Raw genomic sequence first — 57,671 nt, 5'->3', positions numbered from 1 at the left:
TCAGCACCGGGTACCAGCGCAGCAGGTGCGCGTCGCCGACCACGCCGAGCAGCACGCAGAAGGCCAGCGCGCCCAGCGCCAGCCAGCGGTTGCCCGGGCGTTCGGCGCTGCACAGCATGCGCGCCAGCCAGAGGCTGCCGAGCAGGATGGCGAAGAATTGCGGGGACAGATGCCCGAGGCCGTAATAGACGGCGAACGGATAGGCCAACCCGGCCAGCAGCAATCCCAGCGCGATCAGTCGACTCAAGCGGCGTCCTGCATCTTGTGCATCGCCTCGACCACGTCGGCCACCGTGCGCACCGCCTTGAAGTCCTCGGCGGCAATCTTCTTGCCGGTCTGCCGCTTCAGGTGGTCGATCAGGTCGACCGCATCGATGCTGTCGATTTCCAGGTCCTGATAGAGGTTGGCCTCCGGCGTGATGCGCTCGGGTTCCAGCTCGAACAGCTCGACCAACGCGTCGCGCAGGGTGGCAAAGATTTCATCGCGATTCTGCATGGGTCGTTCCTTCAGGCCGCTTTGCTCGCGCTGACGTAAGCCGCCAGGCGGGCCACGTTGGCGAAATGCGTGCGGGTGTCCTTGGCTTCGGCGTCGATCTTGATGCCGAAACGCTTCTGGATGGCCAGGCCCAGTTCCAGGGCGTCCACCGAGTCGAGGCCGAGGCCGTCGCCGAACAGCGGTTGTTCGCTGTCGATGTCGTCCGGGCCCATGTCTTCGAGGCCAAGGGCCTCGATGATCAGGTTTTTGATGTCAGTTTCCAGTTGGCTCATCTTCGGCGAGCTCCTTCATGAAGTAGTGATGCAGATGATCGTTGAGTTTGCGCGAAGCGATGGGCGCGGAGTCCTGTTCGGCGAAGCGTTGCGGATCGATGTCCGCGCCGACCTGCAGGCGGAAGTGGAAGCGTCGCGAGGGAATGCTGTACCAGGGCTCGGCCTTGGTCAGGGTCGTCGGCGTGACGCTGATCACCACCGGCGTGACGATGCGGGCGCCGCGCAGGGCGATCGCCGCGGCGCCACGGTGGAACTCCGGTGCACGACCGGGCGTGGTGCGGGTGCCTTCGGGAAAGACGATCAGGGTTTGCCCCGAGCGCAGCGCCCCTGCCGCCTCGTCGAGCATGTCCATGCTGCCGCTGTTGCTGATGTAGCCCGCGGCGCGCACCGGTCCGCGGGTGAACGGGTTGTTCCACAGGCTCTGCTTGACGACGCAGTTCGCATCGCGGATGCAGGCGATCAGCACCACCACGTCGATCAGCGAAGGGTGATTGGCGATGATCAACTGGCCGGGCTGGCCGAGGCGCTGCACCCCTTCGATTTCGTAGGTGAGCACGCCGCTGCGGTACATGAACTGGACGAACAGCCAGAACAGCCGGCTGACGGTGGCGCGTGCCCGCTGGCGGCGCCGGGCCGCGTCGCCGGGAAGCAGGCTCAGCAGCGGGAAGATCACCAGCCGCAGGCACAGCCCGCCGACTCCGAACAGCACGAAGCTCAGTCCCGTGGCGATCAGCCGCCAGGCATAGGGGGCGCTGCCGTGCGCCTTCACGGATTGCGTCGCCAGGTCCATTCGCGGCTCTTCCAGTGGTTGCTGCACAGGCTCCCGCCCTGCAGCAGGGTGAGCAGGAAATTCAGCGCATGCGGCCACCGGCAGGCGGTTACGTCGGCGCTGGGCGTGTTGCAGGTAAGGGTCCACTGCGCGCCGCGGCGCAGCCTCAGGGCCACGGCGTAGGGGAAGGGCACGTCGTCGATCCAGGGAGCGTAGGCCTCCGGCGGGCGGTCCTCGGCGATCACCAGCAGCACCTGCGGCTCGCCCTCGGCGAGCAGCCCGGCAGCCTCCAGCAGGGCGTGCTCGAGGCCGTCGCCTTCGGCGGCGATGGCGGTCATCTCGCTGTCGTCGCCGCGCAGGATCGACCACAGGCCGATGATCGCGTTGTGCACGGAGAGGCTGAACTGGGTGGGTGAGAGCGGCTGCCGTTCGGCCAGTTCGCTGAGGAGGGCGAAGGTGCGCGGCGTCTCGCCATGCCGGGAGGCGAACACCATCGGCATCGGCGCCTGGCCTTCGGCCAGCGGCCAGGCCACCTGGAAGGTCATTCGCGCCAGCCGACTCATGCGTCGGCGCTGCATCGCGGGGAGGAAATCGACCGCAGGCACGGCCGCCGGGTCGCCGCCGACACAGCCGGGGGCCAGGCTCCAGCGCGTCCAGGCGTCCGCGTCATCCAGGCCGGGTGCCCATGCTCTCCATTGATCGATGCTGAATTGAATCACGTCAAAGCGCTCGTTCCCGCCTGTACGGGCGTCCATTGCGAGGTGCGTCTTCCTGAAACGGGTTGGTGTGAAACTGTCCAGACCACGCGCGGGCGGCATTATCCCGGCGCCATCCGCTACAGGCAAACATTGTTACAGGATCGAATGTGACGCGGCGCAACCTTCCGGGTCACCGGCGTTCTAAGCGATCCTTTATACAAAAGGCGGGCGGTGGAGTGATTGCCGCTCATCGAAACGCGGCGATCCGCGGCCCCCGCGCTGTCGTCTTATCGTCATCTTCGCGGCGTAGAGTGGGCAGCGGGTTCCATTTCCGGAGGTTTCGCATGCGGCGCGTGGTGTTCAATCAGAAGGGCGGGGTAGGCAAGTCGAGCATCGCCTGCAACCTGGCGGCGGTCGCCGCGGCCGAGGGTTATCGCACGTTGCTGGTGGACCTTGACACCCAGGGGAACTCCAGCCATTACCTCACCGGGCTGGCCGGCAACGAGATTCCGCTGGGGATCGCCGACTTCTTCACGCAGATCCTCTCGTCCGGGCCGATCGCCAAGAACGGCAAGGTGGACATCTACGAGACGCCGTTCGACAACCTGCACGTGATCACCGCCACCGCGGAGCTTGCCGATCTGCAGCCCAAGCTCGAGGCGAAACACAAGATCAACAAGCTGCGCAAACTGCTCGATTCACTCGACGAGGACTACGAGCGGATCTACCTGGATACGCCGCCGGCGCTGAATTTCTACACGGTGTCCGCGCTGATCGCCGCCGAGCGCTGCCTGATCCCCTTCGACTGCGACAGCTTCTCGCGCCAGGCGCTGTACGGGTTGCTGCGCGAGATCGAGGAGATTCGCGACGACCACAACCCCGGCCTGACGGTGGAAGGCATCGTGGTCAACCAGTTCCAGGCGCGGGCGGCGTTGCCGCAGCGGGTGCTCGACGAGATGATCGGCGAAGGCTTGCCGGTGCTGCCGGTCTATCTCGGCGCTTCGGTGAAGATGCGCGAGTCGCACGAGGCCTGCACGCCGCTGATCCATCTCGACCCCACGCACAAGCTGACCCGGCAGTTCGTCGAGCTGCACCACCTGCTCGAAGCCGGTGGCTGAACCGCGTCAGCGCGGGTGGGCGCGCAACTGGTAGAGCGCGCTGCTCTCGGCCACCACGGCGCCCGAGGCGTCGGTAAGTTGCAGTTCCAGCCGGTACTCGGCCTTGCCGGCGCGCGCCGCCTCTTCCTGGATGCGCTCGATCTCGGCGGCGTCCAGACGCGCCTCCACGCGGATGTCGCCGGTGGCCGGGCGGCGGAAGCGAAGGTTCATCTCCTTCACCACCGGGTAGAAGCGCTGGCTGTCGAAGCTGGTGAGGAAGAGTGCGCCGCCGGGCATTTCGGCGAGGGTGAAGAGGGCGCCGGCGTACAGGCTGCCGATGTGGTTCTGGTTGCCGGCCAGCGGCGCCAGCAGGCGCACGAAGCCGGGCTCCAGCACCTCGGCCTTGAGGCCCATGCGCTGGACGAAAGCGATCTTTTCCTCGGTGAGCTGGCGGGCGATCTCGGCGGGCACGGGCATGGCGGACTCCTTCGGTGAGGTCCCCAGCCTAGCCGGCGGCGCTGACGCGGCAATGATCGCCGCGCTCGGCGCCACTGACCGATGCGCTCAGAGTCCCTGGCCGTTCAGCCAGGCGAGCAGTTGCGGCAGCGGCATGGCGCCACTTTGGCGCGCGCTTTCGCGGCCGTCGCGGTAGAGGATCAGGCTGGGGATCGAACGAATGCCCAGGCGCGCCGACAGCTCGCGGTTGGCTTCGCTGTCCAGCTTGCCCAGCCGGCAGCGCCCGCGCAGTTGCGCGGCGGCCTGCTGGAACACCGGGGCGAAGGCCTTGCACGGCCCGCACCAGTCGGCCCAGACGTCCACCAGCAAGGGCAGAGCGCCCTTGGTCTGCCGGTCGAAATTGGCCTGGTTCAGTTCGAAGGGCGTGGCGCTGAGCACCTCGGCCTTGCAGTGGCCGCACTTCGGCGTCTCGCCCAGGCGCGCTGCCGGTATGCGGTTGAGCCCGGCGCAGTGCGCGCAGGGAACGAGAAGGGCGTCGGACATGCCGCGGCTCCGTCGAAGGATGGTGATCCTAATGTGGAGCCGCGGGCCGGGAAGTCAAGGCGACCGGTCAGCCGCGGGCCGCGGCCAGCGCCTGCCCGATGTCGGCGAGGATGTCGTCGATGTGCTCGATGCCGATCGACAGCCGGACCATGTCGCGCGGCACGCCGGCCTTCTCCAGTTCGGCGTCGTCGAGTTGGCGGTGGGTGGTGGACGCGGGGTGGCAGGCCAGCGACTTGGCGTCGCCGATGTTCACCAGACGCACCACCAGTTGCAGCGCATCGATGAAGCGCGCGCCGGCGGCCTGGCCGCCCTCGATGCCGAAGGACAGGATGCCCGCCGGCTTGCCCTCGACGTAGCGTTGCGCCAGTTCATGCTCCGGGTGATCCGCCAGGCCGGCGTACTTCACCCAGCGCACCTGCGGGTGATCGCGCAGGTATTCGGCGACCTTCAGCGCGTTCGCGGTGTGCCGTTCCATGCGCAGGCCGAGGGTTTCCAGGCCCTGCAGGATGAGGAAGGCGTTGAACGGCGACAGCGCGGCGCCGGTGTTGCGCAGCGGCACCACGCGGCAACGGCCGATGAAGGCGGCGGGGCCGAAGGCTTCGGTGTAGGTGACGCCGTGGTAGGACGGGTCGGGCGTGTTGAGCAGCGGGAAACGCTCGCGGTGCTGCGCCCAGGGGAATTTGCCGGAGTCGACGACGATGCCGCCGATGGAGTTGCCATGGCCGCCGATGTACTTGGTCAGCGAGTGCACGACGATGTCGGCGCCGTGCTCGAACGGCCGGCAAAGCACCGGCGTGGCGACGGTGTTGTCGACGATCAGCGGCACGCCATGGCGATGCGCGGCATCGGCCAGTGCCTGCAGGTCGACGATGTTGCCGGCCGGGTTGCCGATGGATTCGCAGAACACCGCCTTGGTGCGCCCGTCGATCAGCGCTTCCAGGGCGGCGATGTCGTCGTGCGGCGCGAAGCGGGTCTCGATGCCGAAGCGCGGCAGGGTATGGGCGAACAGGTTGTAGGTGCCGCCGTACAGCTTGGCCACCGAGACGATATTGTCGCCGACCTCGGCGAGGGTCTGGATCGCGTAGGTGATGGCCGCCGCGCCGGACGCCACGGCCAGCGCGCCGACACCGCCCTCCAGCGCCGCCACTCGCTTTTCCAGCACGTCGCTGGTGGGGTTCATGATCCGCGTGTAGATGTTGCCGGCGACCTTCAGGTCGAACAGATCGGCGCCGTGCTGGGTGTCGTCGAAGGCGTAGGAGGTGGTCTGGTAGATCGGCACGGCCACCGCCTTGGTGGTCGGGTCGGGGCTGTAGCCGGCGTGAATGGCGAGGGTTTCCAGTTTCATGTGCGAGGCGTTCCATCGTGGCAGGGAAGGCCCTGAGCATGTCGACTGGAACGGCGGCGGGTCAATGCGTCCCGCCGCGCCCGGCTAAACCGTTTGCGCCTAAGGTTATGCCGCGATCAACCCACCAGCGCGTTGTAGATGTTGTAGGCGCTGATCAGGGTGATCAGGCTGCCGATCAGCATCAACAGGGTCTTCGCCGGCAGGCTCTTGCACAGCAGCGCGGCGAAGGGCGCGGCGAACAGGCCGCCGAAGACCAGGCCGGCGACCAGCAGCCAGGTGCTCGGCTGCCCGGCGAGCAGGATGAAGGAAGTGGCGCTGGCGATGGTCAGGAAGAACTCGGCGAAGTTGACCGAGCCGATGGTGGTGCGCGGGTCGCTGCCGGAGCCGATCAGGGTGGTGGTCACCACCGGGCCCCAACCGCCACCGCCCGCCGCGTCGACGAAACCGCCGAACAGCGCCAGCTTGGCGATGTGCTTCGGTTGGCGCTTCTGCAGCACGTGGCGGAACGCCTTGGCCAGGATGTACAGGCCCATCAGCAGCAGGTAGGCGGAGATGAAGGGCTTGAGCACCTTGCCGTCGAACTGGGTGATCACCACCGCGCCGAGCACGGCACCGATCATTCCCGGCACCAGCAGGCGCAGGAACAGCGACTTGTTGACGTTGCCCAGCTTGACGTGGGAGATCCCCGACAGGCCGGTGGTGAAGACCTCGGCGATGTGCACGCTGGCGCTGGCCGCGGCGGGCGAGGCGCCGGCACTCAGCAGGAAGGTGGTCGCGGTGATGCCGTAGGCCATGCCCAGCGCGCCATCGATGGCCTGGGCCAGGAAGCCGACCGCCACCGCGCTCCAGAACAGCGGGCTGTTCAGCGCCCCCTCGATGATTTCCAGGCCGCTGCTCTGGTGTTCGCCGAAGAACAGCCGCCAGGCGAGGAAGCTCAGCAGACCGACCAGGATGGCCACCGCCAGCCACATGGCGACGCGCAGCACTGGATGGTTGATCGGGTTGGAAACGTAGTCCTCGACCGGCGGCAGGCCAAGGGCCTGGTGCTCGCTGTTGATCGGGCTGGCGGTGAGGTCTAGATCGCGGATTTTCATCTAATGCAGAAGCCGTCTGGGCGAGTGGTTGGCCACCCGGTGGCGCCACGATAGTGAGCTTTGCTTAGAGAGTCTAAGAATGATTCGGCAGGGTTATATGCGCTTTTGTTTGGAGCTGGAGTAATGGACGCTCAGTTGCTCAGGACGAGCAGCTGATTTCCAGATGCTTGCCCCATTCCGGCGGGCGCTCGGCGAAACCTTCCTTGCCGGGTTGTTCGTCGAAGGGCCGGGCGAGTACCGCGTGCAGTTCGCGCACTTCGCCGTAGTCGCCAGCTTCCGCGGCCTCGATGGCGCGCTGCGCCAGGTAGTTGCGCAGGACGTACTTCGGGTTCACCGCATGCATGCGCTGCCGGCGCGCGGCCTGGTCGCCGCCTTCGTTCTCGACGCGGGCGCGGTAGCGCTGCGCCCAGGCATCGAACCCGGCGAGGTCGACGAAATCGTCGCGCAGCCGGGCCAGGGCCGTTTCCGGCGCGTCCTCGCCGAGGCGGCGGAAGAACAGGCTGTAGTCGACGGCGCTGCCCTGCATCAGTTGCAGCAGGCGCTCGACCAGTTCGCCATCGGCCTCGTCCGCCTGCTGCAGGCCCAGGCGGCGGCGCATCAGGTCGAGGTAGTGCGCCTGGTACAGCGGCAGGAACAGGGTCAGCGTCTCGCGCAGGATTTCCACGCTGACGAACGGAGTCAGCGCTTGGGCCAGTGCGGAGAGGTTCCAGTGCGCGATGGGCACCTGGTTGCTGAAGGAGTAGCGGCCGCTGTCGTCGGAGTGGTTGCAGATGAAGTGCGCGTCGAAATCGTCGAGAAAGGCGTAGGGGCCGAAGTCGAAGGTGATGCCAACGATCGACATGTTGTCGGTGTTCATCACCCCGTGGCAGAACCCGTAGGCCTGCCAGCGGGCGATCAGCTCGGCGTTGCGCTCCAGCACCTCGCGGAACAGCGCGGCGTGCGGCTCGGGCGATTCCAGGCAGTGCGGGTAATGCTCGCGCAGGACGTGGTCGGCGAGTTGCCTCAGGGCGTCGTGCTGGCGCGTGTAGTAGAGGTACTCGAAGCTGCCGAAGCGCACGTGGCTGGGCGCCATGCGCAGCAGCATGGCGGCGCGTTCCTCGGTCTCGCGATAGACCGGCGTGCTCGAGCCGGTCACGCACAGCGCCCGCGAGCTGGGTATGCCCAGCGCATGCAGGTGTTCGCTGGCGAGGAATTCGCGGATCGAACTGCGCAGCACCGCGCGGCCGTCGCCGCTGCGTGAGTAGGGGGTCTGACCGGCGCCCTTGAGGTGCAGGTCCCAGTGCTCGCCGGCGGCGTTGACCACCTCGCCCAGCAGCAGGCCGCGGCCGTCGCCCAGGCGCGGGTTGTAGGAGCCGAACTGGTGCCCGGAATAAACCATCGCCCGCGGTTCGGCGTCGGACCAGAGCATGTGGCCGGCGAAGATTTCGGCGAATTCGGGACGTTCGCTCTCGGCCGGGTCGAGGTCGAGCAGCGCCATGGCCGACGCGCTGGCCACCACCAGCCGTGGTTCGGCGATGGGCTCGGGCAGCACGGCGGTGGAGAAGGTGTCGCCCAGGCGGGCGAAACGGTTGTCGAAAACCAGATCGTCGAGACTTTTCATGGTTCGTTTTTAACACGTCGCGCGGCCGGCAGGGGCCTCGACCGTCCGATCGGCAGCGCCGCGCGGGCGCCGCCGAGTGTCTGATCAGGGCTTGGTCGGCGGGTCGGCGGGCGTTTCGTCGGCGGCGGGTTGCGTGGCGGCGCTGCAGATCTTCTTCTGCGCGCCGTCGCGGTTGTTGAGGAACACGTCCATCTGCGGCACGCCGGCGACGTTGATGTTGTTCTCGCGGAACAGCTGGTCGATGCGCCGGTTCAGCTCGTCGGTGGCCGGGCCGCGGTCGCCGAGGTCGCGCACGTAGATCTTCAGCTCGTGGTCCAGGGTGGTGGCGCCGTACACCGTCAGTTGCACGGTCGGTGCCGGGTCGCGCAGCACGCGCGCGTTCTCCTGGGTCGCCTGCATCAGCAGCTTGCGCACCAGCGCCAGGTCCGAGCCGCGGTTGACGCTGTAGGTCAGCACGATACGCGTGATGGTGTCGGTCAGCGTCCAGTTGATCACCTGGCTGGTGAGCAGGATCTGGTTGGGCACGATCACCGCCTTGCGGTCGCCGTCGGTGATGTGGGTGGCGCGGATGCGGATGCGGTTCACCGTGCCGGTGATGCTGCCGATGGTGATCAGGTCGCCGATGCGGATCGGTCGCTCGAAGAGCAGGATGAGCCCGGAGATGAAGTTGGCGAAGATCGCCTGCATGCCGAAGCCGATACCTACAGAGAGTGCCGCGACCAGCCATTGCAAGCGGTCCCAACTGACTCCGAGGGTCGACAGCGTGATCACGAAGCCGAGCCCGGCGATGGCGTAGGACAGCAGCGTGGTGGTGGCGTAGGCGCTGCCCTGGGCCAGGCTCAGGCGCGACAGCACCAACACTTCGAGCAGGCCCGGCAGGTTGCCGGCGAGGACCACGGTGATGGCGAACAGGATCAGCGCGCTGAGCAGGTTAAGCAGGGTGATCGGCGTCTGCACGGCGCTGGCGCCGGTGCCGCTGGCATAGGTGTAGAGCGTGATGTTGTCGAGGTAGGCGAACACCCCGAGCAGGTCGGCCCAGACCCAGTAGAGCGCGACGAAGAACACCCCGAGCAGGGCGACGCGGATCAGCCGCAGCGACTGCTGGTTGATCTGCTCGATGTCCAGCGTCGGCTCCTCGAGGATCTCGCCTTCGAGCCCTTCCTTGGCCTGGCTCTGGCGCTTGGCCAGGGCGCGCTGGTAGGCCAGGCGCCGCGCCGCCACCGACAGCCAGCGCACCGACATGGCTTCCAGCAGGATCCAGATCATCACCAGGTAAAGCGTGTCGATCAGGCGGTCGGACAGGCGCAGCGCGGTGTAGTAGTAGCCGAAGCCGACCGCGAGGATCAGCGCGATCGGCAGGGCGATGATGGCCACGCCGATGATCAGGTTGACCGCCTTCTTGCGCGGCCCGCTGAGCAGCGTCTTGCCCAGCAGCCAGGCCATCAGCGCGTAGCAGACCAGCACCACGACGATCCCGATGACGTCCTCGGCGAGGGTCTCGGGCTGCACCTCGGCGATGCTCACCACCGCCAGCAACGCCATCACCACGATGCCGAGCTTGCGCATCTGCGCCCGCAGGAACGACACCTGGCGGCGCGCCCAGCGGAAGTGCAGCTCGGCCAGGCCGCCGCTGTCCAGCACCCGGTAGGCGGTGTAGAACACCAGCCAGGCCTCGGCCATCTGGATCAGCGCCGAGCCCAGCGCCGCGTTCTGGCCGCGCGCGTCATAGCGCAGCGCCAGCCCGCAGAGCATCAGGAACAGGCTGCCGGGCAGCGCCAGGAGGATGTACAGGAACACCGCCAGCGGCGTGTGCAGTTGGCTGTCGTCCTTGTAGTGGCCGATGTCGCCGTGCAGCTTCTGCAGCTTCTGGTGGATGAAGCGGCGCCGCCAGAGCAGCACGCCGATCCCCAGCAGCAGCGGAATGAACACCCACGGGCGGCTGCCGAGGCCGGCCAGCAGCTCCTGGGTCAGCGAGCTCCACGGCACCCGCGCCACCTGGCTCTGCAGGTAGGACGGCGCCAGGCGCAGCCAGTCCAGCCCCAGCGGCTGGTTGCTGGGAATCCAGAACATCTGCTCTTCCAGCGTGGCGCGCAGGCTCTTGGCGGTGTCCTGCAATTGCTTCTGGTTGAGCTGTAGGTTGATCGCTTCGTTGAGCAGCGAGTTGAGTTCGGTATTGAGCTGGGCGAGCAGCTCGGCGCGGGTGTCGGCGATGCCCTGCAACGACTGGCGCAGCTCGGGAGTGACCTGCCCCGGCGGCTGCGCGGCGAGCAACCGGTTGACGTACTCGCTGGGGCGGCCGAGCTTTTCGCGACGCTGGCTGAGCTCGAACTGGTACAGGCGCAGGTCGGCGATCTCGTCGGCGAGGTTGCTGTCGGTCTTCACCTTCGGCAGCGCCTGTTGCTGCTGGTAGAGAATCTTCGACAGCAGCAGGCTGCCCTTGAGTACGTTGATCTGCTCTTCCAGCGCCTGGTCGGCCTGGGTCAGGTTGTCCAGTTTCTGCCGGGCCTCCAGGTTCAGGCGGTTCAGCTCGCTGAGCCGGTCGGTGGCCTTGAGCAGGTAATCGGAAAGCTGCAGGTTCTCGCTGCTTTCCTGGGCCAGCAGGCTGTCCGGGCTGAGCTTCTGAGCTTCCGCCGACTGGGCCGCGACGGTCTGCTCGGACTGTTCACGGCGCTTGTCGCTGATCAGTTGCTGGAGGTCGAGGATTTCCTTCTCCAGCCGCGCGATGCGCTCCTGCAGGAGGTCGCGCTGGGCGTTGCCGAGGTCCTGCAGCAGGCTGTTGCCGGCCATCTCCTGACGGCGCAGCTGGGTCTGCACGTCGAGTTGCGCCAGTTCCGCTTCGAGCATGCCGCGGCTTTCGGGGATCAGCGGCTTGCCGTCCAGCTTGCCGGTTTTCAGGGCACTGCTGATTTCCTGGCTGCGCGTCTGGTTGTTGCTGATCTCCGTCTGCGCGCGCTCGGGGCGGGTCTGCGAGGTGATGATCAGGCTGTTGGCGGCGGTGCTCGCCTTCTGCCACTCGTTCAGCTGGTTGCTGCGCTCGGCGATCAGTTGCTCGATCTCCGGCACCTTGCTCGCGGCGTAGCGCCTGGCGATGTCCACCGGCGTGCTGGCCTTGAGCTGCGCCAGCTGGTGCTGCGATGCGGCGATCAGGCGCGGCGCTTCGGCGAGCTGCTGCTTGAGGCTGGCCAGGGCCTGCTGGGTCGTGGCGCGCTGGTCGAGCAGGCTCAGGGTGCGTTCGAGGGCCTGCTGCACCGCGGCCTGGTCGGCCTCGGCGAGCTTGCGCTGGGCCAGGCCGTCGAGGCTCTGCTGCACGGCATCGCGCGACGGTGGTTCGGCATAAGAGGGTGGAACGCTCAGGCAGAAACCGAGCAGGAGGGCGAAAGGCAGGCAACGCAGAAAGGACATGGCGGCATTCGTGCGGCTGGAAAGACGGCGAGTTTAACAGGCCGTCGCGACCAATAGCCTCAGCCGCTTGCGATGATCCGCCATGCCGCTTCGGGCTAGAGGAACAGCCCCGGCCCCGGGCGGCCGCCCTCGGGAAACCTGACGCCGACCTTGCCGATGCGGTTGCCGTCCATGCTGGCGACGGTCCAGGTCAGGCCCTTCCATTCCACCTGGTCGCCGACGATCGGTTCGCCGCCGATCTGCCGGGCGATGAAGCGGCCCAGTGGCTGGCTGCCGTCGAGATCGTCCAGTTGCAGGCCGTAGAGCGCGCCGATGGCGCCCAGCTCGGCGTCGGCCTCGAGCACGAAGTCGCCGAAGAAGCGCAGGTCCTGGCCGCGCTTGGGCGCCTGGCTGAACAGCTTGCCGAGCGCCGGCAGGTCGCGGTCGTGGCCGATCACGCAAAGGATGTCGCCGGCTTCCAGCGTCGTGCTGCCGGACGGGTGAAGCAGGTCGGTGCCGCGGAACAGGGCGGCGATGCGCGTGTCCTCGGGCATCTTCAGCTCGCGCAGGGCGGCGCCGATGCACCATTTCTCCGCGCCGAGGCGATAGACGAACAGCTCCCACTCGCTGGTCGGATGCACTTCCAGCCCGGCGCGGGAGATCGGCGCCGGTGCCGGCGGCACCGTGACGCGCAGCAGCTTGGCGGCCCACGGCAGGCTGGTGCCCTGCACCAGCAGCGACACCAGGACGATGAAGAACGCCAGGTTGAAGTACAGCTGGGCGTGCGGCAGCCCGGCCATCAGCGGGAACACCGCGAGGATGATCGGCACCGCGCCGCGCAGGCCGACCCAGGCGATGAAGGCTTTCTCGCGGTCGTGGAAGGCGCGGAACGGCCACAGCCCGACCAGCACCGAAAGCGGCCGCGCGATCAGGATCATCCACAGCGCCAGGCCCAGCGCCGGGATCGCGATCGGAAGAAGGTCGTGCGGCGTGACCAGCAGGCCGAGGACCAGGAACATGCCGATCTGCGCCAGCCAGGCCATGCCGTCGAGCATGTGCAGGATGCTGTGGCGCGAACGGATCGGCCGGTTGCCGAGCACCAGGCCGCAGAGGTAGACGGCGAGGATGCCGCTGCCGTGCAGGGTGTTGGTCAGGGCGAAGATCATCAGCCCGCCGCTGATGACCAGCAGCGGGTAGAGCCCGTGGGCGAGGTGGATGCGGTTGATCATCTGCAGGAGCAGCCAGCCGCCGCCGAGGCCGAGCAGCGCGCCGATGCCGAATTCGCTGAGCAGGTGGCCGAGGAAACCGATGTCGACGCCGGTCTGGCCCTTGGCGAGCATGTCGATCAGGGTCACGGTGAGGAACACCGCCATCGGGTCGTTGCTGCCGGATTCGATTTCCAGGGTGGCGTTGACCCGTTCGTTGAGGCCCTTGCCGCCGAGCAGCGAGAACACCGCGGCGGCATCGGTGGAACCGACGATGGCACCGATCAGCAGGCCCTGGATCAGGTTCAAGTCGAACAGCCAGGCGGCGGCCATGCCGGTCAGCCCGGTGGTGATCAGCACGCCCACCGTGGCCATCGACAACGCCGGCCAGAGCGCCACGCGGAAGCTGGACACACGGGTGCGCAGGCCGCCGTCGAGGAGGATGATCGCCAGCGCCAGGTTGCCCACCAGGTAGGCCATCGGATAGTTGGAGAAGCCGATCCCGCCGGGGCCGTCGACGCCGGCGACCATGCCGACCGCGAGGATGATCACCAGGATCGGGATGCCCAGGCGCGAGGACAGCGAGCTGACCAGGATGCTCGCACCCACCAGCAACGCGCCGATCAGGAACAGGCTGTTGATGGTGATGGCATCCACGTACGGCACTCCTCGGGCGGCGAAAACGACCGCCTCGAACGAGTACGGTCCGACCTATCTATGCAGGTCGCATGCCAGGGATTCTAACCTGAGGTTTTGCGCCGCTGTCAAAAAATGTCCGGCGTATTCCAGGCGGGCGGCGGAGGGGGCGAGGTGCATCGCCGAAGGGGGAAAACGTCCCGCCGGGCGGGACGTTTCGGGTGCGGGCGCGGGCTGGCTAGAACCACGCCTCCTGCATGCCCAGGCAGGTGTCGTCGCGGGCTTCGAGGAGCGTCAGCGCCTGGTTGCAGCCCGGCACTTCCCAGGTCAGGAAGTAACGCGCGGCCTGCAGTTTGCCCCGGTAGAAGTCCACATCCGCCGGGTTGCCGCTGGCCAGGCCCTGCTCGGCGCGGATCGCCTGTTCCAGCCAGCGCCAGCCGATCACCGCATGGCCGAACACGTTGAGGTACAGCGCCGAGTTGGCCAGCGCCTGGTTGACCTTGCCCTGCATCAGGTCGCCGAGCAGCGCCAGGGTGACCGTCGACAGCTGCTGCAGCAGGTGCTCCAGCGGCTGACGCAGCGCGTCGAGCGACTCGTATTCGGCGGCGCGATGGCAGCAGTCGCCGATCAGGCGGGTCAGTTGCTTGAGGCCGGCGCCGTTGTTCTGCGCCACCTTGCGTCCGAGCAGGTCGAGCGATTGGATGCCGTGGGTGCCCTCGTGGATCGGGTTGAGGCGGTTGTCGCGGTAGTACTGCTCCACCGGGTAGTCGCGGGTGTAGCCATGGCCGCCGAGGATCTGCACCGCCAGCTCGTTGGCCTTCAGGCAGAACTCGGAAGGCCAGGACTTGACGATCGGGGTGAGCAGGTCGAGCAGCTCATGGGCCTGATTGCGCTCTTCCTCGGTGGCGAGGGTCTGGGTGTCGTCGAACAGGCGCGCGGCGTACAGGCCGAGGTCGAAGGCGCCCTCGACGTAGGCCTTCTGGGTCAGCAGCATGCGCCGCACGTCGGCGTGCTGGATGATCGAGACCTGCCCGGAGGTCGGGTCCTTGCCGTCCGGCAGGCGGCCCTGCGGACGCTCGCGGGCGTAGTCCAGCGAATACAGGTAGCCGGCGTAGCCGAGCATCACCGCGCCCATACCGACGCCGATGCGCGCCTCGTTCATCATCTGGAACATGTAGGACAGCCCGGCGTGCGGCTTGCCGACCAGGTAGCCGACGCAGGTGCCGTTGTCGCCGAAGTTCAGCGCCGTCGAGGTGGTGCCGCGCCAGCCCATCTTGTGGAACAGCCCGGCCAGCGCCACGTCGTTGCGCTCGCCCAGCGAGCCGTCGTCCTCGACGAGGAACTTCGGCACGATGAACAGCGAGATGCCCTTCACCCCGGGTGGGGCGTCCGGCAGCTTGGCCAGCACCATGTGCACGATGTTTTCCGACAGCGGGTGGTCGCCGCCGGAAATGAAGATCTTGTTGCCCTTGATCCGGTAGCTGCCGTCGCCGGCCGGTTCGGCGCGGGTGCGGATGTCCGACAGCGACGAGCCGGCATGCGGCTCGGTGAGCGCCATGGTGCCGAAGAAACGCCCCTCGATCATCGGTTCCAGGAAGCGCCGCTTCTGCTCCTCGCTGCCGAAGCTCTCGATCAGGTTGGCCGCTCCCATGGTCAGGAACGGATAGGACGTGGTCGCCGCGTTGGCGGCCTGGAAATGCGCGAAGCAGGCCTGGGACAGCAGCGTCGGCAATTGCATGCCGCCCTGCTCGAAGCTGCGCGCGGCGTTCAGGAAGCCGGCTTCGAGGAAGGCGTCGACCGCCGGCTTGACCTCGGGAATCAGCTTCGCCGCGCCGTCGATGTATTCCGGCTCGTTCTCGTCGCCCTTGCGGTTGTGCGGGGCGAAGAACTTCTCGGCGATGCTGCGCGCGGTGCCGATGGCGGCGTCGAAGGTCTCGCGGCTGTGCTCGGCGAAGCGCTCGCGCTGGGTCAGGGCTTCGGCATCGAGCACTTCGTAGAGCTCGAAAGCCAGGTTGCGGGAACTGAGCAGGGTCTCGGACATGGGTACCTCCGGTTGGATCGGGCCAGTCTGGGCCTGCGGATGCGCCTCGACCAGCACCATGCACGAGCGTGATGGAGGCGCAAAAGCCACTGCCGGGGCGGTAGAATTCGCCGCCTGATCCGAGGACCTCCGATGAACTACCGCCACGCCTTCCATGCCGGCAACCATGCCGACGTGCTCAAGCACCTGATCCTCGCCAGGATCATCGCCGCTCTGTCGCGCAAGGAAGCGCCCTTCGCCTACGTCGATAGTCATGCCGGCATCGGCCTCTACGACCTGCAGGGCGACGCCGCCAGTCGGACCGGCGAGTGGCTGGCCGGCATCGGCCGCCTGTGGGATACGCCGATGCCGGCGGCGATGGCCGACTATCGCGCCACCATCGCCGCGCTGAACCCGGCGGGCGCGCTGCGCTACTACCCCGGTTCGCCGGAGCTGGCGCGGCGCCTGAGCCGCCCGCAGGATCGTCTGCAACTGAACGAAAAACACCCGGAAGACGGGCGCCTGCTCAAGGAAAACATGGCCGGCGACCGCCGCGTGGCAGTGCACCTGGGCGAGGGCTGGCATGTGCCGCGTGCGCTGCTGCCGACCCGCGAGAAGCGTGTGCTGATGCTCATCGACCCGCCGTTCGAGAAGGCCGACGAGCTGCAGCGCTGCGCCCAGGCGCTGCAGGAAGCCATCGCGCGCATGCGCCAGGCCATCGTCGCGATCTGGTATCCGATCAAGGACGAGCGCCAGCTCAAGCGTTTCTACCGCGACCTGCAGCAGAGCGGCGCGCCCAAGCTGCTGCGCGTCGAGCTGCTGGTACACCCGGCCGACGAGGCGCAACGCCTGAACGGTTCCGGCCTGGCCATCGCCAACCCGCCGTGGGGGCTGGAAGAGGAATTGCGCGAGCTGCTTCCGTGGCTCGCCGAGCACCTGGCGCAGAGCGAGGGCGGCTGGCGGCTGGACTGGCTGATCGAGGAGTGAGGCCGCGGCTCAACCGCGCTGGCGTGCATCCACGTGATAGGACAGCTGCTGGCGCGGGTTGAGGTACTCCAGCACCTCGACCGGCAACTGCGCCGGGCGCAGCGCGCGGGCGATCGCCAGCTGCGGCTCCTGTTCCAGGTCGACGATCAGCGCTTCGTTCTTCGGTACCGTGGCGTCGTAGAGAATCAGCGTCGGCTTCAGCGGCAGGCTCGGGTGCATGGCCAGCACCAGGGCGTAGGCATCATTGTCGAGCTGCACCAGGCTGCCCGGCGGATAGACCCCCATGACGCGGATGAACGCCTTCAGCGCGACGTCGTCGAAGCGCGCGCGCACGGTGAACATCTTCGCCAGCGCCTCGTGCGGGCTCAGGCCGTCGCGCGGGTTGAGCGGGTTGCACAGGTTGTCGAAGTAGTTGGTGATGCAGACCACCCGGCTCAGCCGGCTGATCGACGCCTCGCTCAGTTGGCGCGGATAGCCGCTGCCGTCGCAGTACTCGTGGTGCTCGTGGATGATCCGCAGGATGTCGTCGTCGAACATCAGCCCCTGACCGAGGCGCAGGCCGTAGTCGGTGTGCATCTGCAGCAACTGCTGCTCGGGGCGGGTCAGCGGCGGCGGCTTGAGCAGCACCTTGCTGGGGATGTCCAGCTTGCCGATGTCGTGCAGTACCGCGCCCATGCCCAGGCTGTGGCAAACCTCTGAATCGAAGCCGAGCTGCCGGCCCAGCAGCAGCGACAGCACGGTCACGTTCAGCGGATGGTAATAGGCGTCGTCGGAGGCCTTGCCATTGATGCTGTGCAGCACCACGCCGTCTTCGCCGAGCAGCACCTCGACCATGTCGGCCACCAGCGCGCCGGCCTCCTTGGTCAGGTCTTCCGGTTGCCGACGCAGGGTCTGGATCAGGCCCTTGGCGCGCTGGCTGGTCTGCACGAACTTGCGATCGACTTCCGCCAGGCGCTTGCGCAGGATGCTGAGCTTGCGCACGCGCTTCTCGCGGGCGATCTCCTCGGCGCTGGGCGGTGGCGCCTCCACCGCCGGCGGGGCCTCGGGCTCGGCCAGTTCCAGCGGGGCGCGATCGCTGCGCGCGGGGTCGTAACGCAGGCGTTTCAGGCCCAGGTCGCGGAGCGCCTTGATCTGCCCCTCGTCCTTGATCTTGAACTTGCTGAACGCGAAGGAATGTTCCCACCAGCCCAGCTCAAGCTGGACATAGAGACCGACGCAGAGCTGGTCGGGAGTGATGTAGACGGGTGTTTCGGGCATGCCTGGCTCGCAAGGCTGATCGGCTGCTGGCTATTTACTGGCATTTTGCAGCGTAGTCTAGACCTCCGCGGACGCCGCGCTCGCGCCGGCGAGCCAGGCGCCGCGCCTCACGCCGGCAGGCAGACGCCCGTGCCGCCCAGGCCGCAGTAGCCGTTGGGGTTCTTCGCCAGGTATTGCTGGTGATAGGCCTCGGCGTAGTAGAACGTCGGCGCCTGGATGATCTCGGTGGTGATGCCGGCGAATCCGGCCTTCTCCAGTTCGACCTCGAACGCCGCGCGACTGGCTTCGGCGGCGGCGGCCTGCTCGTCGTTCAGCACGTGGATCGCCGAACGGTACTGGGTGCCGACGTCGTTGCCCTGGCGCATGCCCTGGGTCGGGTTGTGCGCTTCCCAGAACACCTTGAGCAGCGTCTCGTAGGAGGTCAGCTGCGGATCGAACACCACCAGCACCATTTCGGTGTGGCCGGTCAGCCCGGAGCAGACCTCGTCGTAGGTGGGGTTCGGCGTGTAACCGCCGGCATAGCCCACCGCGGTGCTCCACACGCCCGGCTGCTGCCAGAAGCGCCGCTCGGCACCCCAGAAGCAACCCAGCCCGAACAGGGCCTGCTGCATGCCGGCGGGGAAGGGCGGCTGCAGCCGGTTGCCGTTCACGTAGTGCGCTTCGGGGACCGGCAGCGGCGTTTCACGGCCGGGTAGCGCCTGTTCGGGCTGCGGCAGTTCGAGTTTGTGAGCGAGGATTTGCGAGCGCAGAGCCATGGTTGCCTCCGGGACTGAAAAGGGCGCGGTTGCCGTTGGATGTCGGCGCCTGGACGGACAAGCATGCCGGCAAAGCCGTGGAAAAGTCACCTGCAGGGTTGGACAGGGCGGCGCGACTAAGGTGCGTGAGGGTCAGTTCTGCTGGCGATAGCGGCGCAGCCGTTCGACCAGTTCGGGGACGGGGATCGGTCGGTCGAACAGGTAGCCCTGGCCGATATCGCAACGCTGCTTGCGCAGGAAGGCGAGCTGCTCGACGGTCTCGATACCTTCGGCGACGACGGTCAGCTTGAGGTTGTGCGCCATGGCGATCACCGCCGAGGTGATCTCCATGTCGTCCTGGCTGGTTGGGATGTCGTTGATGAAGCTGCGGTCGATCTTCAGCACGTCGATGGGGAATTTCTTCAGGTAGCTCAGCGACGAGTAGCCGGTGCCGAAGTCGTCCATCGCCAGGGTCAGGCCGAGGTCCTTGAGGCGGTTGAGCTGGTCGCGGGTGTCCTCGGTGGCTTCCAGCAGCAGGCCTTCGGTGAGTTCCAGCTCGAGCAGCGAGGCGGGCAGGCGCTCTTCCTCAAGGATGCTGGTGATGGAACCGACCAGGTCGGGATCGGAGAACTGCTTGGGCGACAGGTTGATGGCGATCTTCAGGTTGCCGAAGCCCTGCGCGGTGAGTTCCTGGCTGGTGCGGCAGGCCTGGCGAACCAGCCACTTGCCGATCGGGATGATCAGCCCGGTTTCCTCGGCCACGCCGATGAACTGGTCGGGACGGATCATCCCGCGCTCCGGGTGGTTCCAGCGCAGCAGCGCTTCCATGCCCAGCAGCTTGCCGGTGCGCAGGCAGAGCTTGGGCTGGTAGAAGACTTCCAGCTCGTTCTGGGTCAGCGCGCGACGCAGGTTGTTCTCGACGAACAGCTTGTAGCTGGCCTCGGCATTCATCGCCTCGGTGAACACCTGCAACTGGTGCTTGCCGTTGGCCTTGGCCTTGTGCAGCGCCAGGCCGGCGTGTTTCATCAGCGTCTGCGGGTCGCGCCCGTGGTCGGGCGAGCAGGCCAGGCCGACCGATCCGGTGACGCTGATCAGCTGGTTGTCGACGAACAGCGGCTTGTCCAGCAGGTGCAGCACCTGGTTGGCATGGCGCTGCCCGGCCTCCAGGTCGGTCTTGGTCAGCAGCACGGCGAACTCGTTGCTGGCGAAGCGCGCCAGGGTGCCATTCGGCGCCAGGCTGTTGCGCAGGCGCCGCGCCAGGTTGACCAGCAGCTTGTCGCCGGTCTGGTGGCCGAGGCTGTCGTTGATCCGCTTGAAGTTGTCGATGTCCACCAGCAGCAGGCTGACCGGCACGTCGGCGTCGCGCTCGAAATGTTCCTCGAGGCTGCGGATGAAGTGCGGGCGATTGCCCAGGCCGGTGAGGTTGTCGGTGTAGGCCAGGCGCTCGATGCGCTGGTGCGCCAGCTTGTTCTCGGTGACGTCTTCGTAGATGCCGATGTAGTGGGTCAGCTCGCCTTCGGTGCCGTAGACCTTGGAGATCGACAGCTGCCCCCAGTAGGGCTCCAGGTTCTTCCGCCGGCTGCGGAATTCGCCTTGCCAGCTGTTGGTGGTGGCCAGGCTGGAATTGTCGTCGAAGAGCAGTTCGCTGAGGTTTTCCAGCGCCGGCAGCTCCGACAGGCGGCGGTTTTGCACTTCCTCGACGCTGTACTGGGTGATCGAGGTGAAGCTCGGGTTGACGTATTCCACCAGGCCGTCGCAGTCGACCAGCAGGAAGGCGCTGGCACTCTGCTCGACGGCGCGCTGGAACAGGTGCAGCGCGCTGGCGGCGTTGCGTCTCTGGTGGTTGGCCAGGACCTGCGCGTACTGGTCGGCCAGTTCGCCGGCGAAGGCCACCTCGTCGGTCTGCCATTCGCGCTGGCCGCCGGTGTGCTCCAGGCACAGCACGCCGACCAGCTCGCCGCCGACACGGATGCCGGCGGCGAGCAGCGCGGCGATCCCCACGGGCTGCAGGTAGGTTTCGCCCAGCTCGCGGGTGCGCGGGTCCTGCTGGGCATTGCTGGCTTCGATCGCGCGGCCACCGTTGAGCGCTTCCAGGTAGCGCTTGAAGGGCCGCGCATCCAGGGCGAGCGGCTGCTCGTGCCGGTCGATGTCGCGGCGATACAGCGCCACCGGCTCGAGCCGCTCGTTGGCCAGGCTCCAGATGCTGGCGCGGGCCACGGCGTAGGTCTCGCAGGCGGCCTGAGTGATCAGCTCGGCGGCTTCGCGCAGGGGATCGCTGGAGTTGTAGCGGTGCCGCGCCAGACGCAGGATCAGGCTCTGCTGCGCGCGCGAGCGGACCAGGTGCTGAAGGTGGTCGTCCTGGGTCTGCTGATACAGCTGCAGCGACGCGCGAAGGCGCGCGTTCTGCGCCTCCAGTTCGCTCTCCAGCTCGCTCTCGCCGGCCACTGCGGCGGCATCGTCGACGATCATCAGGTAGCCGCGCAGCAGTTGGCGCTTGTGCTGCTGGAAGCCTTCGCCGATCTCGATCACCTGCAGCGGTCGCTCCGGCGTGTGCAGGGTGTAGCGCACCGTGTAGTGCGGCGCCTGCTGGAGTTGTTGCTGGATGACATCGTGCAGCCTGTAGCGGGCTTCAGGCTCCATCAGGCTGGCGAAGGGGCTGCCGATCAGGGCGCAGAGCTCGCTGGCGGGCAGTCCCAGGCGTTGCTCGCAGGCCGGATCGAGGAACAGCAAAGCCCAGCTGGCCTCGTTCAGCCGCTCGAAACGCAGCATTCCCAACCGAGAGGGCACGGGGAGTTGCGTAACTACCTCGACCGCCGGACGGCTGGCGGGATCGGGATGGTTCTTCATTCGGGCGGCTGCTTCCGGTTTTAGGACCTGGGTAGGGGCGTCGGCCCGTCAATGTATCGGGCAAGGGTGCATCAAAGTCTCTGCCGCTGACAAGCGTAGAGGCACTTTGGCAGCACTCTGCGCGAAGTGCCTGTTTTAACAGACATTCGGTAGGGGTTTTTTGCGGACTGCCCAGTCAAAAAAAGCCCCGCTGGGAGGCGGGGCCGAGGAACGAGCGTGGCGTGCTCGAGCAAGGGAGCCGGCGGGCCGTGCGGCCCGCCGGAAAACCGTTACAGCAACAGCGTGCGGATATCGCCGAGCAGCTCGCCGAGACGCTTGGTATAGCGCGCGGCGGCGGCACCGTTGATCACCCGGTGATCGTAGGAAAGCGACAGCGGCAGCATCAGGCGCGGCTGGAAGGCCTTGCCGTCCCAGACCGGCTGGATGGTCGCCTTGGAGACGCCCAGGATCGCCACTTCCGGCGCGTTGACGATCGGCGTGAAGCCGGTGCCGCCAATGTGGCCGAGGCTGGAGATGGTGAAGCAGGCGCCCTGCATGTCGTCGGCGGCGAGCTTCTTGGTGCGTGCCTTTTCCGCCAGCGCGGCGGCTTCGGCGGCCAGTTGCAGCAGGCTCTTCTGGTCGACGTTCTTGATCACGGGGACCAGCAGGCCGTCCGGCGTGTCCACGGCGAAGCCGATGTTCACGTACTTCTTGCGGATCAGCGCCTTGCCGCTGGGGGCCAGCGCACTGTTGAAGTCCGGCAGTTCCTTCTGCAGGTGCGCGCAGGCCTTGAGCAGCAGCGGCAGCACGGTCAGCTTGACGCCTGCTTTCTCCGCGACGGCTTTCTGCGCAACGCGGAAGGCCTCCAGCTCGGTGATGTCGGCCGAGTCGAACTGGGTCACGTGCGGCACGTTCAGCCAGCTGCGGTGCAGGTTGGCGGCGCCGACCTGCATCAGGCGGGTCATCGGCACTTCTTCGACTTCGCCGAACTTGCTGAAGTCGATTTCCGGCACCGGCGGAATACCCGCACCGCCGGTTGCGCCCGCGGCGGCGGCTGGCGCGCTCTTGGCTTTCTGCAGCTGCGCCTTGACGAAGGCCTGCACGTCTTCCTTGACGATCCGGTCGCGCGGACCGCTGGCGGTGACGTCGGCGAGGTCGACGCCGAACTCGCGCGCCAGCATGCGGACCGCCGGGCCGGCGTGAACTTTCTTGCCGGCCTTGCTCGGTGCAGCCGCGGCCGGCGCAGGCGCCGCCGATGCCTGGGGCTCGGTGACGCCCTGCTTGTTCGGTGCGACGGTCTGTTGCGGCGCGGCCGCTTCGGTCTTCGCCGCGGCCTTGGCCGGAGCGGCGCCCGCGACCTTGAGCACGAGGATCAGATCGCCGGTCTTGGCTTGGTCACCGACCTTGACCGCCAGGCTTTCCACCACGCCAGCTTTCGGCGAAGGGATTTCCATGCTGGCCTTGTCGGATTCCAGGGTGATCAGCGACTGGTCGGCTTCGACGGTGTCGCCGACCTTGACCAGCACTTCGATGATGTTGGCTTCACCGCTGGAACCGATGTCTGGAACCTTGACCTCTTCGCTGCTTTCGCCCGCGGGCTCGGCGGCGGCTTCGGGCTCGGCGGCCTTGGCCTCGCTCTTCGGCGCGGCAGCGGGGGCGCTGGCGGCCTTGGCGGGTTTGGCCTTGGCGGCGCCTTTCAAGACCAGGATCAGGTCGCCGGTGCCGACTTCGTCGCCGACCTTGACCGACAGGCTCTCCACCACGCCGGCGGCCGGCGAGGGGATTTCCATGCTGGCCTTGTCGGATTCCAGGGTGATCAGCGACTGCTCGGCTTCGATGGTGTCGCCCGGCTTGACCGACACTTCGATGACGCTGGCCTTGGCGCTGGAGCCGATATCCGGAACCTTGATCTCCTGCGCTTCGCCTTCGCCGGCGGATGCCGAGGCATCGTCGTCGCCCGGCGGCGTCGGCGCTTCGGATTCTTCCGGAGCCTCCTGGGTCTCGCCCACGGCGGCCTTGGGCTCGGCGGATGCCTGCTCACTGGCGGCGCCGTCGGCGCTTTCCAGATCGATCAGCAGGTCACCGGTCTTCAGGTTGTCGCCCATCTTGAAATGCAGCGCGACGACCTTGCCGGCCTTCGGTGCCGGGATTTCCATGCTGGCTTTGTCGGACTCGAGGGTGACTAGGCCCTGTTCGGCTTCGACGACGTCGCCGACCTTGACCAGTACCTCGATGACCTCGCCTTCGCCGCTGCCGATATCGGGTACGCGAATGGTTTCACTCACAATATGTTCTCCTGTTCGCTCGCGTTATCAGCAATCAAGCGGGTTGCGTTTCTCGGGATCGATGCCGAACTTGGCGATGGCTTCGGCCACCACCTTGCGTTCGACCGAACCGCGATCGGCAAGTGCTTGCAGCGCGGCGAGGCTGACCCAGCGGCGGTCGACTTCGAAGAAGTCGCGCAATTTCTTGCGGCTGTCGCTGCGGCCGAAACCGTCGGTGCCCAGGACCTGGTATTCCTTGCTCGGAACCCATTGGCGAATCTGGTCGGCGAACAGCTTCATGTAGTCGGTCGATGCGACGACCGGGCCATGACGTCCTTCCAGGCAGGTTTCGACGTAGGTCTTGCGCGGCTCTTCGGCCGGGTGCAGACGGTTCCAGCGGTCCACCGCCAGGCCGTCGCGACGCAGTTCGTTGAAGCTGGTGACGCTCCAGATGTCGGCGCCGACGCCGAATTCGGCGAGCAGCTCGGCTGCGGCGCGGACTTCGGTGAGGATGGTGCCGCAACCCAGCAACTGGACGCGGTGGGCGAAGTCGCCCTTGGCTTCCTCGAGCAGGTACATGCCGCGGATGATGCCCTCTTCCACGCCTTCCGGCATGGCCGGCTGCTGGTAGTTCTCGTTCATCACGGTGATGTAGTAGTAGACGCTTTCCTGCTTCTCCATCATCTGATAGACGCCGTGGCGCATGATCACGGCCAGCTCGTAGGCGTAGGTCGGATCGTAGCTGCGGCAGTTCGGGATGGTGCTGGCGAGGATGTGGCTGTGGCCGTCCTCGTGCTGCAGGCCTTCGCCGTTCAGCGTGGTGCGCCCGGAGGTGCCGCCGAGCAGGAAGCCGCGGGTCTGTGCGTCGCCGGCCGCCCAGGCGAGGTCGCCGATACGCTGGAAGCCGAACATCGAATAGAAGATGTAGACCGGCAGCATCGGCGTGTTGTAGTTGCTGTAGGCGGTGCCGGCAGCGACGAAGGAGGAGAACGCGCCGGCCTCGTTGAGGCCTTCCTGGAGGATCTGGCCGTCCTTCTCTTCGCGGTAGTACATCACCTGGTCGCGGTCGACCGGCTCGTACAGCTGACCTACCGGGGAATAGATGCCGAGCTGGCGGAACATCCCTTCCATGCCGAAGGTGCGCGCTTCGTCAGCCAGGATCGGCACGATGCGCTTGCCCAGTTCCTTGTCCTTGACCAGCGACGCGAGGATCCGGCCGAAGGCCATGGTGGTGGAAATTTCGCGATCGCCGGAACCGTCGAGCACGGCTTTCAGGGTTTCCAGCGGCGGGGTCGGGATGCTCACGCTGGTGTGGCGGCGCTGCGGCAGGTGGCCGCCGAGCTTCTCGCGGCACTTGCGCAGGTACTTCATCTCCGCGCTGTCTTCTTCCGGGCGGTAGAAGGGCAGGTCGTGCAACTGCGAGTCGTTGAGCGGGATGTCGAAACGGTCGCGGAATTTCTTCAGGCTCTCGATATCGACTTTCTTGGTGTTGTGCGCGGTGTTCTTCGCTTCACCGGCGCCCGTGCCGTAGCCCTTGATGGTCTTGGCCAGGATGACGGTCGGCTGACCCTTGTGGTTGACCGCCTGGTGGTAGGCCGCATAGACCTTGTAAGGGTCGTGGCCGCCGCGGTTGAGCTTCCAGATCTCGTCGTCGCTGAGCTTCTCGACGCGCTTGAGCAGTTCGGGATCGGCGCCGAAGAAGTGCTTGCGCACGAAGGCGCCGTCCTTGGCCTTGTAGTTCTGGTAGTCGCCGTCGATCACCTCGTCCATGCGGCGCTGCATGCGACCGTCCTCGTCCTCGGCGAACAGCGGGTCCCACATGCGGCCCCAGATGACCTTGTTGACGTTCCAGTTGGCGCCGCGGAACACGCCTTCGAGTTCCTGGATGATCTTGCCGTTGCCGCGAACCGGGCCGTCGAGGCGCTGCAGGTTGCAGTTGATGACGAAGATCAGGTTGTCCAGGTTCTCGCGGCCGGCCAGGGAGATGGCGCCGAGGGTTTCCGGCTCGTCGGTCTCGCCGTCGCCGATGAAGCACCAGACCTTCTGTTTGCCGGCCGGGATGAAACCGCGGTTTTCCAGGTACTTCATGAAGCGCGCCTGGTAGATCGCCTGGATCGGGCCGAGGCCCATGGAGACGGTCGGGAACTGCCAGAAGTCCGGCATCAGGTGCGGGTGCGGGTAGGACGACAGACCACCGCCATCGACTTCCTGGCGGAAGTTGTTCATCTGGTCTTCGGACAGGCGGCCTTCGAGGAAGGCGCGGGCATAGATGCCGGGCGACGCATGGCCCTGGTAGTAGATCAGGTCGCCGCCGTGTTCTTCGGTCGGGGCCTGGAAGAAGTAGTTGAAGCCGATGTCGTACAGCGTCGCGCTGGAGGCGAAGGTGGAGATGTGGCCACCCAGGTCCGGGTCCTTCATGTTCGCGCGCATCACCATCGCCAGGGCGTTCCAGCGAACCAGCGAGCGGATGCGGCGTTCCATGAACAGGTCGCCAGGCATGCGTGCTTCGTGGGTGACGGGGATGGTATTGCGATACGGCGTGGTGATCGCGTAGGGCAGCTGAGTACCGCTGCGAGTAGCGAGTTCACCCATGCGGGTCATCAGGTAGTGGGCGCGGTCTTCGCCTTCGCGGTCCAGGACCGACTCAAGGGCGTCCAGCCATTCCTGGGTTTCGACGGGATCGAGATCTTGCATGGCTTGCTCCAGGGCGGAAAGGCAACCAAAATCGGCCGCCTGTAACACCACCGGCCTTGTGGGCCGGAAGTGGCTAAATTCTTGGATGTGCCGGTCATTCGGCCTTGTAGTTTTACTACATTCCGACGCCGGTTTCACCCATTCGGGCACATTGCCCAGTAGTAAAACTACAATAACAACGGCTTCTTCATTGCCAGCGCGGGCTTTCGGCAGGGGCGGAAAACCTCTTTCGCATCCCTCGGCGGCAACTCGCAGCCGACAAGGATAGACCATGAACCTGCCCCCACTCGTCGCCGTGCCGGACGTCCTGCAAAGCGGCGTCGAACGCGCGGAACAGGCATTGCGCACTGCCGCAGCGACCCTCGGCGACAGCGCCGAGCAGCGCCTTTCCAGCTGGCCCGCACCGCGCCACGCGGACTTCCTTAGGGTGGCCGCCGCCAGCGATTTCGTCGCCGAGCAGGCCACGCGCAGCCCCGAAGCCTTCCTCGATCTGGCCGATTCCGGCGAGCTGGAGCGTTCTCTGCAGACCGGCGAACTGCGCGATCAGTTGCACCGCCTGCTCGCCGAATGCTCCGACGAGGACGACCTCGCGCGGCGCCTGCGACGTTTTCGCAACCGCCAGCAGGCGCGCATCATCTGGCGCGACCTGACGCGCCAGGCCGACCTGATCGAAACCTGCCGCGACCTCTCCGAGCTGGCCGACGTGTGCATCGACGAGGCCTACCGCTGGCTTTACCCGCGCCTCTGCGCGCAGTTCGGCACGCCGATCGGCAAGCGCTCCGGCGAGGCCCAGCAACTGGTCGTGCTGGGCATGGGCAAGCTCGGCGCCGGCGAGCTGAATCTGTCCTCGGACATCGACCTGATCTTCGGCTTTCCGGAGGGTGGCGAAACCCAGGGCGTGAAGCGCGCGCTGGATAACCAGGAGTTTTTCGCGCGCCTCGGTCAGCGGCTGATCAAGGCGCTCGACAGCATCACCGTCGACGGCTTCGTGTTCCGCGTCGACATGCGCCTGCGCCCCTACGGTTCCGCCGGTGCCCTGGTGTTCAGTTTCAGCGCGCTGGAGCAGTACTACCAGGACCAGGGGCGCGACTGGGAACGCTACGCGATGATCAAGGCGCGGGTGGTCGGCGGCGACCGCCAGGCCGGAGAGCAACTGCTCGACCACCTGCGCCCGTTCGTCTACCGGCGCTACCTGGACTTTTCGGCGATCGAGGCGCTGCGCCTGCTCAAGCAGATGATCCAGCAGGAAGTCCGGCGCAAGGGCATGGACGAGAACATCAAGCTCGGCGCCGGCGGGATCCGCGAGGTCGAGTTCATCGCCCAGGTGTTCCAGCTGATCCACGGCGGCCGCGAACTGAGCCTGCAGCAGCGCTCCCTGTTCAAGGTGTTGGCGACCCTCGAAGGGCAGGGCTACCTGCCGGCGGCGGTGATCGCCGAGCTGCGCGACGGCTACGCCTTCCTGCGTTACACCGAACACGCCTTGCAGGCGATCGCCGACCGCCAGACGCAGATGCTCCCCGACGGCGCGCTGGAGCGCGCGCGGGTCGCCTTCATCATGGGGTTCCCGGACTGGGCCGCGTTCCACGAGCGCCTCAGCCACTGGCGCGAGCGCATCGACTGGCACTTCCGCCAGGTGATCGCCGACCCCAACGAGGAAGAGAACCTGCCGAGCCAGGCCAGCGTCGGCGGCGAGTGGCTGCCGCTGTGGGAAGACCGCATGGAAGAGGAGGCCATCGACCGGCAACTGCTGGATGCCGGCTTCGTCGATCCCTTCGCCGCGCGCAAGCGCCTCGCCGAGCTACGCAACGGGCCGCAGGCGCGCGCCATGCAGCGGCTGGGCCGCGAGCGGCTGGACGCCTTCATCCCGCGGCTGCTGAGCATGGCCGCCGAACACCAGGACCCGGACCGGGTGCTGGAGCGCGTGCTGCCGCTGGTCGAGGCCGTGGTGCGGCGCTCCGCCTACCTGGTGCTGCTGACGGAAAACCCCGGAGCCTTGCAGCGGCTGATCGCCCTGTGCGTCGCCAGCCCGTGGATCGCCGGGCACATCGCGCGCTACCCGATCCTGCTCGACGAGCTGCTCAACGAAGGGCGGCTGTTCAACCCGCCGAACGCGCCGGAGCTGGCCGCCGAACTGCAGGAGCGGCTGCTGCGGATTCCCGAGGACGACCTCGAGCAGCAGATGGAAGCGCTGCGCCACTTCAAGCTGGCCCACGGCCTGCGCGTGGCGGCCTCGGAGATCAGCGGCTCGCTGCCGCTGATGAAGGTCAGCGATTACCTGACCTGGCTCGCCGAGGCGATTCTCGACCAGGTGCTGGCGCTGGCCTGGCGCCATACGGTGGCGCGCCACGGCGCACCGAAACGCGCCGATGGCAGCCCTTGCGATCCGGATTTCGTCATCGTCGGCTACGGCAAGGTTGGCGGCATCGAGCTGGGCCACGGTTCCGACCTCGACCTGGTGTTCATCCACGACGGCGATCCGCAGGCGGAAACCGACGGGCCCAAGCCGATCGACGGCGCGCAGTTCTTCACTCGCCTCGGCCAGCGGATCATCCACCTGCTCACCGCGCACACCAACTCCGGCCAGCTCTACGAGGTCGACATGCGCCTGCGTCCGTCCGGCGCGGCCGGGTTGCTGGTGAGTTCGCTGGGCGCCTTCGCCCGCTACCAGGAAACCGAGGCCTGGACCTGGGAACACCAGGCGCTGGTGCGCGCCCGCGTGCTGGTGGGCAATCGCCGGGTCGGCGAAGGCTTCGAGCAGGTGCGCGCCCGCGTGCTCGGCCGCGAGCGCGATCTGCCGACCCTGCGCCAGGAGGTCAGCGAGATGCGCGCCAAGATGCGCAGCAACCTCGGCACCCCGGTAACCGCCGCCGGCACCGCGGCGAACGCCTTCGCCGCCACCGTCGGCTACGACCTCAAGCAGGACGCCGGAGGTATCGTCGATATCGAATTTATGGTGCAATACGCGGCCTTGGCCTGGTCGCACGGGCATCCCGAGCTGCTGCGCTACACCGATAACATCCGCATTCTGGACGGCCTGGCTGATGCCGGACTGCTCCCGGCCGAAGACGTCGCCCTGCTGCAGGAAGCCTACAAGACCTACCGCTCCGTGGCGCATCGTCAGGCGCTGGAAAAGCTTCCGGGCGTGGTCCCAGGCGATCAGTTGCAGGCCGAACGGCGCGCCGTGATGCGCATCTGGCGGACGCTGGGGCTGAGCTGAATCCCGGCGCGTCGCCAACCCGTATTAGTTGTACGAACCGAACCTTGAGGAGCTGGCAGTTATGTCGATGTCCGACCGCGATGGCGTGATCTGGTATGACGGCGAAATGGTGCAGTGGCGCGACGCCACCACCCATGTGCTGACCCACACCCTGCACTACGGCATGGGCGTGTTCGAAGGCGTGCGTGCCTACGAAACCCCGCAGGGCACGGCGATCTTCCGCCTGCAGGCGCACACCGATCGGCTGTTCGATTCGGCGCACATCATGAACATGAAGATCCCGTTCACCAAGGACGAGATCAACGAGGCGACCCGCGCCGCCGTGCGCGAGAACAACCTGGCTTCGGCGTACATCCGCCCGATGGTGTTCTACGGATCGGAAGGCATGGGCATCCGCGCCGACAACTTGAAGGTCCACGTCATCGTCGCTGCCTGGCACTGGGGCGCGTACATGGGCGAGGAGGCGCTGAAGAGCGGCATCAAGGTGCGCACCAGTTCCTTCACCCGCCACCACGTGAACATCTCGATGACCCGCGCCAAGTCCAACGGCGCCTACATCAACTCGATGCTGGCCCTGCAGGAAGCGGTTTCCGGCGGCGCCGACGAGGCGCTGATGCTGGACCCGGAAGGCTACGTCGCCGAAGGCTCCGGCGAGAACATCTTCCTGATCCGCGAAGGCCGCCTGTACACCCCCGAGGTGACCGCCTGCCTGAACGGCATCACCCGCAGCACCGTGCTGATCCTGGCCAAGGAACTCGGGCTGGAAATCATCGAGAAGCGCATCACCCGCGACGAGGTGTACATCGCCGACGAAGCCTTCTTCACCGGTACCGCCGCCGAAGTCACGCCGATCCGTGAAGTCGATGGCCGGCAGATCGGCGGCGGCAGCCGCGGTCCGATCACCGAGAAGCTGCAGAAAGCCTACTTCGACCTGGTCAGCGGCAAGACCGACGGCCACGCCGACTGGCGTACCCTGGTCAAGTAAGTCGCCGGACCTTCCCGGCGAAGCCCGGCGCGAGGCGGCCCTGCGCCGCCTTCGTCGGGCTCGGGCGGTCCGCGCCTCGAGTCCCTTATGAATATTCTGATCATCGGCCCGAGCTGGGTAGGCGACATGGTGATGGCGCAGACGCTGTTCGCCTGCCTGAAACAGCGCCATCCCGGCTGCGCCATCGATGTGCTGGCGCCCGAGTGGAGCCGGCCGATCCTCGAACGGATGCCGGAAGTGCGCGAGGCGCTGAGCTTTCCGCTCGGCCACGGCGTGCTCGATCTGGCCGCGCGCCGGCGCATCGGTGCTGGCCTCAAGGGGCGCTACCAACAGGCCATCCTGCTGCCGAACTCGCTGAAGTCCGCGCTGGTGCCGTTCTTCGCCGGGATTCCCAAGCGCACCGGCTGGCGCGGCGAGATGCGCCTGGGCCTGCTCAACGACATCCGCAAGCTGGACAAGGACCGTTATCCGCTGATGATCGAGCGCTTCATGGCGCTCGCCTACGAACCCGGCGCCGCGTTGCCGCAACCCTATCCGAGGCCGGCGCTGGCAATCGACCCGGCCAGCCGCGACGCGGCGCTGGCCACGTTCGGGCTGCAGCTGGATCGTCCGGTGCTGGCGCTGTGTCCCGGCGCCGAGTTCGGCGAAGCCAAGCGCTGGCCGGTGGAGCACTACGCCAAGGTCGCCGAGCTGAAGATTCGCGAAGGCTGGCAGGTCTGGCTGTTCGGCTCGAAGAACGATCACCCGGTGGGTGAGGAAATCCGCGCGCGGCTGATCCCCGGCCTGCGCGAGGAAGCGCTGAACCTGGCGGGCGATACCTCGCTGGCCGAGGCCATCGACCTGCTCTCCTGCGCGGCCGCCGTGGTCTCCAACGACTCCGGCCTGATGCACGTGGCCGCGGCGCTGAACCGCCCGCTGGTGGCGGTGTACGGCTCCACCTCGCCGCAGTTCACCCCGCCGCTGGCGGACCAGGTGGAGGTGGTGCGCCTGGGGCTGGAATGCAGCCCGTGTTTCGAGCGCACCTGCCGCTTCGGTCACTACAACTGCCTGCGCCAGCTCGAGCCGCGCCCGGTGCTGGATGCTCTCGGCCGGCTGGTCGGCGACCCGCTCGAGGTGAGCTGACGTTGCGCGTCCTGCTGATCAAGACGTCCTCCCTCGGGGATGTGATCCACACCCTGCCGGCCCTCACCGATGCGGCGCGGGCGATTCCCGGCATCCGTTTCGACTGGGTGGTGGAAGAGGGCTTCGCCGAAATCCCGGCCTGGCATCCGGCGGTGGCGCAGGTGATCCCGGTGGCGATCCGGCGCTGGCGCAAGCACCCGTTGCAGACCTGGAAGAGCGGCGAATGGCGACGCTTCAAGGCGCGCCTGCGCGAGACCCGCTACGACCTGGTGATCGATGCCCAGGGCCTGCTGAAAAGCGCCTGGCTGACCCGCTACGTGAAGGCGCCGGTGGCCGGGCTCGACCGCGACTCCGCCCGCGAGCCGATCGCGGCGCGCTTCTACGACCGGCGCTACGCCGTGGCCCGCGAGCAGCACGCGCTGCAACGTACCCGCGCGCTGTTCGCCGAGGCGCTGGACTATCCGCTGCCGACCGGCGTCGGCGATTACGGGCTGGACCGCGCGCAACTGGCCGATTCGGCCGGCGAGCCTTACGTGCTGTTCCTGCACGGCACCACCTGGGCCAGCAAGCACTGGCCCGAGGCGGACTGGCGTGCCCTGGCCGAGCGCATCGCCGAACGCGGCTGGGCGATTCGCCTGCCGTGGGGCAACCCGACCGAGAAAGCCCGCGCCGAGCGCATCGCCGCCGGCCTTGAAAAGGTCGCCGTGCTGCCCAAACTGAACCTTGCCGGGGTCGCCAAGGTGATCGCCGGCGCGCGGGCCTGCGTGGCGGTGGACACCGGCCTCGGTCACCTCGCCGCCGCGCTGGACGTGCCGTGCATCTCGCTCTACGGGCCGACCCGCCCGGACCGCGTCGGCGCCTATGGCCGCTCGCAGGTCCACCTGTGCGCGAGCGGGCCGGGCGCCGGCCTTGGCGACCGTGACACGCCGTGCTTCGACGGCCTCGATGCCGAGCGCGTCGGCACCGAACTGGAGGCGTTGCTGCTGGCGCCGGAGAGCGTTTTCGAGGATCGCGCCTGATGCAACTGGCTTTTGCCCTCTACAAGTACTTCCCCTTCGGCGGCCTGCAGCGCGACTTCATGCGCATCGCCCTGGAGTGCCAGCGCCGTGGCCACGCCATCCGCGTCTACACGCCGATCTGGGAAGGCGAAGTACCGTCGGGTTTCGACGTGCGCGTGGCGCCGGTCAAGGCGCTGTTCAACCACCGGCGCAATGAGAAATTCAGCGCCTGGATCGCCGCCGACCTGGCCCGCGATCCGGTCGACCGGCTGATCGGCTTCAACAAGATGCCGAACCTGGACGTCTACTACGCCGCCGACGGCTGCTACGAGGACAAGGCGCAGACCCTGCGCAATCCGCTGTACCGCAAATGGGGCCGCTACCGGCACTTCGCCGACTACGAGCGGGCGGTGTTCGGCGCCGACGCGAAGACCGAGATCCTGATGATCTCCGAGGTCCAGCAGCCGCTGTTCGTCAAGCACTACGGCACCCCGGCCGAGCGCTTCCACCTGTTGCCGCCGGGCATCGCCGCCGACCGCCGCGCGCCGGCCAACGCGGCCGAGATCCGTGCCGAATTCCGCCGCGAGTTCAAGCTGGCCGACGACGACCTGCTGCTGGTGCAGATCGGTTCCGGCTTCAAGACCAAGGGCCTGGACCGCACCCTGAAAGCCGTCGCCGCGCTGCCCCGCGAGCTGAAGAAACGCACCCGGCTGATCGCCATCGGCCAGGACGATCCCAAGCCGTTCCTGCTGCAGATGGGCGCGCTGGGCATTTCCGAACAGGTGCAGATTCTCAAGGGGCGCAGCGACATTCCGCGCTTCCTGCTCGGCGCCGACCTGCTGATCCATCCGGCCTACAACGAGAACACCGGCACGGTGCTGCTCGAGGCGCTGGTCGCCGGGCTGCCGGTGCTGGTCAGCGCGGTCTGCGGCTATGCCCACTACATCGCCGATGCCGATGCCGGCCGCGTGCTCGCCGAGCCGTTCGAGCAGGCGCAACTGAACGCCACCCTGGCGAGCATGCTCGCCGACGATGCGGCGCGTGCCGGTTGGTCGCGCAACGGCCTGGCCTTCGCCGACTCGGCGGACCTGTACTCGATGCCGGAGCGCGCGGCCGACGTGATTCTCGGAGAACGGCCATGAGCAAGCTGGTGCTGCAGGAACCCTTCAGGAGCCTCTGGCAGGGCCGCGATCCCTTCGTCGAAGTGGAGAAGCTGCAGGGCGAGGTTTACCGCGAGCTGGAGGCGCGCCGCACGCTGCGCACCGAAGTCGACGGCCGAGGCTATTTCGTGAAGATCCACCGTGGCGTCGGCTGGGGCGAGATCGTCAAGAACTGGCTGACCGCCAAGGCGCCGGTGCTGGGCGCCGGTCAGGAATGGGCGGCGATCCAGCGGCTCACCGAGGTCGGCGTGCCGACCATGACCTGCGTGGCGTTCGGCGAGCGCGGTGCCAACCCGGCAACGCAGCATTCCTTCATCATCACCGAAGAACTGGCGCCGACCGTCAGCCTGGAGGATTTCTGCCGCGACTGGCCGAGCGATCCGCCGCCGCTGGCGCTGAAACGGGCGCTGATCGCGGAAGTGGCGCGGATGACCGGCGCCATGCACCGCGCCGGGGTCAACCACCGCGACTGCTACATCTGCCATTTCCTCCTGCACACCGACGCACCGCCGGCAGCCGGCGCGTTCAGGCTGTCGGTGATCGACCTGCACCGCGCCCAGGTGCGCGCGCAGACGCCGGCCCGCTGGCGCAACAAGGACATCGCCGGGCTGTACTTCTCGGCGCTGGACATCGGCCTGACTCGGCGTGACAAGCTGCGCTTCCTCAAGACCTATTTCGGCAAGCCGCTGCGCGAGATTCTGCGCGACGAAGCCGCGCTGCTGGCCTGGCTGGAGCGCAAGGCAGAGCGTCTGCTGCAGCGCTACCGACGCAAATACGAGCCGGGGGCCGCGGCATGAGCGGCGCCTGCACACGCCAAGGGGCAACATGAATTTCAACGGACTGCGTGTCGGCATCGTCTCGTTTCCGGCACTGGGTGACGCCACCCTCTACCTGCGTCTGGCCTGGCTGTTCCATCGCGCCGGCGCGCAGGTCAGCTTCTTCAGCAAGACCCTCTACCCGGCGCGCGAGTACTTCGACTGGCTCGACGTGCAGCGCGATGACAGCGAGTCGCTGGAGGTGCTGTCGCCCCGCTTCGACCTGCTGATCGCCTGCTTCGAGAAGTGCTACGAGCCGGGCGCGGGTGCTCAGGCCTACGCGGCGCTGACCAACGTGGCCTTCGTCACCGCCAAGAAGATTTCCCGGGAGTCCGGCCTGCACGGGCGCGAGGTAATCGTGCGCGGCGAGCGCCTGCCGGGCGCGAGCATTCCGTTCTGCCTCGATTCGCGCGCCGGGCAGACCATGGTCGACTGGGTCGACTCCTACGCCAACCAGGTGTACGGGATCTCCCTGGGGCCGGGTGAGCGGGTCATGGGGCGGCCGAAAGAGCCGGCGCCGAGCCGCCGCGTGGTGGTTTTCCCGACCACGCCCAAGGAGAGCAAGAATTACTGGCTGCTCGGTTTCCGCCTGCTGGCGCATGCCATCAAGGCACGCGGCTGGGACGTCGAGTTCGTCTGCATGCCGGACGAACGCGAGCGGATCGGCGCGGCCATCGGCGATTTCCCGCTGCATGCCTTCCCCGACGTCAAGGCGCTGATGGATTACGTCGCCGGCGCCGCCGTGGTCATCAGCAACGATTCCGGCGGCGGCCACCTGGCCTCGATGATGGACATTCCCACCTTTACCATCACCCGCCGGCGCAAGAACTTCGTCTGGCGCCCCGGCTTCAACCACAAGAACACCGTGCTGTATCCGCTGTGGCGCTTTAAATGGCTCGGCAGCTACGTCTGGCGGCCGTTCGTACCGGTCTGGCGGATCGCCCGCGACCTCGGTCAGGCGCGCTGATGGCGGGCTGGAAGCTCGATTCGTCGCATGCCGGTCTGTCGGCGCACTTCGGCAACCTGGAAGCGGTGTTCGCGCTCGAGGGCGAGCGCCTGACCCGCGACCCGCTGTCCGAGGTGATCCGTGTCGAAGTCGACGGCGTGCGCTATTACGTCAAGCGCTACTGGGGCGCCGGCAAGGGCGTGCGGCGCTATCTGGGCCGTCCGCGGGTCAAGGCCGAGTGGCAGAACCTCAAGCATTTCGCCCGCTGGGGCATCCCGACGGCGACGGTGGTCGGCTGGGGGCTGGAGCGTAGCGGCGGGGCCTTCCTGCGCGGTGCGCTGATCACCCGGGAGTTGCCCAACACCCACGACCTGGCGTGGCTCGCGAACAACCACGATCCCCGCCTGCGCGATCGCCGCTGGGTCGATGGCGTCAGTCGGCAACTGGCCGCGGCGACACGCATCCTGCACGACCATTCGTTCGCCCATAACGACCTGAAGTGGCGAAACCTGCTGGTCGACGACCGCGGCGAGCTGTTCTTCATCGACTGCCCCGGCGGCACCTTCTGGCGCGGCGCGCTGCTGCGCCGGCGCATCGTCAAGGACCTCGCCTGCCTGGACAAGGTGGCGAAGTACACCCTGTCGCGTACGCAGCGGCTACATTTCTACCTGCGGTACGCCGGCGTGACGCGGCTCGGGGCGAGCGACAAACAGCGTATCCGCCAGGTGCTGACCTATTTCGAGGGCCGCGAGTGAGCGATTACCTGTGTGGCGATGACCGCGACCTGCTCGAGCGCCACGCGCTGGCGAGCTTCGACGCGCTCTGGGCCTTGCAACTGGACGCCGTGGACGCGCCGAACCGGGCGGGGAAGGGCTGGAGCCAGGTCTTCCGCCTGGATCTGGAGGGCCGCGGTTACTACCTCAAGCGCCAGTCCGACTACCTGATGCGCAGCCTGCGCCATCCCTTCGGCGAGCCGAGCTTCGCCCGCGAGTTCCGCAACATCCGGCGCTACCGTGAGCTGGGCATTCCGGCGTTGCAGGCGGCCTTCTTCGGCCAGCGAAAGGTGCGCGGCGAACGCCACGCGATCCTCCTGACCCGGGCGCTGGACGACCGCCGGGACCTGCAGCACTGGCTGGAGGGCTGGGAGCAGCGGCCTGCGGAGCAACGCCAGGCGCTGCTGACGGCGGTGGGGCGGCTGGCGCGCCGGCTGCACGCGGCTGGGCAGAGTCACGGCTGTTTCTACCCCAAGCACATCTTCCTGCGCGAAGCCGACGGCTTCGACGCCTGCCTGATCGACCTGGAGAAGACCCGCCCGCTGCGCCGGGGCGAGGCCGACCGGGTGCGTGATCTGGAACCGCTGCTGCGCCGCGCGCGCGTCTGGCAGGAGACCGAGGTGCGCGGATTTCTCGCCGCCTACCTGGACCGGCCGGCGACGAGCGCCGAGGTGGAGCACTGGTTGCCGCTGCTCGCCGCGCGTCAGCGCCGCAAGGAGGCACGCACGTGAAGCTGGCCGAGTTGCAGCATGCCGGCCGCGCGCCGGCCCTGCCGCTGAGCGTCGAGCTGGGTGCGGACAGCCTGAGCGTCAGCACCTGGCTGCGCGTGCTGCCGGGGCAGCGCTATGTCGGGCTGGCGCGGTGGCAGGGGCGGACGGTGCTCGCCAAGCTGCTGGTCGGCGCCAAGGCCGAGCGTCATTTCTCCCGTGAGCGCGACGGCGCGGCGCTGTTGGCCGCCTCCGGCCTGGATACCCCGGCGCTGCTCGCCGAAGGCTTCGAGGCCGGGCAGGGCGGCTGGCTGCTGTTCGAGTTCCTCGACGGCGCGCAGAGCCTTTGGGACGCCTGGCGCGCGGTGGAGCACCAAGCGCCGCTGTCGGACGCCCAGCAGGCCGTGCTCGGCGAGGCCCTCGCCGCCATCGGCCGCCTGCATGCCCAGGGCCTGTGGCAGAGCGATCTGCACCTGGACAATCTGCTGCGGCACGATGGTCGCCTGTTCCTGATCGATGGCGGCGGCGTGCAGGCGGAAACCCCTGGCCAGCCGCTGTCCCGAGCACGGGCGCTGGAAAACCTCGGGGTGTTCTTCGCCCAATTGCCGGCGCGCCTGGAACCCTTTTTCGAAGAGCTGCTGGTGCACTACCTGCTGGCCAATGGCGAGCACGCCCTGCCGCTGGAAGCGCTGCTGAAGGATGTCGCCCGGGTCCGTCGCTGGCGGCTGCGCGATTACCTGCAGAAGGCGGGGCGCGACTGCAGCCTGTTCAGCGTGCGTACCGAGCCGCGCGGCCTGTGCGCCGTGCGCCGTGACGAGCAGGACGCCCTGGCGCCGCTGCTGGCCGACCCCGACACGTTCATCCGCGCCGGGCAGTTGCTGAAGGACGGAGGCAGCGCGACGGTCGCGAAGGTCGAGGTGGCGACACGCCAACTGCTGGTGAAGCGCTACAACGTCAAGGGCCTCGGCCACTGGCTCCGACGCTGCCTGCGCCCGAGCCGGGCCTGGCACAGCTGGATCGAGGGCAATCGGCTGGAATTCCTCGGCATCGCCACGCCACGACCGCTGGCCTGCATCGAGCGACGCTTTCTCGGGCTGCGTCGCGGGGGCTGGCTGATCAACGCCTTCTGCGAGGCGGGCGACCTGTTCGCGCTGTTCGGGCGCGAGGGCGATCGTCCGCCGTCCCCGGAAGAGGCCGGCGCGATTCAGCGCCTCTTCGCCGACCTGGCGCGCGAGCGCATCAGCCACGGCGACCTCAAGGCGACCAACCTGCTGTGGGACGCCGGGCGTCTGCTGCTCATCGACCTCGACGCGCTGCGCGCGCATCCACCGGGCGCCGGATGGCAGCGCGCCCAGGCGGCGGACCGCGCCCGCTTCATTCGCAACTGGCCGGCGGATAGCCCCCTGGCGCGTTGGCTGGAGGAAAACCTGCCCAGCGCCGAAGCGCCGCCGTCCGCCGTGGGGCATGACTGATGCAGGTGGCCGATGCTCGCTGGAAACGGGATGCACCGGCCGATCTGCTATTGAGCGTGATCATTCCCGCCTACAACTACGCCTCGGTGCTGTCGCGCTGCCTGGATTCGGTGCTGATGCAGCTCACCGGCGAGTGCGAGCTGATCGTCGTCGACGACGGTTCGCAAGACACCACGCTCGATCTGCTGCGCGGACGGCATTGCGGGGCGCAGCGTGCCGCGTATCTGTGCCAGGACAACCGCGGCCCTTCCGCGGCCCGCAATGCCGGGCTGGCGATATCCTCCGGGCGTTGGGTGTTGTTTCTCGATGCCGACGATGTCATGGCTTCGGGGGCGATAGCGGCGATCCTGCATAGGCTGCGCACCTGCCCCGGTATCGATCTGTTGCTCGGCGGGCATCTGGATTGCGCGGAGGACGGCAGTAGCCGCTACCACCCTCCCGGACGGATCGCCGACGCGGTTTTTTCCCGGCTCGACGATTTCCTGCTGAAGAAACGCTTCGGCATGGGGCATGGCAGCGCCGTGTTCCGCCGCGCGCGGGCGACCTGCTGTCCCTATCCCGAGGATCTGAAGCAGGGCGAAGACCTGGCGGTTTTCGCCTTCATGCTCTCGTCCCCGGTGATTTCGGTGCTGGATGTTCCGCTCGTCTGGATCTACAAGCACGCGGATTCCCTGCGCAATCAGCTGGAGCTGGATGCCGCCCACGGCGACCGGGTCGCGGCGGCGGTCTTCGAGCGTCTGCCGGGCGAGTTCCAGCACCGCCTGCGCGCCTACCGAGCACAGCGCCAGCTGTCCCTGTTTCGCGGTTGCTACCTCGCCGGGCTGCGCAGCGAGGCGTTGGCTTGCTATCGTCGGGCCTGGCGGCTCGACCCCTGGATAGCGTGCCGCTGGGACTATCTTTCGAAATGGCTACGGCTGGTACTTGGCTGGCGAGGGACGCGACTTTGAGCGTGCAGGATGTGCACATGACCGACACCCGGCAGGTCGCTTCGCTGGCGCCGGGCACTTCGAGCGGCAGCCGGATCGACTACCAGCTGCAGCTCGGCGAGCGGCGCTACCCGGTCTATTTCTCCGCTGCGGACATTCCGCTGTCCGGCGATGGCGAAGCGCTGCTGGCCATGGCCGCGCTTGGGGCGATGGCCACCGATACCGACCTTCGCTTGCCGGGCACTCTCTCGCCGCAGTTCCTCGCCAACCAGCGCCAGCTCATGCAGACGTTCGCCGGTTGGTTTGCGCGCTATCGGCCGGTGTCGATCACCGCGCAAGCCCTGGTTTCCCGCCCGAAAGCGGCCACCGGGCGTGTCGGCAGTTTCTTCACCGGCGGCGTCGACTCGTTCTACACCTTCCTCAAGCACCGCGAGGAAATCACCGACCTGATCTTCGTGCACGGCTACGACGTCGCGCTGGACGACCTGCCGCGGCGCCAAGCGATCAGCGAAATGGGCCGCGCGATAGAGCAGGCGACCGGTGTGCGCTTCATCGAACTGGAGACCAACGCCATCCGCCTGTTCAAGGACTTCGGGCGCTGGGGGCTGCATGGCCACGGCTACGGGCTGGGCAGCGCCGCGCGCCATCTGGCCGACTACCTGGACCGGATCTACATTCCGTCCTCGTTCGCCGAAGCCGACCTGATGCCCTGGGCATCCCATCCGCAGACCGATCCGCTGTTCTCCGACGAGCGTCTGGAGGTCATCCACGACGGGTGCGAGGCCGGGCGGATCGACAAGGTCGAGGCGCTGGCCGCGGCTCCTTTGGCGCTGGCTCACCTGCGGGTTTGCTGGGAGCGGGTCGAGGGCAGCTACAACTGCGGGCGCTGCGAGAAATGCCTGCGCACCATGACGTCCCTGGAGGCCTTGGGCGTTCTCAAAGACAGCGCGACCTTTCCACCGCAGGTGGCCCTGGAGCGCGTCCGCGCCCTGGTGATGTACGACGATTCCCTGATCAAGTTCGCCCGGGAGAATGTCCGCCTGCTGTCGGCTCGCGGGCTTGGCGATAGCCCTCTGGCGCAAGCCTGGCAACAGGTGCTGGAGCGACCGCAGTGGCGCAACAGGCTGATCCTGCGCGGCAGGAAAATACGCGGCAAATGGCGGCGGGTTATCAAGAAAATAAGGAATGCCACGTGAGGCCGATCTGTTTGCTGGAATACACCGGCGCGATATTCGAGCGATTCGTCAACCTGGGTGATGATATCCAGACACTGGCCGTCAGCCGCCTGGTGCCGCGCGTCGATGGCTATGTGTCGCGTGAGGCCCTGAACCAGGTCGCGGAGCCCTGCACCGTGCCGATGAATGGCTTCTTCATGAACACCGGGAACTGGCCGCCCTCCGCCCAGGTGAGCCCGGTGTTCTTCGCGTTCCATATCTCGCCCCCCGCGCAGGCGGTGATCTGCTCCCCCGAAGGCATCGATTACCTGCGCCGCTGGCAGCCCATCGGCTGCAGGGATCGCGGCACGCAGGCACTGCTCGAACGGCATGGCGTGCAGGCGTATTACAGCCGTTGCGTGACCCTGACCCTGCCACGGCGCGAGCGGTCGCCCGAAGGCGAGGGCGAGGTGTTTCTGGTCGGCCTCAGCCCGGCGGCTCGGCGGGCGGTGCCGGCCTCGATTCGCAAACGTGCGATCGTCGTCGACCAGGCCAAGCTGCGCCTGCCGATCGGCAGCACGCGTTTGCGCCTGGAGCTGGCCGGCGAACTGCTGGACCAGTACCGCCGGCGCGCGCGCCTGGTCATCACCTCGAAGATCCATTGCGCGATGCCCTGCATCGCCATGGGCATTCCCGTCGTGTTTCTCTACGACGCGGCGCAGCGCGACGACTATCGGGTGAAGATCATCGAGGACCTGGTGGGTATCCATTACGTGCACAATTCCGGGCCCCTGGCCGCGTTGCGCAACCTGCATCTGGCGCGCGGGATCGACTGGAATCCGCCGCCGCTGGATATCGAGTCGCTGAAGCTCGAGATCGCCGCCGAGTTCGGCCGGGCGTTCAGTCGCGTCCACTCTGGCGAACCGGGCGTCGCCGAAGCGGAGTCCGCAACGTGAGCATCATCGTTTCAGAGCTTTCCTCGGACTGGTCGAGCGAGTCGTCGGAGAAATCGACGGTGACCTACCGCATCGACCTCGGCGATCGGCACTACGACGTCTTCATCCGCAGCAATGGCCTGCAACGGCAGCCCGGACTCGATGCGGCGCTGCCGCTGGCGTTGCTGGCGGCGATGAAGCTGCGTCGGCCGATTCGGGTCAAGGGGGCGCTGTCGGCGACCTACCTGGCGGGTGTCAGGCAGGTGATGGCGCTGTTCGAGGCAAGCTTCGACGAATACTTCGCGGTGCCGATCGAGGCCGATTCGATGTATCAGCCGGCCCCGCAGGCAGGCCCGCGCAAGGCGTCCTTCTTTTCCGGCGGCGTCGACTCCTTCTTCACCCTGATCAAAGGGCAGGAAGAGCTCACCGACATCCTGTACATCCATGGCTTCGACGTGCGCCTGGACGACCTGCCGCGACGTGCGGCGGTGAGCGCGATGGGCGCCGCCGTGGCCGAGGGCACCGGGACGCGCTTCATCGAGGTGGAAAGCAATCTTGGCAAGGTGATCCAGGACTTCGGCTCGTGGCCCATTCACGGGCACGGCTTCGCCTTGATGAGCGTCGCCCGTGCGCTGGCCGGCGATATCGGCGAAGTGCGCGTTCCCGGGACCCACAGCCTGCGCCACCAGAAGCCCTGGGGCTCCTGGCTGGATACCGATCCGCTGTTCTCCGATGAACGTCTCGCCATCGTCCACGATGCCTGCGAGGCCGAGCGGATCGACAAGATCAGGCGCATCTCCAGCGAGCCGCTGGCGCAGGCGTATCTGCGGGTGTGCTGGGGCAAGGTCGACGGGATGTACAACTGCTGCCGCTGTGAAAAATGCCTGCGGACCATGGTTTCCCTGCATGCGCTGAATCGCCTGGAACAGTTCACCAGCTTCCCGCTGCCGCTGGAGACCCGGGACGTTGCGCGCACTCTTCTTCCGCGCGACGGCTTGCGCATCTACCTGGAGGAGAATATCGAGCTGCTTAGGCAGAATCGGCCGGAAGAGCGTGCATTGATCGCCGCCTTGCAGCGGCAGTTGCGCCGTCCCATATGGCTGGCCGTGCTGCGCCTGAAGTGGCGCAAGCGATTTGCCCGGCTCAAGGGCCATTTTCGCCGCTTGACGCGGCGAGGCGCCGGACGCGACCTTGAGTGACGGGCTGAATTACCGATTTCGACGGGCGCCGCGATATAATCGCCGTTTTTTGCTGCTCGGTGCCGCCCCGCTTCCCCCTTCCGGATGAAGGTCGCCGCGGCCGGCCGTGCGCCGGGCACGACCCACTTGACGTGGTCACCCAAACTCAAGAGGCAACGCTGTGTCACTCACGATTCTCGGCCTTTCCGGCGCGCTCAGTCATGATCCCTCCGCCGCGCTGTACATCGACGGCAAGTTGATCGCGGCAGTGGAAGAGGAGCGCTTCGTTCGCGACAAGCACGCGAAGAACCGCATGCCCTACGAGTCGGCGAAGTTCTGCCTGGAGCAGGCCGGAATCCAGCCGGCGGATGTCGACGTGGTGGCGATTCCGTTCGCGCCCATCAGCATCTTCGGCAAGGCGCGCTGGCACTACGCGAAGCGCTACTGGTACGCGCCGGACCGCGCGCTGGACGCCATCCTGCTCGGTAACCGCCGCTACAAGCGCTATCACAAGCGCATCCAATGGTGCCTGCAGCAACTCGGCTTCGACCTGAAGAAGGTCCGCATCGAGCCTGTCGAGCACCACCTGGCGCACGCCTCCAGCGCCTACCATTGCTCGGGTTTCACCGAGAAGACTGCGATCATGGGCATCGACGGCAAGGGCGAGTACGCCACCACCTTCTTCGGCTACGGCGAGAACGGCAAGATCCACAAGATCAAGGAGTTCTTCGACCCGGATTCGCTGGGCGGCCTGTATGGCGCGATCACCGAATACCTGGGCTTCGAGATGCTCGACGGCGAGTTCAAGGTGATGGGCATGGCGCCCTATGGCGACGCGGCCAAGTACGACTTTTCGCGGCTCGCCAGCTTCGAGAACGGCGAGCTGACCATCAACACCGACTACGCCAACGTCATCGGCTTCCGCCGCTACAAGGAGAAGGGCAAGGGTTTCTACTTCTCGCCCAAGCTGATCGAGTGGCTGGGACCCAAGCGCGAAGGCGACATCGCCGACGACCCTTACATCCACTATGCGGCGAGCATGCAGGCGCTGTTCGAGAAGCTCGCGCTGCAGATGATGGATCACTACCTGGGCGACATCATCAGGCAGACCGGCAAGATCGCCTTCGCCGGCGGTTGCGCGCTGAACGTCAAGCTGAATCAGAAGATCATCGCCCGTCCGGAAGTGAAGGAGCTGTTCGTCCAGCCGGCTTCCGGCGACGCCGGTACCGCGGTGGGCGCGGCGGCCTACGTCTCGCACCAGCGCGGCGTGCCGGTGGAGAAGATGGAACACGTCTACCTCGGCCCGGCCTATTCCAACGAGGACATCATCGCTGCCTGCGCGCGTCACCCGAGCCGCCCGGTATGGAAGCGCATCGACGACATGCCGCAACGCATCGCCCAGATCATGGTGGCCGGCAACCCGGTTGCCTGGTTCCAGGGGCGCATGGAGTTCGGCCCGCGTGCGCTGGGCGGACGCTCGATCATCGGTTGCCCGAGCGTGGCCGGCGTCGCCGACCGGATCAACGCGCAGATCAAGTTCCGCGAGCGCTGGCGCCCGTTCTGCCCGTCGATGCTCGATACCGTCGCCCCGCAGATGCTCAAGGTCGACCATCCGTCGCCGTTCATGACCTTCACCTTCGAGGTCAACGACGAATGGAAGGGCCGCGTTGGCGAGGTCGTCCACGAGGACGGCACCTCCCGCGCCCAGGTGCTCAAGCGCGAGTACAACCCGCGCTACTACGACATGATGAAGGCGCTGGAGGAGCTCACCGGCAACGGTGTCTCGCTGAACACGTCGCTGAACCGCCGCGGTGAGCCGATGGTGTGCTCGCCGACCGATGCGTTGAACATGTTCTACGGGTCCGATCTGCCGTACCTGATCATGGAAGACATCCTGGTTGCCAAAGACGGGATGGACTGGCATGACCCCATCGGCTGAGCCGCGCGTTCTGCAGATCTGCCATGGCTATGACGGGCCCTTCCTCGATTGCGCCCGTCAGTACGCGGTGCTGTTCGCCGGGACGCCCTACAAGGTGACCACGGTGTTCCTGACCGGCGCGCCCGATCCTGCGGTGGCGGCCGGTTGCGCGTCCGAGGAGGTGCTGTTCCTCGATTACAGCTCCCGGGACATCCGCGGCCTGAAGCTGCGCGCCATCCGCGAGATTCGCCAGATCGCCCGCCTGCGCAACGTGCATCTGTGCATCGCCCACCGTTTCAAACCGATCTACATCGCCTGCCTGGCCACCCGGTTGCCGGTGATCGGCGTGCACCACGCGTTCGGCATCTACACGCGGCCGATGCGTCGCGCGTTCGTCGGCCTCTTTCGCCGTCGCCTGACGCTGCTCGGCGTCTCCGACGCCGTGCGCGACGACATGCGCCGCTGTCTGACCGACTGGCCCGCCGAGCGCATCCAGACGCTCTACAACCGTATCGACGTGGCCGCCGTGCAGGCTCTCCAGGTCGACCGCGCCGCAGCCCGCGCCGAGCTGGGGCTGCCGGATGGAGCCTGGATCGTCGGCAACGTCGGCCGCCTCCATCCGGACAAGGACCAGGCGACGCTGCTGCGTGGCTTCGCCGCCGCGCTGCCGGAGCTGCCGCCCAACAGCCTGCTGACGATCATCGGCACCGGTCGCCTGGAGGGCGAACTCAAGGCTCTTGCCCACGAGCTGGGCATCGCACCGAAGGTCGCGTTCCTTGGCCAGGTGCCCGATGCACGTCGCTACTTCAAGGCCTTCGACGTCTTCGCGCTGAGCTCCGACCACGAGCCTTTCGGCATGGTGCTGCTGGAAGCCATGGCCGCGGGTGTGCTGATCATCTGCAGTGACTGCGGAGGAGGGCGCGAGGTAGTCAAAGGAGTGGGTATGCTGTTCCCGCTCCGCGATGCCGGCGTACTGGCGAAGCACTTGCTGAGCTTGGCACGTTCCGATGCACCCCAGGCCGCCGACAGGCGCCAGGCTACGGCCGAGCGGCTGGACAGCTGCTTTTCCGACAGGGCGGCGCAGGCTCGATTCAAGGAACTGATGTCGCGCATGGAACGGCTGGAGGCATACCGATGAGCGAACCCGTGGTGCCGTTGGTCTCGGTACTGGTCCCTTGCTACAACTACGCCAACTTCGTTGGCGAGGCGCTAACCAGTGTTCTGGAGCAGGACTATCGCAACTTCGAGCTGATCGTCGTCGATGATGGCTCCACTGATGACAGTGCCAGCGTCATCGAGCGCACCATCGAGGCCTCGAAGCCAGGTTCGCGGGCACGCCGTGTCCTGTTCGTGAAACAGGAAAACCAGGGCGTGAGCGCCGCGCTCAACACGGCTTTGGCGCTCGCGGAGGGTGAATTCGTCGCGACCTTCGATGCCGACGACATCATGCCCCAGGGGCGGTTGGCGGTGCAGGCGGCCTATCTGAGCGAACATCCAGAAGTGGGTTGCCTGGGAGGCGTGGCGATCCGCATTGACGAGCAAGGAGCGCTTCTACCCAAGAAAGACAAGAAGCGCGAAGTCCGGCGCTACGACTTTGATCAGGCGCTCGCTGAGGCCCTGGTGGTCGGCGGCAACATCGCCGTCTATCGCCGCGACGCGATGATCGCGGTGGGCGGGTACGACCCGGCGATCAGGGTCCAGGACTTTCAGATGACCCTGAAGATCGCCCATGAGGGTTACTTCGTCGATATCTTGCCGGAAATCGTTACGCTGTACAGGAAGCACCCCGATAGCTTGTCCAGGCAATACAAGTCTGAGTATCTATATGGTCTGCAAGTGATTGAGGACTATAAGGAGTGTCCCGCTTATTCTTCTTCAAAGTCAAAGTTGATAACGAAGGCATTGCGCATCGCAGTAACGGATGACAAGGCTTACGCGTGGAGATTGCTTTTCCAGGTCCCGTTGGCTCATTGGGATGGCCAGTTGTTCAAGAGGCTGCGTCATCTCCTGTTCAAGCCCAGTTCCAGGGACTGCAGACGTGGGACGGGTAATTGATTTATTTCGTGTATATTTTTAAAGAGAAGTTGTATGCCTTGCGATAAGGTTCGTATCGTTTCGCTGTACTGGAATAATGTCAGGCCTGATCTGGTTTCGGCCCAGGCTCGTGTCTTCAACTTTTTTGGCCACACAGTAGAACAGCAAAATCTGCATGGGGTCGATCACGGCGCCTGGATGGAGAAGATACTAGACTCGGCGGCCGATGATGAGGTAGTCATTATCGTTGATATTGACTGCATTCCCTTGTCAGCTGACGCGGTAGGGCGTGCCATAAGGGTGGCGCAAGATGGGGCGATATTCGGGTGCGCTCAATCGGCGAATCATATCGATCATCGATTCATCTATGCGGCTCCGATGTTCCTCGCTCTTACTGGGCGAACCTGGCGCTTACTGGATACTCCCCCTCTAAAAGCCAGTGAACAGTATGACGTTGCTGGAAGATTGTCCGCCGTTGCCCGCCAACGAGGTGTCCCGGTAGAACTGGCCTATCCGACGTGCTCTGCCGTACCTCTGTGGTTGCTGGGTGATACGTCGACTTACGGCCTGTTCACCATCTTCGAAGGGCAATACCTGCATTTGTTTGAGTCTCGAAATACGGCTGTGGTGCAGTCCTTCGTTGCTTTGGCGAATTCCCTGGTGGCTGATGGCGAGTTGTTCGACTATCGCCCCTTTGTTCTTCGTTGCAACCAGGAAAGCCACGAGCAATATGCCAAAAAATACTTCCTCAAACACAGCTTCTCCGGGAAGCTCAAGCGAGAGTGGGCGCGTTTGAGGAAGCGGGTTGGATGCTAGGCGGGCATGACGTGAGCGATCTGCCTTTGGTGTCCGTCATCATCCCCTGTTACAACCATGGGCGCTATTTAAGTTCCTCAATAGCATCGGTGCTTGCTCAGGATTATCCTCGCATCGAGTTGATTGTGGTCAACGACGGTTCCCAGGACGATAGTCTTGAGGTCATGCGGAATCTTCAAGCGAGCCACGGGTTTCTGGTGATAGACCAACCCAATGGAGGCGTTACCTTGGCCTCTGAAGCGGGTTGTAAGGTTGCCAGTGGCGAGTACGTGGTGATATTCGATGCTGACGATGTGATGCCTTCTTATCGGATCAGCAAACAAGTTGATTTTTTAGAGAGGCATCCTGATGTCGGCTGTTGCGGAGGGAACTTCGTTTATATTGATGGTGAGGGTCGAGAGATTGCGGGTGCTCCTGTAAAACGCTTTGGTATTTATGGTTTCCACGAGCTATTTAGTGTTGAAGATCTTTGGGTAGGTGGACCCACGTCGATGTATCGTCGTAAGGCAATGCTCGAGGTAGGTGGTTTCGATTTATCCCTGGATATTCAGGATTTGCAAATGGAGTTGAAAATAGCGCATGCGGGGTACGATGTTGCGATTTTAGAAGATATGCTTTCTTACTATAGAAGGCACTCGGAGAATAAATCTTCTAAATACCAGGAAAATTTTTATATCTGTTTAAGGTTGATTGATGCGTATCGACAGGAGTCGGGGTATCGGCTGGCGTATCAGGCGTTGGTCAATAGCGCATTGAAGCGGGCAGTCAAGGAAGATTTGGCGTTTGCTGCAGCCTTATTCAGGATGTTGCCGCTGCGGGACTGGAATCGAAAGACGTTCAAACGATTCCGTAAGTACGTATGGGTGAATTGTGTCTCACGATTGACGGATAGGCGGTCCGCCTAAGACGTCACTCGTTAAAGAACTCTTCCTGATCAGATATTTCCTTATATCCTCTCTTCAGGTCGTCGATGTTCTCTTCGAATAGCCATCGGCGATCCTCCTCATAACGCTGCATGTGTTTGAGGTTTCTTCTTCGCTTCCAGAGCGAAAGCCGTTTTCGCTCGAGGCGCATGTCCGCGAAATCGATGAGCCCTAGCCGTAGGTCTGGCAACAACAATACGTTGCCCAGATGCAGTGATCGGAAGTAGACCCCGGCTTCATGGAGTTGCGCCAGTAATTGACCGAAGCGGTTGGCAAGATCCCGCCTTTGGGGCGGGGCAACACTGTTCATCGCCTGCCTTAGCGTTATGCCGGGAAGTCCCTTGTAACGAACGGCTGTGCGTTTGGGGCTGGACAGGCGGTACACCCCGACGATCTCCGGAACGGGCACGCCAAGCGCGCTGAGGGCGTAGGCATTGTCAGCGAAGCGCTGGGCGTAAGGCCTGAAAGCCTCCGAAGAAATCAGGTGTTTACGTCTGAAAAGCTTGAGGAAATCTCCGGTAGCCAGCCTCATCACCTTGGGCCCGTGGCCGTCAGCTTCGAGTACCTCAGCGCCTGACGTGAGGGTTTGATAGGCGATGGCGCTCATGGGCAGCATGGTGTGTTCCGACGAGATCATGTCCGCGGATTCTAACGAGTGTTTAGGCCCGTGTCCTTCGATGGTATAGTCTCTTTTTCCTTTCCGTCAGCAGTGGCCAATGACCGACTCAACAAGCAAATCTAATACAATGTCCAGTTTCAGGCTGTATATGCGCCTGCTGAGTTATGTGCGTCGTTATTGGGTGATGTTTGCTGTAAGTATGTTGGGTTACATTATTTTTGCGTCCACTCAACCGATGATGGCCGGACTGTTGAAGTACTTCGTGGATGGAATTGCCCATCCTGAAAAAAACATTACGCAGTTGCCTATTCTTGGCGAGATGCAGTTGCTTTATGCGGTTCCGCTTGCATTGTTGCTCATTACGGTATGGCAAGGCATAGGTTCTTTTTTGGGGGGGTATTATCTTGCTCGAGTTGCTCTTGGACTTGTCCAGGATCTGCGTGTAGCGCTGTTCAATAACCTGCTTACGTTGCCCAATCGATATTTCGACAACCATGCATCCGGGCACCTTATCTCGCGGATTACCTATAACGTCAGCATGGTTACTGGTGCGGCGACAGACGCGCTGAAAGTGATGGTCAGGGAAGGTCTTACCGTTGTTTTCCTGTTCGGCTATCTGGTGTGGATGAACTGGAAACTGACACTGGTCATGGTCGCCATCCTTCCGGTCATTGCGCTGATGGTGCGCACGTCCAGCCGCAAGTTTCGTAGCCAGAGTCGAAAAATCCAGGGGGCAATGGGCGAGGTGACGCATGTCACGTCCGAAACCATTCAGGGCTACCGGGTGGTCCGCAGCTTTGGCGGCGAACGCTATGAAAGCGAGCGATTCCTGGCGGCCAGCGAAGACAACATGCGCAAGCAGCTGCGGATGACGCGGACCTCGGCGATCTACACCCCAAGCCTCCAGTTCGTCACCTACAGCGCAATGGCCTTGCTCATGTTCCTGGTGTTGTTCCTTCGCGGAGACTCTACGGTTGGTGACCTGGTGGCCTACATCACCGCGGCAGGCCTGCTTCCCAAGCCGATTCGCCAGCTTTCGGAGGTCAGCTCGACCATCCAGAAGGGCCTTGCAGGTGCGGAGAGCATCTTCGATCAACTCGACGAGGCGCCAGAGAAGGACGAGGGGACGGTAGAGAAAGAGCGCGTCAGCGGCGCGCTGGAAGTTCGCAATCTCAGCTTCACGTATCCGGGGACGGAAAAACTGATCCTCGACGACATCAGCTTTCGCGTCGAGCCGGGGCAGATGGTTGCTCTGGTGGGCCGCTCCGGGAGCGGTAAGTCCACGCTCGCCAACCTGATTCCGCGCTTCTACCAGGGTGAGCCCGGCGCGATCCTGCTCGACGATGTGCCGGTCGAAGCGTATCGCTTGCGCAACCTGCGCAAGCATATCGCGCTGGTTACTCAGAACGTCACGCTGTTCAACGACACCGTTGCGAACAATATCGCCTACGGCGATCTGTCCACGGCGCCACGGGAGGCCGTCGTACGTGCAGCGGAAGATGCGTACGCCAAGGAGTTCATCGATCAGCTTCCACAGGGCTTCGATACCCTGGTCGGTGAGAACGGCGTGCTGTTGTCCGGTGGCCAGCGTCAGCGCCTCGCCATCGCCCGTGCCTTGCTCAAGGATGCCCCGGTACTGATTCTCGACGAGGCGACCTCCGCGCTGGATACGGAGTCCGAGCGGCATATCCAGGCCGCTCTGGATGAAGTGATGAAGGGGCGCACCACCTTGGTTATCGCGCATCGGCTGTCTACCATCGAGAAGGCCGACACCATTCTGGTGATGGACGCGGGCCGCATCGTGGAGCGCGGCTCGCACCAGCAGTTGCTGGATGCCAATGGCTACTACGCCAAGTTGCATGACAAGTTCGAAGAGCTCGCTCGGGATGAGCAGTCCTCACACTGATGGTTTTCTGCGTGTTTCTGCCGTATCAGGTTCGGGTTCGATAATCATGTTGCCGCGCCTTAATCGGACTTTTGCCTCATGAAATTTAGCGGTGACAGCGACATCACCCTGGTAGTAACCAGCTGCGGACGTTTCGATCTTCTCGCCAGGACGCTGGAAACCTTCGATGCGTTCAATACCGCGCCGATCAACCAGGTAATCATCACGGAAGACTCGGGAAGTGATGCGGTGGCTGACGCATTACCTGCTCATTGGAAGGAGCACACGAAAATTTTCGTCAATCGACCGAAGATTGGTCAGCTTGCATCCATCGATCTGGCCTATGGGGCGGTGAAAACACCCTTCATTTTCCATTGTGAGGACGATTGGGAGTTCTATCGCCCTGGTTTCGTCGAGGCGTCCAGGGCGATTCTCGAGCAGATGCCTTCCGTGCTCGTCGTCTGGTTGCGAAGCTTTGCCCATGACGTCCGCATCAGTTACCCCTTTCATTCGCTGGGCGAGCGCTACGTCATCGACGGGGAGGCGTGTTCACGGCTGCTGTCGAGCAATCCTTCGTGGCAGGGGTTCACCTTCAATCCCGGCTTGCGTCGTCTGCAGGACTATCGCCCCCAGGCTCCCTTCGCCCGTTTCGAGTCCTCGGCAGCGGGTGAGTCGGGCCTGTCCAGGGCCTATGCGGAGCAGCAGTTTTTCGCGGTCATACTGGAATCGGACGCCGTCCTGCATATCGGCGGAGAAAACCACGTCTGGAACCCGCAGGACGCTCTCAAGAAGAAGAGAAAGTTGCTGCGCAGGGTGGCGCGAGTGATGGTGGCGCTAGCAATTCTTGGCATCGGTGCATTGATCGGCGCTGCCGTCTGCGGGTTCGACTGATGCCTATCGCGTTGACGTCCCGGGTCTTCGATGTGGCCCAACGGTGCCGGTTGTTGCTCATCCTGCTGTCCTTTTTCGCATTGCTGGTCGGCCGTTTCTACTGGTATGGAGAGACCACCTCCTGGGCCGCCTTCATCCGCGCCTCGCTGTTCGCTGCCCTGCTATTGGCGCTGGCGGAATGGAAAAGCATCCGCCCCTTTTTGCAGGGCAATGCCTTTGCATTTGTTCTGCTGGGCTTCATGGCGTACTTGGCGGCCAACAGCATTTGTCTGGGCGATGGCAAGACGGCCCGCAGGGTGGCATTGCTCATTGCATTGCTGGTTGCGGTGAGGTGCGTTGTAAGCAAGGCGCCCGGAGCGATGAGGGGCCTGTTGATGCTGATGGTGGTGGTGTCGGCTGGGGTGGCACTCTTCAGCATTTTCAACCTGCACGCGGCGGGCATGCTCAATTTCGAGTATCGCAGGGGAAGTATCGAAGGCTCTGGCGTTCAGGGCTTCGCAGAATTCGAAAACAGCATTCTGGCGGCCCTCGAACTCGGTTTTTCCTGCGTGACGGCCTGCTGGCTTCTACTGCAGGCGAGAGGCCGTTGGCTGCAGATGTTGCTCCTGTGCTGTGCGCTGGCCGTCGCCGCCTACATCTACCTGACCTATGGACGGACGGGATGGCTGGCCACCCTCGCGGGCTGCGGCATCGTGATGCTTTTCGGCGTCGAGCCTCGGCAGAGAGGGCGTCTGCTACTCGCGGGCTTGGCGGTCGGTATCGTCGTAGTGGTGGTTTTCCATGAGCGCCTCGCCTACGAACTGTTCAACCGACAGCTGACCAATCGCGACGAGATATGGGCGATGGTGCTGGACCTGATGCCGGACCACTGGCTATTCGGCCATGGCGCCGACACCAGCCTTAGCCGAATGCTGGGCCATCGCCCGTTGGGTGGCGGGAAGCCCGTCCTGATCGCGCACGCCCACAGCATCTACATGGAAGTGCTGTTCAACTACGGGTTGGTTGGCCTGAGCGGCTTCGTTTCAGTGCTGCTTTTTGCCGGGAACCGACTCTGGGCACAACGGAAAGAGCCACTGGCGCTGTTCTGGCTTGCGGTGTTGGTCGGCGGTGCGCTGGGGATGCTGTTCGATTTCAGCTCCTTCGTATCCACGCCCAATCTTCTGTGGCTATGGTTCTGGTTGCCGGTCGCCTGGGCTTTTGCGTTGTCGGGAGCGGTGCAGCATCACCAGATAACGGCGCCGTTAGCCGAGCCCCAGGCGTGAAAGAGAAACTCTGAAAAATCGCGGCGTTTTCTTCTGAAGGAAGTAGCGCCGCCGATACGTTCCCCTTGCTGAAACCCGAGACCCCTGCGGCGCCGCGCCAGGCGGCTGTGCGGGATGCCACCTCGGCCCGCCATGTTATTATCCGCGCCGATTTCGCTGTCCGGAGTTACCCATGAAGCTGTCCATGCCCCGTTTCGATCAGGCCCCGGTATTGGTGGTCGGTGATGTCATGCTCGACCGCTATTGGCATGGCGGCACGTCGCGGATTTCTCCGGAGGCGCCTGTCCCCGTCGTGCGCGTCGACCAGATCGAGGATCGTCCGGGTGGCGCGGCCAACGTCGCGCTGAACATCGCAGCGCTCGGCGCGCCGGCGTTTCTCGTCGGTGTGACCGGCGAGGATGAGGCCGCGCAGAGTCTGGGCGACAGCCTGGCAGCGGCCAAGGTCTCGGCGCATTTCCAGCGCATCGCGCACCAGCCGACCATCGTCAAGCTGCGCGTGCTCAGCCGTCATCAGCAGTTGCTGCGGATGGACTTCGAGGAACCGTTCGAGACCGATGCGGCGGCGATGGCGCTGGAGGTCGAGCGCCTGCTGGCCGGGGTGCGTGTGCTGGTGCTTTCCGACTACGGCAAGGGCGCGTTGAAGAACCACCAGGTGCTGATCCAGGCGGCGCGCGCGCGCGGGATACCGGTGCTGGCGGATCCGAAAGGCAAGAATTTCGAGATATACCGCGGCGCCACGCTGATCACGCCGAACCTGGTGGAGTTCGAGGCGATCGTCGGCGCCTGCCCGGACGAGGCCGATCTGGTTGCCAAGGGCGCGCAGTTGATGAGTGATCTCGAACTCGGCGCCTTGCTGGTTACTCGCGGCGAGCATGGCATGACGCTTCTGCGCCCGGATCAGCCGCCGCTGCACCTGCCGGCGCGTGCGCGGGAGGTGTTCGACGTCACCGGCGCGGGCGACACGGTGATTTCCACCCTGGCCGCCGCGCTGGCGGCGGGCGAGGCGCTTCCCCAGGCGGTGGCGTTGGCCAATCTGGCGGCGGGCATCGTGGTCGGCAAACTGGGCACGGCGGCGATCAGCGCCCCCGAGTTGCGCCGGGCGGTTCAGCGCGAAGAGGGTTCGGAGCGCGGCGTCCTGGGTCTCGAACAGTTGCAGTTGGCGATGGAGGACGCGCGCGCCCACGGCGAGAAGATCGTTTTCACCAACGGCTGCTTCGACATCCTCCATGCGGGGCACGTGACCTACCTGGAACAGGCCCGCGCGCAGGGCGATCGGTTGGTCGTCGCGGTCAACGACGACGCCTCGGTCAGTCGTCTGAAAGGGCCTGGCCGTCCGATCAACTCGGTGGATCGGCGGATGGCCGTGCTGGCCGGCCTGGGCGCGGTGGACTGGGTGGTCAGCTTTGCCGAAGACACTCCGGAAAACCTGCTCGAACAGCTCAAGCCGGACGTGCTGGTCAAGGGCGGCGACTACGGCATCGAGGGCGTGGTCGGCGCCTCCATCGTCAAGGCCTATGGCGGCGAGGTGCGGGTGCTCGGCCTGGTGGAGAACAGCTCCACCACCGCCATCGTCGAGAAAATCCGCAGCCGCTAGAGGCTGGCGTCCGAGCGGGTCTTCGATCCGGCCCGATGCCGAACCCGGCGAGCCATCCGTCAATGGCGCCGGAGTGCTCGACCTCATCGATCTTCCTGCTTTGGCTCTAGCGCTTTCACATGTGCCGAGGCGGCGGGCGTCTCAACCCTGCTCTTTCGCCGGCTGCGGCGTCGCCGCGACGTTCTGTCGGGCCAGCCAGTCTTTCCATGGGGTGCGCTCGTCGCGTACCAGCCAGCCTTCCTGCGGCGCGAAGCTTTCGGCCAGCCACAGTCCGCGGGTGCTCACCGGCAGCAACACGCCGCGCTTGAGGCGCAGCAGCTCGCCGGTCGGGCGGCGCTGGTTCAGCGCCACCAGGTAGATATCGCCCCGTGAGCGATCCAGGCGCGAGACCAGCGTGCCTTCTTCGAGCACTTCGTCGACGTGGAACAGGCTCGGCAGGCGCGTCTCCTTGGGCAGGTCCAGGCGCATGTCGTAGACCAGTTGCAGCGACGCGGTGGGCAGGTGTACGTAGGCGCGCGGGCGCTCGAGCAGGCGCAGGTTGCCGCACTGCACCGGGCGCGCGGCACCCGATAGCGGGCTGAGGCGGAAATGCGCCAGTTCGCGATAACGCAGCACGCTCTGGTAGGGCGTCGGCAGCCAGGTATCGCCGAACCGCCCGGCGAGCCAGCCGTCGGGCGTTTCCAGCAGGCACTCTTCGGCGACTTCGTTGATCGCGGTGAGCAGCGGCAGGTTCAGTTCGTGGGCCGGCACGTAGCCGGAGATCAGCTTGAGCACCACGTCGCCGCGGTCGTGGCGGCGCTGGCGCACCAGAATCCAGTACTCGCGACCTTGCCAGCTCAGCGTCAGGCGCACCGAGACGCCGAGGTTGGCCAGCTCGGCCGAGAACCGCTGGCCGTCGTCGATCTGCAGCGGCCGCCGGCGTTCGAGCATCTGGGTGAAGTTGAGCGGCATCCCCAGGCTACGGTAGCTGAGCCCGTCGGGGGTGGCTTCGACCAGCAGCGGCAGGGTCTTGAAGGAGCTCGGGTCCTTGCGGGCGAGGGTGCGCGGCATCTTGACTCCTTGGCAGGTCGGCGCCGCTGGGGCGGCTTGTTGTTATCCGGCTATCACCGTTGCGGCGGTCGCCACGTTATGCGACAGGTGCAGCGGATCGATGGTTCCTACGATGGCGCCGGTGACGCCGGGGTGCGAAAACAGCAGCTCGAAGCTGGCGCGCACCGGGTCGACGCCCGCGCCGAGGCAGGCATGGCCGCTGGCCAGCGCCTTCTTCACCAGGATCGCCTTGCCCAACTCGGCGGCGCGGTCGAGCACCGGGCGCTCGCCCTGCTCGGCGAGATTGTAGGTGACCATCGCGCAGTCGCCCTGCTCAAGCGCCAGCAGGCCGCCCTCGACGGTTTTGCCGGACAGTCCGAAGGCGCGGATCTTGCCCTCGCGCTTGAAGTCGGCCAGCGCCTCGTAGAGTCCACTGTCGCGCAGGATCGCGATGTCGTTGCCGTCCGAGTGGATCAGCAGCAGGTCGATGAAGTCGGTCTCCAGGCGCTGCAGGCTGCGTTCGAGCGAGCGACGCGCGTGCGCCGGGGTGAAGTCGAAGTGCGACTGGCCGCCGTCGAATTCCTCGCCGACCTTGCTGACGATCACCCAGTCGTTGCGCTGGCCGCGCAGCAGCGGGCCGAGGCGTTCCTCGCTGCGCCCGTAGGCCGGCGCCGTATCGATGAGGTTGATGCCCAGGTGGCGGGCCAGCGCGAGCAGTTGTCGTGCTTCGGCGTCGTCCGGGATGCGGAAGCCGCTGGGGTATTTGACGCCCTGGTCGCGGCCCAGCTTCACCGTGCCCAGGCCGAGCGGCGACACCGTCAGGCCGGTGCTGCCGAGGGGGCGATGCAGGCCGTGCAGGGTCGCGACGCTCATTCGAACAGTTCCTCCCACACCGGCTGGCCGAGCGGCGGGCGCGGCAGGGTTTCGGCGGCGGATTTCTCGCCGGGCTTGATACCGTCGCGCTCGAGGGCGACGAACACGCGATCGGCGAAGTCCGGCGCCAGCGCCAGCTTGGTTGGCCAGCCGACGAGAAGCTTGCCCTGTTCGGCGAGGAAGGCGTTGTCGGGGCGCGTCAGCCCGGATTGTTGCGGCTCGGCGCGCTCCACCCGCAGGGTTGCCCATTGCGCCTGCGACAGGTCGATCCAGGGCAACAGGTCGTGCAGCTCCTTCTGCGCCGCGCCGATCTGCGCGGCTTCGTCGCGCGCCACGCCGTCGGCCTCGGCGAGGTCGCCGCCCAGGTACCAGACCCACTGGCCGTCGGCGGCCGGATGGCTGGTGACGGTCACGCGCGGCTTGCTGCCGCCGCCCAGGCAATGCGCGTAGAGCGGTTTCAGCGTGGGCGCCTTGACCAGCACCATGTGCAGCGGGCGGCGCTGCATCGCCGGCTGGGCGAGGTTCAGGCGGGCGAGCAGGTCCTGGTTGCCGGCGCCGGCGATGAACACCACGCGCTGCGCGCGGATTTCCCGCTCGTCGACCCTCAGGCCCACCAGTTGGCCGTTCTCTTCGAGGGGAGCGACCTGCTGGCCGGCCAGCAGGCTGTCGCCGGCGAGCTCAGCCAGTCGCGCGATCAGGCTCGGCACGTCGAGGACCAGTTCGGCGAGGCGGTAGACCTTGCCCTTGAACCTGGGATGCTGCAGCGCCGGCGGTAGTTGCTCGCCCTTTACCTGGTCGACGCGGCCACGCACCGCCTTGCTGGCGAAGAAGCTGGTGAGGTTGCCCGCCAGGGTGCCGGGCGACCACAGGTAATGCGCCTCGGACAGCACGCGCACGCCGGCGAGGTCCAGTTCGCCGCTGCCGGACAGCGCCTCACGCCAGCGCCGCGGCATGTCGGCGATGGCTTCGGAGGCGCCGGTCAGCGCGCCATGCAGCGCGTACTTGGCGCCGCCGTGGATGATGCCCTGGGACTTCAGGCTCTGCCCGCCGCCGAGCGCGCCGCTTT

The 57,671-nt window shown here is 65.8% G+C and carries 47 protein-coding genes (1 of these 47 running past the window's edge); 25 read left to right on the top strand and 22 right to left on the bottom strand.

Annotated features, from left to right (window positions below; translation table 11 throughout):
* The 5 genes in view from B3E91_RS18250 to B3E91_RS18230 are tightly spaced (at most 11 nt apart) and all read right to left on the bottom strand, a layout consistent with a single transcriptional unit that may run on beyond the window.
* On the bottom strand, positions 1–247 hold the 5' portion of the coding sequence (locus tag B3E91_RS18250) for a hypothetical protein (RefSeq protein WP_090225718.1). 299 nt of this gene lie to the left of the window's left edge; only the first 247 of its 546 coding nucleotides appear in the window; the start codon lies at positions 245–247; its stop codon lies beyond the left edge, outside the window.
* Positions 244–495 carry an acyl carrier protein gene (locus B3E91_RS18245; RefSeq protein ID WP_090225720.1) on the bottom strand — a complete coding sequence of 84 codons (252 nt, stop codon included), beginning with the start codon at positions 493–495 and terminating at the stop codon, positions 244–246. The genes B3E91_RS18250 and B3E91_RS18245 overlap by 4 nt, the downstream gene beginning before the upstream one ends.
* 11 nt (positions 496–506) lie before the next feature.
* Entirely contained in the window at positions 507–767 is a 261-nt protein-coding gene (locus B3E91_RS18240) for a phosphopantetheine-binding protein (protein WP_090225722.1), read from the bottom strand.
* Positions 748–1,557 (bottom strand): lysophospholipid acyltransferase family protein, encoded by an 810-nt coding sequence (locus B3E91_RS18235; protein ID WP_287030855.1) that lies wholly within the window; start codon positions 1,555–1,557, stop codon positions 748–750. Before B3E91_RS18235 ends, B3E91_RS18240 begins: the two co-directional genes overlap by 20 nt.
* A complete protein-coding gene (locus B3E91_RS18230) occupies positions 1,533–2,291 on the bottom strand; it encodes a beta-ketoacyl synthase chain length factor (protein ID WP_287030853.1) in 759 nt (252 codons plus the stop codon). The genes B3E91_RS18235 and B3E91_RS18230 overlap by 25 nt, the downstream gene beginning before the upstream one ends.
* Before the next feature lie 287 nt (positions 2,292–2,578).
* Between B3E91_RS18230 and B3E91_RS18225 the strand changes: the two genes are divergently transcribed.
* On the top strand, positions 2,579–3,352 hold the full coding sequence (locus B3E91_RS18225; protein WP_287030852.1) for a ParA family protein: 774 nt from the start codon (positions 2,579–2,581) through the stop codon (positions 3,350–3,352).
* 6 nt (positions 3,353–3,358) lie between these two features.
* On the opposite strand, the gene B3E91_RS18220 is transcribed toward B3E91_RS18225, so the two are convergent.
* The 8 genes from B3E91_RS18220 to B3E91_RS18185 form a co-directional block, all read right to left on the bottom strand.
* Positions 3,359–3,808, bottom strand: coding sequence for a YiiD C-terminal domain-containing protein (locus B3E91_RS18220; RefSeq protein ID WP_287030850.1), 450 nt, complete (start codon positions 3,806–3,808; stop codon positions 3,359–3,361).
* 87 nt (positions 3,809–3,895) lie between these two features.
* Positions 3,896–4,330 carry a thioredoxin TrxC gene (gene trxC, locus B3E91_RS18215; protein ID WP_287030847.1) on the bottom strand — a complete coding sequence of 145 codons (435 nt, stop codon included), beginning with the start codon at positions 4,328–4,330 and terminating at the stop codon, positions 3,896–3,898.
* 67 nt (positions 4,331–4,397) lie between these two features.
* Positions 4,398–5,675, bottom strand: coding sequence for a bifunctional O-acetylhomoserine aminocarboxypropyltransferase/cysteine synthase (locus B3E91_RS18210; protein WP_287030845.1), 1,278 nt, complete (start codon positions 5,673–5,675; stop codon positions 4,398–4,400).
* A gap of 116 nt (positions 5,676–5,791) precedes the next feature.
* Complete coding sequence (locus B3E91_RS18205) at positions 5,792–6,769, bottom strand: sulfite exporter TauE/SafE family protein (RefSeq protein WP_090225731.1); 978 nt, start codon at positions 6,767–6,769, stop codon at positions 5,792–5,794.
* Positions 6,770–6,908: 139 nt separating this feature from the next.
* The gene (selO, locus tag B3E91_RS18200) at positions 6,909–8,369 is read right to left on the bottom strand and encodes a protein adenylyltransferase SelO (protein WP_287030843.1); all 1,461 of its coding nucleotides are present in this window, start codon (positions 8,367–8,369) and stop codon (positions 6,909–6,911) included.
* A gap of 84 nt (positions 8,370–8,453) precedes the next feature.
* On the bottom strand, positions 8,454–11,771 hold the full coding sequence (mscK, locus tag B3E91_RS18195; protein WP_287030841.1) for a mechanosensitive channel MscK: 3,318 nt from the start codon (positions 11,769–11,771) through the stop codon (positions 8,454–8,456).
* 95 nt (positions 11,772–11,866) lie between these two features.
* Positions 11,867–13,612, bottom strand: a complete 1,746-nt coding sequence (locus B3E91_RS18190; protein ID WP_287030840.1) for a potassium/proton antiporter — start codon at positions 13,610–13,612, stop codon at positions 11,867–11,869.
* Between the two features lie 217 nt (positions 13,613–13,829).
* Complete coding sequence (locus B3E91_RS18185; RefSeq protein ID WP_287030838.1) at positions 13,830–15,632, bottom strand: acyl-CoA dehydrogenase; 1,803 nt, start codon at positions 15,630–15,632, stop codon at positions 13,830–13,832.
* A 132-nt stretch (positions 15,633–15,764) separates the two neighbouring features.
* Here B3E91_RS18185 and B3E91_RS18180 point away from each other — a divergent pair, with 132 nt between their 5' ends.
* Complete coding sequence (locus tag B3E91_RS18180; RefSeq protein WP_287030837.1) at positions 15,765–16,598, top strand: 23S rRNA (adenine(2030)-N(6))-methyltransferase RlmJ; 834 nt, start codon at positions 15,765–15,767, stop codon at positions 16,596–16,598.
* Positions 16,599–16,607: 9 nt separating this feature from the next.
* On the opposite strand, the gene B3E91_RS18175 is transcribed toward B3E91_RS18180, so the two are convergent.
* The 5 genes from B3E91_RS18175 to aceE all read right to left on the bottom strand — a co-directional run bounded on the left by B3E91_RS18175 (position 16,608) and on the right by aceE (position 26,373).
* Positions 16,608–17,855 carry an HD-GYP domain-containing protein gene (locus B3E91_RS18175; RefSeq protein ID WP_287030836.1) on the bottom strand — a complete coding sequence of 416 codons (1,248 nt, stop codon included), beginning with the start codon at positions 17,853–17,855 and terminating at the stop codon, positions 16,608–16,610.
* A 107-nt stretch (positions 17,856–17,962) separates the two neighbouring features.
* Positions 17,963–18,610: a peptide-methionine (S)-S-oxide reductase MsrA gene (msrA, locus tag B3E91_RS18170; protein ID WP_273229848.1), complete on the bottom strand. Its 648-nt coding sequence runs from the start codon at positions 18,608–18,610 to the stop codon at positions 17,963–17,965.
* 132 nt (positions 18,611–18,742) lie between these two features.
* Positions 18,743–21,436, bottom strand: coding sequence for a putative bifunctional diguanylate cyclase/phosphodiesterase (locus B3E91_RS18165; RefSeq protein WP_287030835.1), 2,694 nt, complete (start codon positions 21,434–21,436; stop codon positions 18,743–18,745).
* Between the two features lie 269 nt (positions 21,437–21,705).
* Positions 21,706–23,700 carry a dihydrolipoyllysine-residue acetyltransferase gene (aceF, locus tag B3E91_RS18160; RefSeq protein WP_287030833.1) on the bottom strand — a complete coding sequence of 665 codons (1,995 nt, stop codon included), beginning with the start codon at positions 23,698–23,700 and terminating at the stop codon, positions 21,706–21,708.
* Positions 23,701–23,727: 27 nt separating this feature from the next.
* Positions 23,728–26,373: a pyruvate dehydrogenase (acetyl-transferring), homodimeric type gene (gene aceE / locus B3E91_RS18155; RefSeq protein WP_287030832.1), complete on the bottom strand. Its 2,646-nt coding sequence runs from the start codon at positions 26,371–26,373 to the stop codon at positions 23,728–23,730.
* Between the two features lie 271 nt (positions 26,374–26,644).
* On the opposite strand from aceE, the gene glnE reads away from it, so the two are divergent.
* The 19 genes from glnE (at position 26,645) to B3E91_RS18060 (ending at position 48,434) form a co-directional block, all read left to right on the top strand.
* The gene (glnE, locus tag B3E91_RS18150; protein ID WP_287030831.1) at positions 26,645–29,590 is read left to right on the top strand and encodes a bifunctional [glutamate--ammonia ligase]-adenylyl-L-tyrosine phosphorylase/[glutamate--ammonia-ligase] adenylyltransferase; all 2,946 of its coding nucleotides are present in this window, start codon (positions 26,645–26,647) and stop codon (positions 29,588–29,590) included.
* A gap of 61 nt (positions 29,591–29,651) precedes the next feature.
* Entirely contained in the window at positions 29,652–30,575 is a 924-nt protein-coding gene (locus B3E91_RS18145; protein ID WP_287030830.1) for a branched-chain amino acid transaminase, read from the top strand.
* 87 nt (positions 30,576–30,662) lie between these two features.
* Positions 30,663–31,697, top strand: a complete 1,035-nt coding sequence (gene waaF / locus B3E91_RS18140) for a lipopolysaccharide heptosyltransferase II (protein ID WP_273229860.1) — start codon at positions 30,663–30,665, stop codon at positions 31,695–31,697.
* A gap of 2 nt (positions 31,698–31,699) precedes the next feature.
* Positions 31,700–32,716, top strand: a complete 1,017-nt coding sequence (gene waaC, locus B3E91_RS18135) for a lipopolysaccharide heptosyltransferase I (protein ID WP_287030828.1) — start codon at positions 31,700–31,702, stop codon at positions 32,714–32,716.
* Positions 32,716–33,837 carry a glycosyltransferase family 4 protein gene (locus B3E91_RS18130; protein WP_287030827.1) on the top strand — a complete coding sequence of 374 codons (1,122 nt, stop codon included), beginning with the start codon at positions 32,716–32,718 and terminating at the stop codon, positions 33,835–33,837. The genes waaC and B3E91_RS18130 overlap by 1 nt, the downstream gene beginning before the upstream one ends.
* Entirely contained in the window at positions 33,834–34,652 is an 819-nt protein-coding gene (gene rfaP, locus B3E91_RS18125; protein WP_287030826.1) for a lipopolysaccharide core heptose(I) kinase RfaP, read from the top strand. The genes B3E91_RS18130 and rfaP overlap by 4 nt, the downstream gene beginning before the upstream one ends.
* Positions 34,653–34,680: 28 nt before the next feature.
* A complete protein-coding gene (locus B3E91_RS18120; protein ID WP_273229868.1) occupies positions 34,681–35,637 on the top strand; it encodes a glycosyltransferase family 9 protein in 957 nt (318 codons plus the stop codon).
* The gene (locus tag B3E91_RS18115) at positions 35,637–36,371 is read left to right on the top strand and encodes a lipopolysaccharide kinase InaA family protein (protein WP_287030825.1); all 735 of its coding nucleotides are present in this window, start codon (positions 35,637–35,639) and stop codon (positions 36,369–36,371) included. Before B3E91_RS18120 ends, B3E91_RS18115 begins: the two co-directional genes overlap by 1 nt.
* Complete coding sequence (locus B3E91_RS18110; RefSeq protein WP_287030824.1) at positions 36,368–37,120, top strand: lipopolysaccharide kinase InaA family protein; 753 nt, start codon at positions 36,368–36,370, stop codon at positions 37,118–37,120. Before B3E91_RS18115 ends, B3E91_RS18110 begins: the two co-directional genes overlap by 4 nt.
* Positions 37,117–38,568 (top strand): lipopolysaccharide kinase InaA family protein, encoded by a 1,452-nt coding sequence (locus B3E91_RS18105; protein ID WP_287030823.1) that lies wholly within the window; start codon positions 37,117–37,119, stop codon positions 38,566–38,568. The genes B3E91_RS18110 and B3E91_RS18105 overlap by 4 nt, the downstream gene beginning before the upstream one ends.
* A complete protein-coding gene (locus B3E91_RS18100) occupies positions 38,568–39,515 on the top strand; it encodes a glycosyltransferase family 2 protein (protein WP_287030822.1) in 948 nt (315 codons plus the stop codon). Before B3E91_RS18105 ends, B3E91_RS18100 begins: the two co-directional genes overlap by 1 nt.
* A gap of 17 nt (positions 39,516–39,532) precedes the next feature.
* The gene (locus tag B3E91_RS18095; RefSeq protein WP_287030821.1) at positions 39,533–40,690 is read left to right on the top strand and encodes a hypothetical protein; all 1,158 of its coding nucleotides are present in this window, start codon (positions 39,533–39,535) and stop codon (positions 40,688–40,690) included.
* The gene (locus B3E91_RS18090) at positions 40,606–41,604 is read left to right on the top strand and encodes a polysaccharide pyruvyl transferase family protein (protein ID WP_287030820.1); all 999 of its coding nucleotides are present in this window, start codon (positions 40,606–40,608) and stop codon (positions 41,602–41,604) included. The genes B3E91_RS18095 and B3E91_RS18090 overlap by 85 nt, the downstream gene beginning before the upstream one ends.
* The gene (locus tag B3E91_RS18085) at positions 41,601–42,782 is read left to right on the top strand and encodes a hypothetical protein (RefSeq protein WP_287030819.1); all 1,182 of its coding nucleotides are present in this window, start codon (positions 41,601–41,603) and stop codon (positions 42,780–42,782) included. Before B3E91_RS18090 ends, B3E91_RS18085 begins: the two co-directional genes overlap by 4 nt.
* Before the next feature lie 160 nt (positions 42,783–42,942).
* Positions 42,943–44,700 carry a carbamoyltransferase family protein gene (locus B3E91_RS18080; RefSeq protein ID WP_287030818.1) on the top strand — a complete coding sequence of 586 codons (1,758 nt, stop codon included), beginning with the start codon at positions 42,943–42,945 and terminating at the stop codon, positions 44,698–44,700.
* Positions 44,684–45,817: a glycosyltransferase gene (locus tag B3E91_RS18075; protein WP_287030817.1), complete on the top strand. Its 1,134-nt coding sequence runs from the start codon at positions 44,684–44,686 to the stop codon at positions 45,815–45,817. Before B3E91_RS18080 ends, B3E91_RS18075 begins: the two co-directional genes overlap by 17 nt.
* Positions 45,814–46,734 carry a glycosyltransferase family 2 protein gene (locus B3E91_RS18070; RefSeq protein ID WP_287030816.1) on the top strand — a complete coding sequence of 307 codons (921 nt, stop codon included), beginning with the start codon at positions 45,814–45,816 and terminating at the stop codon, positions 46,732–46,734. Before B3E91_RS18075 ends, B3E91_RS18070 begins: the two co-directional genes overlap by 4 nt.
* Before the next feature lie 33 nt (positions 46,735–46,767).
* On the top strand, positions 46,768–47,529 hold the full coding sequence (locus tag B3E91_RS18065; RefSeq protein WP_287030815.1) for a hypothetical protein: 762 nt from the start codon (positions 46,768–46,770) through the stop codon (positions 47,527–47,529).
* Positions 47,530–47,540: 11 nt separating this feature from the next.
* Complete coding sequence (locus B3E91_RS18060; protein WP_287030814.1) at positions 47,541–48,434, top strand: glycosyltransferase; 894 nt, start codon at positions 47,541–47,543, stop codon at positions 48,432–48,434.
* Between the two features lie 4 nt (positions 48,435–48,438).
* On the opposite strand, the gene B3E91_RS18055 is transcribed toward B3E91_RS18060, so the two are convergent.
* Positions 48,439–49,068: a phosphotransferase gene (locus B3E91_RS18055; protein WP_282340519.1), complete on the bottom strand. Its 630-nt coding sequence runs from the start codon at positions 49,066–49,068 to the stop codon at positions 48,439–48,441.
* A 100-nt stretch (positions 49,069–49,168) separates the two neighbouring features.
* Here B3E91_RS18055 and msbA point away from each other — a divergent pair, with 100 nt between their 5' ends.
* The 4 genes from msbA (at position 49,169) to hldE (ending at position 54,703) form a co-directional block, all read left to right on the top strand.
* Positions 49,169–50,977, top strand: coding sequence for a lipid A export permease/ATP-binding protein MsbA (gene msbA / locus B3E91_RS18050; protein ID WP_414708297.1), 1,809 nt, complete (start codon positions 49,169–49,171; stop codon positions 50,975–50,977).
* A 78-nt stretch (positions 50,978–51,055) separates the two neighbouring features.
* On the top strand, positions 51,056–51,847 hold the full coding sequence (locus tag B3E91_RS18045; RefSeq protein ID WP_287030813.1) for a glycosyltransferase family 2 protein: 792 nt from the start codon (positions 51,056–51,058) through the stop codon (positions 51,845–51,847).
* 53 nt (positions 51,848–51,900) lie between these two features.
* A complete protein-coding gene (locus B3E91_RS18040) occupies positions 51,901–53,109 on the top strand; it encodes an O-antigen ligase family protein (RefSeq protein ID WP_287030812.1) in 1,209 nt (402 codons plus the stop codon).
* Positions 53,110–53,281: 172 nt separating this feature from the next.
* Positions 53,282–54,703 carry a bifunctional D-glycero-beta-D-manno-heptose-7-phosphate kinase/D-glycero-beta-D-manno-heptose 1-phosphate adenylyltransferase HldE gene (gene hldE / locus B3E91_RS18035; protein ID WP_282340526.1) on the top strand — a complete coding sequence of 474 codons (1,422 nt, stop codon included), beginning with the start codon at positions 53,282–53,284 and terminating at the stop codon, positions 54,701–54,703.
* 141 nt (positions 54,704–54,844) lie between these two features.
* On the opposite strand, the gene B3E91_RS18030 is transcribed toward hldE, so the two are convergent.
* The 3 genes from B3E91_RS18030 to B3E91_RS18020 form a co-directional block, all read right to left on the bottom strand.
* Positions 54,845–55,753, bottom strand: a complete 909-nt coding sequence (locus tag B3E91_RS18030; protein ID WP_287030811.1) for a metal ABC transporter ATPase — start codon at positions 55,751–55,753, stop codon at positions 54,845–54,847.
* 42 nt (positions 55,754–55,795) lie between these two features.
* On the bottom strand, positions 55,796–56,605 hold the full coding sequence (locus B3E91_RS18025) for an aldo/keto reductase (RefSeq protein ID WP_287030810.1): 810 nt from the start codon (positions 56,603–56,605) through the stop codon (positions 55,796–55,798).
* A partial coding sequence (locus tag B3E91_RS18020; RefSeq protein WP_287030809.1) for an FAD-dependent oxidoreductase occupies positions 56,602–57,671 on the bottom strand: 1,070 nt, incomplete at its 5' end. The genes B3E91_RS18020 and B3E91_RS18025, both read right to left, overlap by 4 nt.

It is taken from the genome of Pseudomonas sp. UBA6310 (genome assembly GCF_002438225.1).
GTDB classification, from domain to species: domain Bacteria; phylum Pseudomonadota; class Gammaproteobacteria; order Pseudomonadales; family Pseudomonadaceae; genus Pseudomonas_O; species Pseudomonas_O kuykendallii.
Note: the sequence above shows the minus strand (reverse complement) of the source record. Positions and strands in the feature narration are given on the sequence as shown.

Coding starts and splice junctions, on each gene's coding strand:
- B3E91_RS18245 (WP_090225720.1), bottom strand. CDS start 495: ATGCAGAATCGCGATGAAATCTTTGCCACCCTGCGCGACGCGTTGGTC.
- B3E91_RS18240 (WP_090225722.1), bottom strand. CDS start 767: ATGAGCCAACTGGAAACTGACATCAAAAACCTGATCATCGAGGCCCTT.
- B3E91_RS18235 (WP_287030855.1), bottom strand. CDS start 1,557: ATGGACCTGGCGACGCAATCCGTGAAGGCGCACGGCAGCGCCCCCTAT.
- B3E91_RS18230 (WP_287030853.1), bottom strand. CDS start 2,291: ATGGACGCCCGTACAGGCGGGAACGAGCGCTTTGACGTGATTCAATTC.
- B3E91_RS18225 (WP_287030852.1), top strand. CDS start 2,579: ATGCGGCGCGTGGTGTTCAATCAGAAGGGCGGGGTAGGCAAGTCGAGC.
- B3E91_RS18220 (WP_287030850.1), bottom strand. CDS start 3,808: ATGCCCGTGCCCGCCGAGATCGCCCGCCAGCTCACCGAGGAAAAGATC.
- trxC (WP_287030847.1), bottom strand. CDS start 4,330: ATGTCCGACGCCCTTCTCGTTCCCTGCGCGCACTGCGCCGGGCTCAAC.
- B3E91_RS18210 (WP_287030845.1), bottom strand. CDS start 5,675: ATGAAACTGGAAACCCTCGCCATTCACGCCGGCTACAGCCCCGACCCG.
- B3E91_RS18205 (WP_090225731.1), bottom strand. CDS start 6,769: ATGAAAATCCGCGATCTAGACCTCACCGCCAGCCCGATCAACAGCGAG.
- selO (WP_287030843.1), bottom strand. CDS start 8,369: ATGAAAAGTCTCGACGATCTGGTTTTCGACAACCGTTTCGCCCGCCTG.
- mscK (WP_287030841.1), bottom strand. CDS start 11,771: ATGTCCTTTCTGCGTTGCCTGCCTTTCGCCCTCCTGCTCGGTTTCTGC.
- B3E91_RS18185 (WP_287030838.1), bottom strand. CDS start 15,632: ATGTCCGAGACCCTGCTCAGTTCCCGCAACCTGGCTTTCGAGCTCTAC.
- B3E91_RS18180 (WP_287030837.1), top strand. CDS start 15,765: ATGAACTACCGCCACGCCTTCCATGCCGGCAACCATGCCGACGTGCTC.
- B3E91_RS18175 (WP_287030836.1), bottom strand. CDS start 17,855: ATGCCCGAAACACCCGTCTACATCACTCCCGACCAGCTCTGCGTCGGT.
- msrA (WP_273229848.1), bottom strand. CDS start 18,610: ATGGCTCTGCGCTCGCAAATCCTCGCTCACAAACTCGAACTGCCGCAG.
- B3E91_RS18165 (WP_287030835.1), bottom strand. CDS start 21,436: ATGAAGAACCATCCCGATCCCGCCAGCCGTCCGGCGGTCGAGGTAGTT.
- aceE (WP_287030832.1), bottom strand. CDS start 26,373: ATGCAAGATCTCGATCCCGTCGAAACCCAGGAATGGCTGGACGCCCTT.
- glnE (WP_287030831.1), top strand. CDS start 26,645: ATGAACCTGCCCCCACTCGTCGCCGTGCCGGACGTCCTGCAAAGCGGC.
- B3E91_RS18145 (WP_287030830.1), top strand. CDS start 29,652: ATGTCGATGTCCGACCGCGATGGCGTGATCTGGTATGACGGCGAAATG.
- waaF (WP_273229860.1), top strand. CDS start 30,663: ATGAATATTCTGATCATCGGCCCGAGCTGGGTAGGCGACATGGTGATG.
- B3E91_RS18130 (WP_287030827.1), top strand. CDS start 32,716: ATGCAACTGGCTTTTGCCCTCTACAAGTACTTCCCCTTCGGCGGCCTG.
- rfaP (WP_287030826.1), top strand. CDS start 33,834: ATGAGCAAGCTGGTGCTGCAGGAACCCTTCAGGAGCCTCTGGCAGGGC.
- B3E91_RS18120 (WP_273229868.1), top strand. CDS start 34,681: ATGAATTTCAACGGACTGCGTGTCGGCATCGTCTCGTTTCCGGCACTG.
- B3E91_RS18115 (WP_287030825.1), top strand. CDS start 35,637: ATGGCGGGCTGGAAGCTCGATTCGTCGCATGCCGGTCTGTCGGCGCAC.
- B3E91_RS18100 (WP_287030822.1), top strand. CDS start 38,568: ATGCAGGTGGCCGATGCTCGCTGGAAACGGGATGCACCGGCCGATCTG.
- B3E91_RS18095 (WP_287030821.1), top strand. CDS start 39,533: ATGACCGACACCCGGCAGGTCGCTTCGCTGGCGCCGGGCACTTCGAGC.
- B3E91_RS18075 (WP_287030817.1), top strand. CDS start 44,684: ATGACCCCATCGGCTGAGCCGCGCGTTCTGCAGATCTGCCATGGCTAT.
- B3E91_RS18070 (WP_287030816.1), top strand. CDS start 45,814: ATGAGCGAACCCGTGGTGCCGTTGGTCTCGGTACTGGTCCCTTGCTAC.
- B3E91_RS18065 (WP_287030815.1), top strand. CDS start 46,768: ATGCCTTGCGATAAGGTTCGTATCGTTTCGCTGTACTGGAATAATGTC.
- B3E91_RS18055 (WP_282340519.1), bottom strand. CDS start 49,068: ATGCTGCCCATGAGCGCCATCGCCTATCAAACCCTCACGTCAGGCGCT.
- msbA (WP_414708297.1), top strand. CDS start 49,169: ATGACCGACTCAACAAGCAAATCTAATACAATGTCCAGTTTCAGGCTG.
- B3E91_RS18045 (WP_287030813.1), top strand. CDS start 51,056: ATGAAATTTAGCGGTGACAGCGACATCACCCTGGTAGTAACCAGCTGC.
- hldE (WP_282340526.1), top strand. CDS start 53,282: ATGAAGCTGTCCATGCCCCGTTTCGATCAGGCCCCGGTATTGGTGGTC.
- B3E91_RS18030 (WP_287030811.1), bottom strand. CDS start 55,753: ATGCCGCGCACCCTCGCCCGCAAGGACCCGAGCTCCTTCAAGACCCTG.
- B3E91_RS18025 (WP_287030810.1), bottom strand. CDS start 56,605: ATGAGCGTCGCGACCCTGCACGGCCTGCATCGCCCCCTCGGCAGCACC.